The sequence below is a fragment of the Limnobaculum eriocheiris genome, from assembly GCF_021010575.1.
GTDB lineage: Bacteria > Pseudomonadota > Gammaproteobacteria > Enterobacterales > Enterobacteriaceae > Limnobaculum > Limnobaculum eriocheiris.
Genome location: NZ_JAJNAG010000019.1, coordinates 1 through 57,671 on the forward strand (window position 1 = coordinate 1; position 57,671 = coordinate 57,671).

The window sequence follows — 57,671 nt, forward strand, 5'->3', positions numbered from 1 at the left end:
GGAGGTGGAATGACCGTTTCGGATCACATCACTCGTTTCAGAACAGCGGGGACAAACTACATCAATCTTTGCCATCAATCATCCAAAGGGCGAAGAATACCACAACACTAAATATGCGTCACGACCAGGGATGGGGCTTAAAAACACTATCCTTTTACGCCGCCTGCCGTCAGGCCACTAACCAACCAACGCTGGGCCAGCAGGAAGACAAGGGTAATAGGGATAGCGGACAACACGGCGGCGGCGGCAAAATCTCCCCACAGATAGTTTTGCGGATTGAGATACTGCTGCATACCTACTGCCAGCGTATAGCTGTTGACATCGCGGAGTAACAACGACGCTACCGGTACTTCAGTGATGGCAGCAATAAACGATAAGATAAATACCACTGCCAGAATTGGCACCGACAGCGGCAACAGAACCAGACGGAAGGCTTGCCATGGCGTGGCGCCATCTAAGGCTGCTGCTTCTTCCAGACTGCCATCAATAGTTTCGAAATAGCCTTTAATGGTCCAGACGTGCAGGGCGATCCCACCCAGATAGGCAAATATTACGCCTCCATGGGTGTTCAGCCCCAGCACAGGAACATATTGTCCCAGACGGTCAAACAACGCATATAACGCCACTAAAGAGAGCACGGCTGGAAACATTTGAAAGATCAGCATGCTTTTTAACAGGGTGCTCTTACCGCGAAAACGCATACGGGCAAAAGCGTAAGCACAGGTCGTTGATAGCGTCACAATACCAATTGATGTAATCACCGCAATTTTGACGGAGTTCCATAGCCACAGTAAAACCGGGAAGGGCGGCGGTGTCACTTTGCCGTTAGCGTCAGTTACGCTAAATCCCAGTGCCAGTTTCCAGTGTTCCCAGGAGATCTGTTCAGGGATCAAACTACCGGTAGCAAAGTTACCGGAGCGCAGGGAAATGGCGATGACCATCAGTAGCGGAAACATAATCAGCGCAATAAAACACAGCATCAGCAGATGGGTAAGACCGATACGTAGTCGCTGAGATTTAGGTTGAACCATTGCCATATTATTCTCTCTCCTTAATCAAAGTTCATACGTGATGCTTTCAAATTGATAATCGCCAGAGCGCCTACCAGTAAGAAAATCAGGGTGGCGATAGCCGCCGCCAGACCAAAGTTTTGCCCACCGCTACCTTCAAATGCCATACGGTAAGTGAAACTAACCAATAGGTCGGTATAACCCGCTGGCGTAGTGGTACCGATTCGGTCAGGGCCGCCATTGGTGAGTAATTGAATCAGTACAAAGTTATTAAAGTTAAACGCAAAGCTGGCAATCATTAGCGGCGTTAGCGGTTTAATTAATAACGGGAAGGTGATTCGAAAGAAGTTCTGAAACAGGTTTGCACCATCCATCGCTGAGGCTTCATATAAATCGTCAGGAATGGTTTTCAGTAATCCCATACACAGAATCATCATATAGGGATAACCCAGCCAGATATTGACGATCACAATCATACTGCGGGCCATAGTTGGATCGTTAAACCAGGCTGGTTTGATGCCAAACAGTGCCTCCAGCATCATATTGATTTCACCAAAGCTTTGGTTGAACAGTCCTTTAAAAATCAGGATAGAGATAAAAGAAGGAACGGCGTAAGGCAGTATTAATAGCACCCGATAAATGGCCCGACCCTTTAACGATTCCCACTGAACAATACAGGCTAATACCATGCCCACCGCCACGGTAAATATCACTGTGAGCAGCGAGAAGGCGATGGTCCAGATAAAAATAGAGATAAAGGGTTTTTGGATGCCTTCATCAAACATGACCGTCAGGAAGTTTTTCCAGCCAACGGTAACGGTAAAACCGGGGCTCAGCACTTCGCTTTGCCACTGCCCTTGAGCGTTGACCGCCTGATAAAAACCGGTTTCTTTATTAGGCAGATAGCGAACGCCGGTTTGCTGATTTAGCAGGGTCTTTTGGTCTTCTGCCAATACATATAACGGCTGGATTTCGGAAAACTGGCGCAGTGAACTCATGCGCAATACTTTTTCCTCTGGCAGTTGAACTGACAGAGTACCAAGCTGTTTATTATTTTGGATAACAACACGTAAAGGTGCCGCTTCTTCCGTCGGTGCCGCCGTGGTTTTTTCTACTTTCAGGGTCGGAGGAGGGTTGCCAGGATCGAAAGGTTCAGAGAGCAACATCTCATTTTGGGTATCATCCAGAAACAGGCGCCATTTTTGACCTTCAGGGTAAAGCGAGAAGTTATAGGCATGTCCGGAGGTAAACTGATTTTGCAGCAGCACGGACTGGGCACGTTCAAAGGTTAACTGGTTAACGCTGCTGTAGTTAGTAAATGCAATAGCGATAGTACAGGCTAAGGGGAACAACACAAATAGCCCCATCCCCGCCATACCTGGATAGACATAGCGCCAGGCATAAGCGCGTGGGTTAGCAAACACATACAGACCTAAACCCACCAGTATTAGAGTCAGAATGGCAAACAGATATTCACCTTGCGCATACATCAGCACCACCAGATAGCAGGCAAACAACGCGAAAAGTGTAATGACCAGCCATTTAAGGCCGTTACCCAGGCTAAACCCTCTGTTTCCTTGTGGTAATTCGGTTTGAATAACAGACATGACGAACTCCTTTAGGTGGCCCGGGATAATGCGAAAATCCGGTGGTTAGCAGCGGCGCAGTCATCTGCGCCGCTGTGTTACTGATTTACTTAGTGATACGCGTTTCAACATCTTTTAATGCGGCAGGAACCGTCTGACGACCATGAATAGCGTTCAGAATGGCGCTGCGCTCGGCATACCAGAATCCGCTCATTTGCGGGATGTTTGGCATGATTTCACCTTTTTGCGCATTGTTCATGGTGGCGGCAATACGCGGATCTTTTTCCAGTTTTTCCTGATAAGATTTCAGCGCCACCGCACCCAGCATCTTATCGTTATTCACCATTGTTAATCCTTCATCCGTCAGCAGGTAGTTTTCCAGGAACTCTTTAGCCAGATCTTTGTTTGGACTGGCGGTGTTAATTCCGGCAGAAAGTACGCCAACAAAGGGTTTAGACGGTTTGCCTTTAAAACTTGGCAGCATAGTGACGCCATAGTTGATTTTAGCTTTATCCAGATTGCCCCATGACCACGGACCGTTAATGGTCATCGCGGTTTCGCCCTTAATAAAGCCCGCTTCAGCGACGGAATAATCGGTATCAGGATTGATGTGTTTGTTTTTGACTAAATCCACCAGGAATTGCAGACCAGCCTGTGCTCCGGCATTATTTACACCAACGTTTTTCACGTTATAGTGGCCGTTTTCAAATTTGAAGGCATAACCGCCATCGGCAGCAATAAGTGGCCAGGTGAAGTAGGGTTCTTGCAGGTTCCACATAATGGCGCTTTTACCTTTGGCACGCAGTTTGGTATCCAGTGCGGTTACTTCTTCCCAGGTTTTTGGCGGCTCTGGTAACAGATCTTTGTTATAAATTAGCGATAAAGATTCTACGGCGATTGGGTAACCAATCAGTTTGCCTTTATAGCGCAGCGCATCCCAGGTGAAAGGGGCAATTTTATCCTGTAGGGCTTTAGATGGCGTCACTTCTGACAGCAGGCCTGATTCAGCATAACCACCAAAACGGTCATGGGCCCAGAAAATAATATCCGGGCCATCGCCTGTTGCCGCAACCTGAGGATATTTCTCTTCCATCTTATCCGGGTGCTCAACGGTCACGCTGATGCCGGTATCCTTTTCAAATTTCTTCCCAACTTCAGCCAGACCGTTGTATCCTTTATCGCCATTGATCCAGATAACCAGCTTGCCTTGCTCAATTTTGGCCATCGCCGAACTGGAGAGGCACACAGCGACCAGGGCAGAAATGGTAGCCACCTTAGAAACCGCCAGTGGACGTTGGGTATGACGACGTGCAGCGTTTAGTATACGGAACATCATAATTATCCTTCTTTCAATTTAGTCAGGTAGTCCGGATGGCAATCGATACTCGGTTGCCAGGGCAAAGACATTTACACAGTGACTATGTTGCCGCCGCAAGTGAATAGAACGCATCCTCCTCTTTTCTATGCCCTCTGATACCTTTGTGTGATGTGCGTTGCAATTACAACGCATTTTGTGCGCGATATCACATAAAGCTTGTGATTAATTTGTGAGTAAATTCACAATCTTTCGTTCAGCGGAGGGGGATTCATCTCCCCCCGGTTTATCTCATCCTCCCACCTCCTCCCCCCATAAAAAACCTTTCGGTGGATGATTTGTGCTTGCGATTTTTTATGCAATATCACAGCCATACAAATTTATCGGTTGATTGGGTATGACCACCGCAGCCGACAAACACAGAGAGGAGTTAATTATGGCCAATGTCACACTAAGCAATGTAAGTAAGGCGTTTGGTGATGTTGTCATTTCCAGGGACATTAATCTTGAAATCGATGATGGTGAGTTCGTCGTATTCGTAGGCCCATCGGGCTGCGGCAAATCTACACTGCTACGTATGATTGCCGGTCTGGAAGATATTACCTCCGGCGAACTGACCATCAACGGTAAAAGAATGAATGAAGTACCACCGGCACAGCGTGGAATAGGGATGGTTTTTCAGTCCTATGCGCTTTATCCCCATCTGTCTGTGGCAGACAACATGTCATTTGGCCTGAAGCTGGCTAAAGCCCCGAAAAGTGAAATTAAACACCGTGTTGCTCAGGTCGCAGAGATGCTGCAACTGGGCCATATGCTGGATCGCCGACCAAAAGAGCTCTCAGGCGGACAGCGTCAGCGTGTGGCTATTGGCCGTACTCTGGTGGCTGAGCCAGAAGTTTTTCTGCTGGATGAACCGCTTTCTAATCTGGATGCCGCACTGCGGGTTCAGATGCGTATCGAAATTTCCCGTCTGCATAATCGCCTGAAGCGCACCATGATTTACGTTACTCACGATCAGGTAGAGGCCATGACGCTGGCGGACAAAATCGTGGTACTGGATGCCGGTCGTATTGCTCAGGTGGGTAAACCGCTGGAGCTGTATCACTATCCGGCAAATCGCTTCGTGGCTGGTTTTATTGGTTCGCCAAAAATGAATTTCTTACCGGTGAAAGTGACCGCCACCGCCATTGAGCAAGTACAAATCGCATTACCAAACGGGCAGCTGGTTTGGCTGCCGGTAGACAGTCATGGAGTTCAGGTGGGGACCAATATGTCTCTGGGGATCCGGCCTGAGCATTTAACAACCAGTGAGATGGCAGATGTCACGCTGGAGGGAGAAGTACAGGTAGTAGAGCAGTTAGGCAATGAAACACAGATCCATATTCAGATTCCGTCGATCGGACAAAACCTGATTTACCGTCAGAACGACGTTGTTCTGGTAAAAGAAGGCTCCACTTTTGCCATTGGTTTACCGCCACAACGCTGTCATCTGTTTCACAGCGATGGTCGGGCCTGTCAACGGTTACACAGAGAGCCTGGCGTTTAAATTAACATATCGCCACATGGTGGCATCATAGGAGAACTACGATGGTTGTGTCCCGCAAGTTACAACTTTCTTTAGCCGTTGCAGCAGGTGTTTTTGCAACTCAGGCACTGGCTGTTGATTTTCATGGTTATGCGCGTTCCGGTATTGGTTGGTCAGGGGATGGTGGCGATCAACAATGCTTCCAGGCAACGGGTGCTCAGAGTAAGTACCGTTTAGGTAACGAATGTGAAACCTATGCAGAATTAAAGTTAGGGCAACAATTATGGCAAGAAGGCGATAAGAAGTTTTATCTGGACACCAACGTTGCCTATTCAATCGATCAGGCCAACGACTGGGAAGCAACTGACCCGGCCTTCCGTGAAATTAACGTAAAAGGTGAAAACCTGATCGATTGGCTGCCAGGTGCAACCATGTGGGCCGGTAAGCGTTTCTATCAGCGTCACGATGTCCACATGATTGACTTTTACTACTGGGATATTTCAGGTCCGGGAGCAGGGCTTGAAAATATCGATCTGGGCTTTGGTAAGCTGTCAATGGCGGTTACCCGTGATACCGAAGCGGGTGGTTCTCATGGCTGGATTGATGGTCAGGCAGATGAAATTCCAACCTCTAACGACGTATTTGATATTCGTTTAGCTAACCTGAATACTAACCCGGACGGCGTACTTGAGCTGGGTGTGGACTATGGACGTGCTAACGCACGTGATGGTTACTCTTTAGCTGATGATGCCTCAAAAGATGGAGCGATGTATACCGCAGAGCATACTCAGAGCATGTTAAGTGGTTTTAACAAGTTTGTGGTTCAATATGCAACCGATTCAATGACTTCCTGGAACACCGGCCACTCACAGGGTGCCAGTGTGAATAACAATGGTAGTATGGTCCGCGTATTGGATCACGGTGCTATTTCTCTGGCACAGGATTGGGATCTGATGTATGTCGCTATGTATCAGGATACCGATCTTGATAACAACAATGGCTCAACCTGGTACACCGTTGGTGTGCGTCCAATGTACAAATGGACACCAATCATGAGTACATTGCTGGAAGCTGGTTATGATAATGTGAAGTCTCAGAATACTGGCGATCGCAACAGTCAGTATAAAATTACCCTGGCACAACAATGGCAAGCAGGTAACAGCATTTGGTCTCGTCCTGCCATTCGTGTATTTGGTACCTATGCAAACTGGGATGAGAAGTGGGGATATAACAACGGTGTTGCAACCAGTGATACCTCGACTAAAACCTATAGCCGCGGAAATAATGATGAATTCTCCTTTGGCGTTCAATTCGAAGCCTGGTGGTAATAACATCTGATGTTCCAATGACAGGCGTGGATGATTGACTGTTCAACGCCTGTCATTTTTCTGCTGTATGAGTATTTTGCTACTTTCAGAGGGAAAAAATAATGAATAACAAATATCTGGCCTTATGTTTAGCGCTGACACTTGGCGGCGGTATGGTCAGTCAGGCTCAGGCGGTATCGCTGTTCAGTGATAACGTTCAGGCCCCGGAGAGCGTGACAACCGCTCCTGTACTTTCTGGCAGTAAGCTACAGCAGTTGCCCTGGCAGCCGCTGGTTCCACCTACCACTCAAACCATCAAACTGGATGCGGCATCACCTCAACTGTCTCAGGGTGATATTCGCAGTGCGGTTGCCACTATTGCACTGCCGGCTAACCGCGGTACGTTAGAAATAACCTTATCCAGCCTGGTGGACAATAAAAGTGTTTATGCACCTAACGTCTTAGTGTTGGATGAGCAAATGCGTCCGGCTGCGTATTATCCCAGCGAACGATTTGCTTACGCGGGTCCTGAAGTCATGGATAGCGACCGCCTGCAAGGCACCCTACGTCTGACTCCGGCCTTAGGCCAACAGCAGATCTATATGCTGGTGTACACCACTAATAAAGATCTGCAACAGACTACCAAATTAACTGCCCCAGCCAAAGCCTATGCCAAGGGCGTGGGGAACGCAGTACCGGATATTCCGGACCCAATTGCTCAACACAGTGAACAGGGTACGCTGAAAGTTGTTGTGAAATCTGACCAGCAGAACGGTAACGTAATGATTGGCCAGTTGATGCCAGCTTCTTCATCTGATGTTGCAGCAACGGCAGTTATTCCTGCGCCAGCGCCAGCAGCACCGGTAGCGAAAGCGCATGCTGCACCGGAAAAAGTGCTGACGGATACTGAAGATTACTTTAATCAAAGCATTCGCGCTGCGGTGAAGCAGGGGGATATTGATAAAGCGCTGAAGCTGCTGGATGAAGCGGAAAGATTAGGTTCAACAACGGCGAGAGAGACCTTTGTTGGGAGTGTTAAGGGTAAGAAGTAATTTGAATTAGATTCATAGAAGGTTTCACTCGTAAATAATGTGTCGCTTGCTCGGCTACCATCTAGTAGTCGGGCATGATTAAACGTTGAGTCAGTTTCGCCCGCAAATAGAACGGTGTTTTACCAGACTACTGCACCTCCACGACTTAGCACACAAATCCAGGTGGGCCTGACATAGGTTTCGCCGCCTTTAGTTCCGTGTTTATCTTGCCAGCGGTGTTTGCGTCGAGCAAAGGGGCGTTGGGGCGAACGCCCCTCTGCACTCCCCGCGCCTGCGCAGCCGACTGTTGACCGCCGCGTTGCGGCGGCAACCTCAGCCAATAAAAAAGCCGACGCACCGGCGCAGAGCCGGAGTACTCGCCTCATCCATGAGGCTCGGCCCTTTGGGCCAGCGCTTTGTGCTGTTCAAAATTGCTCCTGCAATTTTGTCCGACGTCGCTGCGCCTCGACCAACATTCATGTTGGTCGTGCTACTTTTTTATTGGCTGAGGCAACATTCGGATGCTTTAACCTGAAGGGCAAAATATAAAAAATAAAGTACTGATGGTCTTCCGGCCGAGCGTAAAGGTGATATACGCAACATCGCTTTTATGGCCGGAACATTCCCAAAAGCAAATTAAACATAAGGGGCCATCAAATGATGGCCCCTTATGTTTACGACTAACCTAACCGCTATTTCCGTTTCGGCTTACGGCTAGCCGCCAAGAGCCTCTTGCTATTCAAATCACTCAACAAACGGCGTATCGATGAATCAGCAAACATATTTTCTAATGAGTCGGTTAACTTACGACGCCAGTTTGGATATTCCTTATAAGTACCCGGTATGTTCACCGGTTCTGACATATCCAGCAAATCTTCCAACTGAATACCCACCAGCGCGCTTTCCGTCAGTGCCAAATAGCGTAACAGGCCACGATTAAGCGCCGGTGACATTGGCATATCTTTCACCGTTTTACGCAGACTTTTAGGCACGCAGTTATATCGATGCAAACTATTCAGAATACCCTGTTTGGTGAGCTCGCGTTCCTGATAGATTTGTGCCAAAGCCAGCGGGTTAGGGTAGAGACCTAACTGCTTGCCTAACACTAAATCACCGCACTGCCAGTAACCTTTAAGCGTTGGCATATCATGGGTGGTGGCCGTAGCCATTGCCTGTGGCAGATAGTTCTCCGGAGGCGTTAGCTGATTTTTATCATCTTGCTCAAAAAACAGAATTTTATAAGAGTAAACGCCGCTGGTGCTCAATTTACTGACGATATCCTTAGGTACAATACCCAAATCTTCACCGATGACCATACAGTGATGGCGTTGACTTTCCAGCGCCAGAATCGCCAATAAATCATCCACCGGATAATGTACATAAGCGCCGTTTTTAGCGCTTTCTCCCTGAGGGATCCACCACAGTCGCAGTAATGACATGACATGATCGATACGTAATGCTCCGCACTGAGTCATATTGCCGCGCAATAGATCAATAAACGGCTGATAGGCGCGTTCCACCATTACATGGGGACTCATCGGTGGCAGCGCCCAGTTTTGCCCCAGTGGACCAAGAATATCCGGCGGAGCGCCGACAGAAGCATTAAAGCAATACAGAGAACGGTCTTTCCAGGCATCGGCGCTCTCCTGAGCAACGCCGACTGCCAGATCGCGATATAAACCAATCGACATCTTCAGCTTACGCGACAGGCGATAGCATGCACTTAACTGATGGTGAGCCAGCCATTGCAGCCACAGATAAAATTCAACTTCAAAGGCATGCTTTTGTGCAAACTGGCTAACCTCCGGGTTCTGGCTATCCTGATAAGCAACCGGCCACTGATACCATTGCCAGGAGTGACCGGACTGTACCAGATGAACCGACAGCGCATCAAAAATGGCATGATAGCGTAGATCATCGCCTCCATGAGCCACAAACTCGCTGAATTCACGCTGCGACTTATCTCTTTCCGGACGGGTGATAAACTGCTGATAAGCGAGTTTTAGCGCCGCCAGTTTTAATGACATCACGCCGGTATAATCAACCCATTCGACCTTACGCAACTCGGCCAGTTTTTTCTGAGTGGCGGCTTTCTGCCACCATTTCTGCGCCTCAGCGCTGTGCTGAAAATCATCTACCTGATTAATATCAATATAGATAATATTCAACCAACGGCGAGAGGAGGGACTGTAAGGGCTGCAAAACTCAGGATTAGCCGGATAGAGCGCATGAATAGGGTTGAGCCCAACAAAAGTACCGCCTCGTTTAGCGATACTTTTTAACAGCTGTTGAACATCGCCAAAATCACCAATCCCCCAGTTACGATCGGAACGCAGGGTATACATCTGAACGCAGGTTCCCCACAACTTTTGGTGATGATGAAGCGGGGCTGGTTCATAACAACGTTCTGGCGTCACAATAATCCGACAGCTCCACTGCTGTGAGCCTTGCGTCAGGGTTAACTGATGATATCCACAGGGAAGGTCTGTCGGTAACTTTAACGGCTTACCTTTAGCGACTTTCCCCTGCTGTAATTCTCCCTGCTCCAGAGTGAGCTGCCACTGCGCTTCAGAAGTCAGTGGCAAAGAGAAGGCACTATTTTGTGCCAGCACAATAACTGGGGGAAGCGGTCCCCCCTCCTTATTATCTGGCAGGGTGAACTGCATTGCCGATAGCAATTGCTGTTTCACCTCATCGCTGATGATTTCAGGCTGACCATAGGCATTCAGATAACTGGCTGAGATGCCTGCGGCCGCTGCCGTTTGCTCTAAGAGTGACGCTTTTTTCTTCATACCCACCTGCTTATGCTTTGCGCTGCCAGATACGCTGCTGATAATCACGGATTGAACGGTCAGAACTGAACATACCAACGCGGGCGGTATTCAGAATGGTGGTTCTTGTCCAGAGATCGCGATCGACAAAGTGTTCACCCATACGTTTTTGCGCTTCACAATAATCTGCAAAGTCAGCCAGTACCAGATACGGATCGCCACCGCTACCCAGGCTGTTTAACATCAGATCGAAGGCATGTTTATTACCCTGAGTGAAAACACCGCTGGAAAGTTCTTTCAAAATGGTATCCAGATGCTTATCTTTTTTACGCCATTTCAACGGATCGTAACCGGAGGCTTTTAAGGCATTAACCTGCTCAACGGTATGACCGAAAATAAAGATATTTTCATTCCCCACCTCCTGAGCAATTTCGACGTTAGCGCCATCCAGTGTACCAATGGTCAGAGCACCGTTCAGCGCCAGCTTCATATTACCGGTACCTGATGCTTCTTTACCCGCAGTAGAGATTTGTTCAGATACATCAGCGGCAGGAATAATTAACTCAGCCACCGAGACTTTATAGTCAGGAATAAATACCACTTGTAGCTTTTGGTTAACTAACGGATCGTTATTGATTTTCTCTGCCACACAATTAATGGCATAAATAATATTTTTTGCCAGGTAATAACCCGGAGCCGCCTTGGCGGCAAACAAAAATACCCGTGGTGGAATATCCAGTGAAGGGTTATCACGTAACTGACGATAAAGCGAAAGAATATGCAACAGGTTAAGATGCTGGCGTTTATATTCATGCAGCCGCTTTATCTGTACGTCAAATATAGCTTCAGGATTAATTACCAGACCGGTAACCTGTTTTACATAGCGAGCTAAATGCAGCTTGTTATCATCCTTTATTTGCTGATAGCGCTGACGGAAAGCGGCATCACCGATAAAAGGTTCCAGCTTTTTCAACTGATCCAAATCTGTTACCCAACCGGTACCAATGGAATCATCGATCAGTGATGCCAGCGCCGGGTTACACTGCTTTAACCAGCGGCGCGGAGTAATACCGTTGGTGACGTTATGGAATTTGTTTGGCCATAGTTGGTTATATTCCGGGAACAGATCTTTTACTACCAAATCTGAGTGCAGGGCAGCGACGCCATTTACAGCAAACCCACTGATAACACACATGTTGCCCATCCGCACCTGACGGTTATGAATGATGCAGAGTTTTTCCCAAACCGCTTTATCTTTGGGCCAGTTTTTTTCTACCAGCGGCTTAAAGTGAGCATCAATTTGCTTAATGATGGCAAAGTGGCGCGGCAGAAGGCTCTGCATCAGTGAAGCGCTCCAGCACTCAAGGGCTTCTGGCATCAGGGTATGGTTGGTATAAGCAAAGGTTTTATTAACGATAGCCCAGGCTTTATCCCAGCTCATCTGATGTTCGTCCAGCAGAATACGCATCAGTTCAGGAATGGCAATAGTTGGGTGAGTATCATTTAACTGGATAACCTGATAGTCCGCCAACTGCTCAATTTTATGACCAGCCAGATAGTGGCGACGCAGAATATCTGCCACAGAACAGGCGCACTGGAAATATTGCTGCATCAGACGCAGACGTTTACCTGCAGTATGGTTATCATTTGGATAGAGAACTTTAGTCAGCTTCGCCGCTTCAATACCAGGACGCTCGGACTGAAGGAATTTACCATCATTAAACAGCGTCAGATCAAAGGGTTCACTGTGGGTGGATTGCCATAATCTCAGGGTTTGAACCACACCATTTTGATAGCCAACTACCGGCAGATCCCAGGCTTCACCAACCAGAGTTAAAGCGGGTTCCCAGCGCTCAACGCCTTTTGCATTTTTAACCAGTTTGCCGCCAAAGTTAACATGTACGTTCAGCGTTTCATTGCGGCTAAACCATGGGTAGTGTTCGCGCAACCAGTTATCCGGGGACTCATGCTGATGTCCTTGTTTGAATGACTGACGGAACAGACCATATTGATAGTTCAAGCCATAGCTAATAGCCGATTGACCAATGGTTGCCATTGAGTCGAGAAAACAGGCCGCCAGACGGCCCAGCCCACCGTTACCCAGCGCCGGATCCACTTCCTGCTCTAACAGATCGGTGAGGTCAACTTCATAGTCCGCCAGTGCGGTTTTTACCTGCTGATACAGTCCGAGGTTGAGCAGGTTATTACCCGTCAGACGACCGATCAAAAATTCCATCGAGATATAGTTAACTTGCCGTTGCTGCGTATTGGGAGCGGTAGCCTGCAACGGTAGTAATTCGTTTAATGTACGGCTGAGCGCTTGCCACCATTGGTGTTGAGTCATCTGTTGCGCGGATTGCAGACCAAAGCTTCGCCACTGACGGGCCAGACTGTCATGAAACTGCGCGGTATTAAATGTTTGCATAGTAGGTAGGGCCTCTGATTTTGTTAATTATATAGTAGTGCTCATGCTGTCATTGATGCAGGTGGAGAACATCATCCCGTGGGGGATTAGTTAGGGAGGAGGAGCGGGGCGTAGTCGGACCCTATTCATAAGATGATTTTTATTCTCCGGAGGTCAAAATTATCTATTTGGGGGCGGATAAAAACAGAGTATGCGACTAATATCAGACAAGCATCAAAACAGAATGTTGCAAATTGTGACGCAGGGCCTTTTCAGCTAACCATGGGTTAGGGTTATATTGTGGTACTGTTTGATTTATCGGACCGGGCGTGCAAAGTCGATTGTTTGTGCTATAACTAATTGTATTTACATATCTTAATTAAGATTCGAGTCTGATTATATGCTAATTCCATCAAAGCTCAGTCGTCCGGTTAGACAATCCCATGTGGTGGTACGAGATCGTTTACTTAATAAATTGTCCAATGCATTTGACTATCGTTTAATACTGGTAACGAGTCCGGCTGGTTATGGAAAAACCACCATGGTAACCCAATGGGCTACCGAGATACCTCATTTAGGATGGTACTCGTTGGATGAAAGCGATAATCAACCTCAACGCTTTGCCAGCTATTTAGTTTCCGCGGTACAACAGGCAACTAATGGGCTTTGCGAAAAAAGTGAAACCTTAACGCAAAAGCATCAGTACACCAGTATTACGGCACTATTTTCCCAGCTATTTGTTGAGTTGTCTGAGTGGCAGCAACCGCTTTATCTGGTGATTGATGACTATCATCTGATTACTAATGATGTCATTCATGAAGGTATGCGTTTCTTTTTACAGCATCAGCCAGAAAATCTCACGCTGGTGATTTTGTCGCGCAATCTTCCTTCACTGGGAGTCGCCAGATTACGGGTGCATGGTCAACTGCTGGAGATCGATAGCCAGCATCTGGCATTTACCCATGATGAAGCGAAAGATTTCTTCGATCGTCGCCTTGAGGCACCGGTATCGGCGGAAGAGTCCCATCGGCTGTGTGATGAAGTGGCGGGCTGGGCGACGGCGTTGCAGCTGGTGGCGCTCTCAACCCATCAGTCTGGAAATACGGTTAAGCAGTCAGCACAGCGCCTTTCAGGGCTTAATATTCGCTACCTGTATGATTATTTAGTTGATGAGGTTCTTGACCTTACCGATGCGGTAACGCGTTCATTTTTGTTGCGCTGCTCGGTACTGCGTTCGATGAATGCGGAGCTGATTACCTGCATCACCGGTGAAGACCGGAGCCAGGCTCGGCTGGAGGAGACCGAACGTCAGGGGCTGTTTATTCAACGTATGGACGATCGGGGAGAGTGGTTCAGCTTTCACCCTCTGTTCGCCAGTTTTTTACGTCAGCGCAGCCAGAATGAATTAGCGCAGGAACTTCCGGAAATCCATAAAGCGGCAGCGCAAGGATGGCTGAATATGGGGTATTCCGGTGAAGCCATTTATCACGCATTGAGCGCCAATAATCTTGAGCTGCTGCGGGATATTTTGTTACAGCATGCCTGGTCGTTATTTAATCATGGTGAGCTGGAGTTACTGGAAGAGTGTATTAATGCGCTGCCTTACGATTATCTGATTCAGAAACCTAAACTGATTTTGTTACAGGCCTGGTTAGCTCAGAGTCAGCACCGTCATGCAGAAGTAAACCTGTTACTGACCAAAGCAGAAAAAGAGATAGCGGCAAAACAGATTGAAATAGAGCCCTGGCTGTATGCCGAGTTTGACGTTTTGCGTGCACAAATCGCCATTAACTCTGAAGCGCCGGATGAGGCGGAAATGCTGGCGATGACGGCGATTGAAAACCTGGCGCCGGACAGTTACTACGGAAGAATTGTTGCCACTTCCGTGATTGGTGAAGTGATGCACTGTAAGGGAAATCTGACCGAAGCCCTCAGTATGATGCAGCAAACCGAACAGATGGCCCGTCACTTTGAAATATACCACTACGCTTTATGGGCGCTGTTACAGCAAAGCGAAATTTTGCTGGCTCAGGGTTTTGTGCAGGCGGCTTATGAAGTACAGGATAAAGCCTTTGTGCTGGTGGAAGAGTTCAATTTGCAACAGTTACCAATGCATGAGTTTCTGTTGCGCTTACGTGCTCAACTGCTATGGCAGTGGTCTCGTCTTGATGAGGCTGAACTGGCTACCCGTAAAGGTATGGAAATTTTAGGCAATGGGCAGCAACAGTTACAGTGTCTGGCGCTGTTGGCAAAATGCTTTTTGGCCCGTGGCAACCTGGATAATGCCCGCCATTATCTCTACCGTTGCGAAAACCTGTTAAGTAATGCTCAATATCACAGTGACTGGAAAACTAACGCCGATAAACCGCGAGTGATTTACTGGCAAATGACCGACGATCGGGGGGCCGCGGCCAACTGGTTGCATCGCACCCAGAGACCAACCGGTGCCTACAATCATTTTCAACATGGGCAGTGGCGCAATATCATACGGGTCCAGCTTCTGCTAGGTTTTTATGATGAAGCTGAAGTTATCCTGCTGGATATTATTAAAAGTGCTCGTCAACTACAGCTGGTCAGTGAACTGGGCCGTAATCTGATACTTTGCAATATGCTTTACTGGCATAAAGGACAGAAGAGTGAGGCACAGCAGATGTTGATTGAGGCTCTGACGCTGGCCTATCGTACAGGCATTATCAGTAACTTTGTTATTGAAGGCGAAGTGATGGCGCAGCAATTGCGCCAGCTGTTGCAGCTGAATACGTTGTCTGAACATAACCAGCATCATGCGCAACGTATTCTGCGCGAGCTTAACCAGCACTATCGGCATAAGTTTGCCCATTTTGATGAGAACTTTGTTCATCAACTGTTGAATAATGCACAAACCCCAGAACTGATCCGTACCAGTCAGTTAACCCATCGCGAGTGGCAGGTTTTGGGGCTAATCTATTCTGGTTATAGCAACGATCAAATAGCCGGTGAGTTGGGTGTGGCCTCAACGACGATCAAAACCCATATTCGTAATTTATATCAAAAAATTGGTGTTACCCATCGTCAGGAAGCGATACAGCAGGCTCAACAGCTGTTGGAAATGATGGGTTATAATACATAACTAAACAGATATTTTAGTCAAAAGGCCGATCAATGATGAGTTGAGCGGCCTTATTTTTTTATATGTGTTTGATGGTTTTTTTATTTTTTGTTGATTAAAAATATTATTTATAATACCAGTCAAAAGTGTTATTGAAATTTTTATTTAATTGGTTATTTTTGATGTTGTTGTTTTAATTGGCTAATTTATTTTGTTTTAATATTTATTTCACTATTTTATTTAATGAATACTTGTTTTTTATGTGATTTTATTGTTTTTTTATGTGAGCCTTTTCCTTTTAATGCTTTGAGTAAATTATATTTTTTGTTTTCTGATTTATTAAGTCTATATTTATCAACATGAAATGATTTTTAACCTTTTGTTGCTAAATAAAAAAACTTAATTTTGTGTGTGGATATTTAATTTTTCAAGAACTGAACAATACTTATGAATATAAAATAGTTCAGTGGAATAATATGGTATGGCACCGTTATTTATAAATAAAAAGAGTGGGCATCCTGAATATAAACTTTCTCCGTTAGTTGTTAGTTTATACAGAGCTTTTCCATTATTAGTTATGGGGCTGATTTCAAACGGAGCTAATGCTTCCTGCGGTGCCACGGGTGGCTCAGTGACTACGCCAGAAACGGGCAACTGTACGATCAGTACTGACGGAAGCACCTTAACCCTGGACAGCAGTTTTACAGGCTTACTGACCTATACCGGAAATAACACTGCATTAGTGATTAACTCTGGCGGCAGTTTTGTCTATTCCGGTGCAACCTTCACCGGTATTCAGGCCACCGCGCCCAGCAATACCAGTTGGTCATTAACCAATGCGGGAAATGCTTCCGTTCCTGCGGGAGTAGGCTCTGTAGACTTAATTGGGTTGAGAACCAGTGGAAACTATTTAATTACTAATAATGGTGTACTGGTCAATAATTCAACCAATGGTTCAGCCAATACCATAGAAAGCAGTGTTAATAACACGAACTTAATACTGAATAATGCAGGCACCATTAGTTCAATCAATAGTGAAACGCTAAATTTAACCGAAACAAGTACTTATATTATTAATAATAGTGTCGGTGCTACCATTTCTTCAACCAGTGGTATTCCGTTAAACATTTCCGGAAACAACACCACTATCGATAACTACGGCACAATATCCACCGGTAATAATTACGCTATCTGGAACAACGCTGGCACCATTAATATTACTAACGAAGTGGGCGGTACCATCAGTTCTACTTCGCGCACCATGCAGCTGTATGGCACAGCCAATATTATTAACCGGGGATTGATTTCCACAGCAGCAAGTGGTTCTGACTGGGCAATCAACTCTAATGCGGCAATTACCGTGCGTAATGCCGGTACTATTCAAAATACCTCCGGTTTGGGGGCGATGTTCTGGTCGAATACGGCCGATACGCTGATTTTAGAGCCAGGCTCAGTGATTACCGGATTTGTTGATGCAGGTGGTGGAAACGATCTGCTGGCATTAGGAGGAGACACCGGCTCCGACAGTTTTAATCTCTCTCTGATTGGTAACTCAACGCAATATCGTCACTTTGTGCTGTTTGATAAACAGGAAAACAGCAGTTGGACGCTGACCAATACCGGTACACAAAACTGGACGCTAAGTGGTGGTCTGCTGGCCATTGGCAGCGGCGCGCAGCTTAACGGTAATATCAAAAACACCACCAATAATAATGTCTCTCTGCAACTTACCGGAACGCTGAATGCCAGTGGTAATGGCACTACCGCTATTCAGTTTGATGGAACGGGGCAGAACTCGTTGATTGTAGACTCTGGCTCAGTACTTGCTGGCACCAATACCAGCCTGGTGAAGAATAATGGCGGTACATTAACGGTTACCGGGCAGGGGAGCTATACCGGTCTGGTCAACGTATCAAACAGCAGCGGCATACTTCAGATTGGGGACAACGGTAGCGGCACCGGAGGAAACATCGGCAGTAACATCACGAATAGCGGCACCGTGGTGTTTAATCGCAGCGATAATAGTGCCTATACCGGTGTTGTCAGTGGTACCGGAGCATTAGCACAGTCAGGTTCAGGAACCACGACCCTGACAAAAGCACAGACCGTTACCGGCGGTACTACTATCAATAGCGGCACATTGCAGGCCGGTATTATCAATATGATTGCCAGCAGCAGCGGCTTGCAGGTTAATGGTGGTTTTTTTGATCTGAATGGCTTAAACCAGACGCTGAAAAATCTTAACGGTAACGCAGCGGGTGCGATAACCATGGGTGCTAATAACAGCACCACGTTAACGGTAAACAATACGGCTAACGGCGTTTACTCAGGCACCATTACCGGCACAGGCTCTCTGCTGAAGCAAAATAGCGGAACCTTAACCCTGGCGGGTAATGTCAATCTTACCGGAGATGTCAGCTCAAATATTCAGGTCACCGGTGGTTCACTATTGATTAATGGTGGCAATACCGTCGAAAGTTCCAGCGCGCAAATCAGTAATGGCAGCGCGTTAACGGTGAGCGGTTCTGGCTCAACGTTAAAATCTCGTGTGGCAACCAGTGTGGGAACAGCAGGAACCGGGATACTGAATGTTAGCAGTTCCGGTACGCTGTTAACCAATACACTTTCGGGTACCGGTTCAGGTCAGGTCAATTTCGATGGTGGAATACTAAAAGCAACCGCCAGTAATAATGCGTTTATCAGCGGCTTTGGTGCAACAGGATTAGCCTTGTTGAGCGGCGGCGGAACCGTTGATTCTAATGGTTTTGATATTGCTACCGACAATGCGTTTAGCGGCATTGGTTTACTGACTAAAACAGGGGCCGGTACTTTTACCCTAACGGGGACAAGTACGCATACCGGTGGTACCAAAGTTTCCACGGGGGTATTGCGTTTAACTAATGCCGGTTCAATTGGCAGCTCTGCCGTTGCTAGTTAGCGGCATCAACGCCAGCGCCCCAGGCAGTGCCAGCGCACTGTCGGATACGGAGTTTACCATTATCCACACGGCTAACGGTATTACCGGCGACTTTTCCTCTGTTGATTTGAACGGTGCGACCAGCAATGTGGATTACCTGACGCTGGCAGGCCGGGTGGTTAATGGCGTGGATTATAATGTTGCTCTCCAGTTGGCCTGGTTGGCCGGTGGCGCGCTGGGTAATGGTACCTTTACGCTGACCGATGCCAGCGATCTGTTTAATGTGGATGTGGTACTGGCCGATCAAACCGGGCCATTCACCAGCGGCTGGGATGGTAACTCCCTGACTAAAGAGGGGTTGGGAACCCTACAACTCTCCTCTGCGAATACCTATACCGGCAGCACCCTGATTAATGGGGGCACTTTGCAGACAGGCATTGCTAATGCTTTTGCCACCAGTAGTAATGTGAATATCGCCGGTAATGCCACGCTGGATCTGAATGGCCTTGCCCAGCAGGCGAATAATCTGGCCGGTAGTGGTCACATTACTCTGGGGTCTGGTGCATTAACGGTAAACAGCAGTGTAGATACGGTTTTTAGCGGTGATATCAACGGTAGCGGAAGCCTGATTAAATCAGGCGCCAATCAACTAACATTAAGTGGGTTAAGCCAGTATAGCGGCGGTACTACCATCAGTAGTGGTACTTTGAAAAACACTCAGGGCGGAGCGTTGGGTACAGGCAGTATCGCCAATAGTGGTACTCTGGAGTTAAACTTTACCGCTGATAACGCCTTGTCTAATATTCTTAGCGGCAGCGGTAGTTTAGTTAAAACCGGCACCGGTAATGCCACTTTGACCGGCGTAGGTTCTTCTCAGGGCGCGGTAAGCGTTAATGAAGGGAGTTTAACGCTGGCGCAAAATGGGGCGTTTACCGCCACCAGTTTGACAACGGATACCGATGCAACTACTGAACTGGGGCTGAATTCCTCTCTTAATCTTTCCGGAGCACTGACTCAAAATAGCGATGCAACGCTGAATGTCACATTAGGTACCGTCAACCCGCTCATTACCGCAGATAGCGCAGCATTAGATGGTGCATTAAATGTTGCGGGATTAGACACTGTTGATGTTCCGGCTCAGGCCAGTGAACTGGAAACGGTGAAATGGAATGTTATTCATACCACCAATGGTATTACCGGTGATTTCAGCACGGTGAGTTTGGGCGGTGCCAGCAGTTCAGTGGACTACCTCACTCTGGCCGGGCATATTGTCAATGGAGTGGATTATAGTGTGGGCTTTGGTCTGACCTGGCTGGAGGGAACTTCACTGGGTAATGGTGTCTTTACGCTGGCGGAAAGCGACGACAATTTCAATGTTGATGTGATTCTTGCCGATCAAACCGGGCCATTTACCAGCGGTTGGGATGGTAAAACCCTGACCAAAGAGGGGCTGGGAACTCTGCAACTCTCTTCAGTGAATACCTACACCGGCAGCACATTAATTAATCAAGGCATCTTATTGGCCGGTGTGGTAAATGCCTTTGCTGACAGTAGTGATATCAATGTTGCTAATGGCGCAACATTGAACCTCAACAACTTTGCACAACAGGCAAATAACTTAAGCGGAACCGGTCATATTATTTTGGGTACCGCCGCATTAACTGCAAATAACAGTGCAGATACTACCTTTGGTGGCAATATCGATGGCAGCGGCAGCCTGATTAAATCAGGAATCGGTACCTTTACTCTAAGTGGCACAAATAGTTACAGCAATGGTACTACCATCAGCGCCGGGCGGTTAAAAGCCACCCAGGGTGACGCGCTGGGCAGCAGTGGTATCACCAATAATGCGACTCTTGAACTGAATTTTGCCAGCGACAGTGTGGTATCTAATATTCTGAGCGGTACCGGTAATCTGGTGAAATCTGGCAGCGGTAAAGCGACGCTGACGGGGGCGGGCTCCTCACAAAATGAGGTTGATGTTAACGAAGGAACGTTAACGCTGGCACTGGGCGATGTGTTCTCTGCCGGTGATTTGAGTACGGCTGATGGTGCAGTAATCGATGTCGCTGAAGGGACAACGGTAGAACTGAGTGGTGCTTTAACTCAAAACAGCGGTGCGTCGTTAAATGTGGCACTGGGCGATAGCACCGATCCAATTATTAGCGCCGATAGTGCGGCGCTGGACGGAACACTGAACATCACCGGCTTTACCACCGGCACGCTCACCAGCGCCAGTGAACTGGCCGGTACTCAGTTTACGATTATTCATACTACCGGCGGTATCAGCGGTGACTTTAGCGGCCTTAATCTGGGCGGCGCGACCAGTAACGTGGATTATCTGACACTGGCGGCAAAAGTAGTGAATGGCCTTGATTATAACGTTGGCTTTGGCCTGACCTGGGAAGCCGGTGATGCTTCAGGCAATGGCATTTTTACCCTGACTAATGCTTCAGACAATTTCAATGTGGATGTGGTGCTGGCAGATCAAACCGGCACCTTCAGTAGCGGTTGGGATGGTAAGAGCCTGACGAAAGAAGGGCTAGGAACTTTACTGCTCTCTTCTGCAAATACCTATACCGGCAGCACGCAGATTAATGCAGGCACCTTGCAAACCGGTATCGCCAATGCTTTTGCCACCAGCAGCGATGTGACGGTCGCCGGTGGCGCAACGCTGGATCTGAACGACTTTGCTCAACAGGCCAATAACTTGTCCGGCGGGGGAAGCATTCTGCTGGGCAGTGCAGCCCTTACCGCCAGTAACAGCGCCAATACCATCTTTAGTGGGGTGATTGATGGTACCGGTAGCCTGATGAAAACCGGTACTGGTACGCTGACCTTAAACGGTGCCAATACCTATCAGGGCGGCAGTACCATCAGCAGCGGTACGCTGGTGGCCACACAGGGCAATGCACTGGGAACCGGTACCGTTGATAATAGTGCAGCGCTGGAACTGAACTTTGCCACCAATAGCACCTTAAGCAATGTATTAAGCGGTAGCGGCAGCCTGACCAAAACCGGTACCGGGGTTGCGACGCTGACCGGCACGGGTTCAACGCAGGGGGCAATTAACGTTAATCAGGGCACGCTGAACTTTGTCCAGAACGGGGTGTTTAACGGCAGCAACCTGATTACTGCCAACAATGCCATCACCTCCATTGCTGCCGATGCTTCACTGAATCTGAGCGGGGCGTTAACCCAAAATGCCACCGCCACCTTGAATGTGGCGGTGGGCAGCGTTCAGCCGGTGATCGCTGCGGATACGGCAGCCTTAGACGGAGCCCTGAATATCACCGGCTTTACCACCACGGCACCAACCAGTGCCAGCGCGTTAACCAATACTGAATTTACCGTTATCCATACCACCGGAACGGGCGGCATCACCGGCGACTTTAGCTCCGTGAGTCTGGGCGGCGCCACCAGCAGCGTAGACTATCTGACGTTAGCCGGTAGGGTGGTGAATAACGCCGACTATAATGTGGGCTTTGGCCTGACCTGGCTGGCGGGCAGCGCTCTGGGTAACGGTACCTTTACCCTGACCAATGCCGGTGACCTGTTTAATGTGGATGTGGTGCTGGCGGATCAAACCGGGCCATTTACCAGCAACTGGGACGGCAAGAGCCTGACCAAAGCCGGACTAGGCACGTTACAACTCTCCTCGGTGAACACCTACACCGGCAGTACGTTGATTAATGGCGGCACCTTACAGGCGGGTATCGCCAATGCCTTTGCCACCAGCAGCGATGTGACGGTCGCCGGTGGCGCAACGCTGGATCTGAACGACTTTGCTCAACAGGCCAATAACTTGTCCGGCGGGGGCAGTATTCTGCTGGGCAGCGCAGCCCTTACCGCCAGTAACAGTGCCAATACCATCTTTAGTGGGGTGATTGATGGTACCGGTAGCCTGACTAAATCCGGTACTGGTACGCTGACCTTAAGCGGTGCTAATACCTATCAGGGCGGCAGTACCATCAGCAGCGGTACGCTGGTGGCCACACAGGGCAATGCACTGGGAAGCGGTACCGTTGATAATAGTGCAGCGCTGGAACTGAACTTTGCCACCAATAGCACCTTAAGCAATGTATTAAGCGGCAGCGGCAGCCTGACCAAAACTGGCGCCGGGGTTGCGACGCTGACCGGAACAGGGTCAACGCAGGGGGCAATTAACGTTAATCAGGGCACGCTGAACTTTGCCCAGAACGGGGTGTTTAACGGCAGCAATCTGATTACTGCCAATAATGCCATCACCTCCGTGGCCGCCGATGCTTCACTGAATCTGAGCGGGGCGTTAACCCAAAATGCCAATGCCACGCTGAATGTGGCGGTGGGCAGCGTTCAGCCGGTGATCGTTGCGGATACGGCAGCCTTAGACGGAGCCCTGAATATCACCGGCTTTACCACCACGGTACCAACCAGTGCCAGCGCCTTAACCAATACGGAATTTACCGTTATCCATACCACCGGAACGGGCGGCATCACCGGCGACTTTAGCTCCGTGAGTCTGGGCGGCGCCGCCAGCAGTGTGGACTACCTGACTCTGGCCGGTCGGGTGGTGAATAACGCCGACTATAATGTGGGCTTTGGCCTGACCTGGCTGGCGGGTACTGCACTGGGTAACGGTACCTTTACCCTGACCAATGCCGGTGACCTGTTTAATGTGGATGTGGTGCTGGCGGATCAAACCGGGCCATTTACCAGCAACTGGGACGGCAAGAGCCTGACCAAAGCCGGACTGGGCACGTTACAACTCTCCTCGGTGAACACCTACACCGGCAGTACGTTGATTAATGGCGGCACCTTACAGGCGGGTATTGCCAATGCCTTTGCCACCAGCAGCGATGTGACGGTCGCCGGTGGCGCAACGCTGGATCTGAACGACTTTGCTCAACAGGCCAATAACTTGTCCGGCGGGGGCAGTATTCTGCTGGGCAGCGCAGCCCTTACCGCCAGTAACAGTGCCAATACCATCTTTAGTGGGGTGATTGATGGTACCGGTAGCCTGACTAAATCCGGAAGCGGTACCCTGATCTTAAGCGGTGCCAATACCTATCTGGGGGGAACCACCATCAGTAGCGGTACGCTGGTGGCCACACAGGGCAACGCACTGGGAACCGGTACCGTTGATAATGGGGCTACGCTGGAACTGAACTTAGTCACCAATAGCACCTTAAGCAATGTGTTAAGCGGCAGCGGCAGCCTGACCAAAACTGGCGCCGGGGTTGCGACGCTGACCGGAACAGGGTCAACGCAGGGAGCGGTTAACGTTAATCAGGGCACGCTGAACTTTGCCCAAAGCGGAGTGTTTAACGGCAGTAGTTTAACTACCGCGGATGCTGCAATTACTTCCGTGGCCGCCGATTCCTCGCTAAACCTGAGCGGCGCACTAACTCAGAATGCCAATGCCACGCTGAATGTGGCGGTGGGCAGCGTTCAGCCGGTGATCGTTGCCGATACGGCAACCTTAGACGGAGCCCTGAATATCACCGGCTTTACCACCACGGCACCAACCAGTGCCAGCGCCTTAGCCAATACGGAATTTACCGTTATCCATACCACCGGAACGGGCGGCATCACCGGCGACTTCAGCTCCGTGAGTCTGGGCGGCGCCGCCAGCAGTGTGGACTATCTGACTCTGGCAGGTCGGGTGGTGAATAACGCCGACTATAATGTGGGCTTTGGCCTGACCTGGCTGGCGGGTACTGCGCTGGGTAACGGTACCTTTACCTTAGCCAGTGCCGGTGACCTGTTTAATGTGGATGTGGTGCTGGCGGATCAAACCGGGCCATTTACCAGCAACTGGGACGGCAAGAGCCTGACCAAAGCCGGGCTGGGCACATTACAACTCTCCTCGGTGAACACCTACACCGGCAGTACGTTGATTAATGGCGGCACCTTACAGGCAGGGATCGCCAATGCTTTTGCCACCAGCAGCGATGTGACGGTCGCCGGTGGCGCCACGCTGGATCTGAATAACTTTGCTCAACAGGCCAATAACCTGAGCGGAACCGGCCATATTAAGTTAGGTAGTGCAGCCCTCACCGCCAGTAACAGCACCAATACCACTTTTAGCGGAGATATTGGTGGTACCGGAAGTTTAATTAAAACCGGGATAGGGATATTAACTCTGGATGGACTGAGTAGTTATAGCGGCGGCAGTACTGTCAGCGCAGGCACATTGAAAGCCATGTCAGGGGGTGTGTTAGGTAGTGGTACCGTTACGAATAACAGCATACTTCTACTCGATTTTCTGGCGAATAGTACACTGGCTAACAGTCTGGCAGGCAGTGGTAATCTGGTAAAAGTGGGTAGCGGTAATGCAACGCTGAGTGGTGCAGGCTCTTCTCAGGGCTCCGTTAATGTGGATGGCGGAACCTTAACCCTGGCACAAGGCGATACTTTTGCTGCCGGTAGCCTGAATACGGCAACCGGAGCAACCACAGCAATAACGAATAACACTCGGATTAATATCAGCGGGGCCTTAACTCAAAATAGTGGTGCAACCCTTGATGTAGCTCTGGGAATCACACCACCGACGATTACAGCCAATACCGCGCTATTGGATGGTACGCTGAATATTAGTGGCTTTACCACCAGTGCGCCAACTAATGCCAGCGAGCTGGTCAATACGCAGTTTACGATTATCCATACTACTGGCGGTATCACCGGTGATTTCAGTCATGTGAGCCTGGGTGGTGCGACCAATAGCGCAGATTATTTACAACTGGCAAGCCAAGTCGTTAACGGTCTTGATTACAACGTAGGTTTTAGCCTGACCTGGGAGGCTGGTGATAGCTTAGGTAACGGTACCTTCACACTGACCAATGATTCAGACCGCTTTAATGTGGATGTAGTACTGGCAGACCAGAGCGGTATTTTTAGCAGCGGATGGGATGGTCACAGCCTGACTAAAGAAGGGCTGGGTACGTTACAACTCTCTTCACTCAACACTTATACCGGTAGTACCCTGATTAATAATGGTACCTTACAGACCGGTATTGCTGATGCATTTGCGACCAGTAGCAATGTGAATATCGCCAGTAACGGCACACTGGCATTGAATGGTTTTGCTCAACAGGCGAATAATCTGAGTGGAACCGGTCATATCAATTTGGGCAGTGCAGCCCTGACGGCCAATAACAGTAGCAATACTTTGTTTAGCGGCGATATCAATGGCGCGGGTAGTTTGATTAAAACCGGTACCGGCGAGCTGACCCTGAGTGGACAGAGTGGCTATAGCGGTGGAAGTACTATTACTGCGGGTACCCTGAAAGTCACTCAGGGTGGCGCGTTAGGTACGGGTACCCTGACCAACAATAGCATATTACAGCTGGATTTTGCCGGTGACAGTACGCTGGCAAATGTACTCAGCGGTGGCGGCAATCTGGTGAAATCCGGGGCAGGAAATGCCACTTTAAACGCGCTGGGCTCTTCTCAGGGATCGGTAAATATTAATGCCGGTACCTTAACTCTGGGGCAAAGTGATGTCTTTAATGCTGGCAGTCTGATCACGACCAGCGGTAGCGCTCTGGAATTGGCGACGAATGCTTCACTGAATCTGAGCGGTGCATTAACACAACAGAGTAATGCTACTCTGGGCGTCAGATTAGGTTCTGTCGAACCGTTGATTACCGCATCAACGGCGGCACTAAGCGGAACTTTGAAAGTGGTGGGGATTGATACCAGCGGCATTCCTGATAAAGCCTCAGAAATACCCAACGGCCTGTTTACCATTATTCATACTACCGGTGGTATTACCGGCGATTTTGACAGTATCGATCTGAATGGTGCGAGCAGCTCTGCGGATTATCTAATCGTTAATGCAGCGAAGAGTCTGAATAACAATGATTATAATGTTGGTTTTGGCTTAACCTGGTTAGCCGGTGCCGATTTGGGGAATGGTACCTTTACGCTGGTTAATCAGAATGACACGTTCAATATTGATATTGGATTAGCCAATAGCGTTGCATCCGCAACAGGCTGGGATGGTAAAAGCCTGACCAAAGAGGGGGTAGGTACCCTGATTCTCTCTGCGGCAAACTTCTATACCGGTAGTACAGTGATTAACAATGGTCAGTTACGTACCGATGCAGCCAATGCCTTTGCTAATAGCAGCAATGTGGTTATCGGTAATAACGGCACGCTTAACCTGAATAGTTTTGATCAACAGACTAATAACCTGTCGGGTACCGGTAATATCGTATTGGGGAATGCTGACCTGACGGCTAACAGTAACGCCTCCAGCATCTTTGGCGGTTCAATAAATGGCTATGGTAGTTTAATTAAAACCGGTAGTGAATCCCTGATCCTGAGTGGAATGAATTTCTATTCGGGGGGAACTACCATTACACAGGGACGGCTGATTGGTACTCAGGGCAATGCACTGGGGGTGAATGCAATAACGAACAATGCTGAACTGGAACTGGCTTTTGCCCAAACCAGCATACTGAATAATCAACTCACCGGAAGCGGTAGCCTGATTAAAAGCGGTAGCGGTATTGCCGTGTTAACTCACAATGACTCCAGTCAGGGAAATGTGTCTGTGAATCAGGGGGTATTACACCTGACTCAGGAAGGCGCATTTAACGCGGTTAATTACGATTCGGCAGCAGGGGCGACCACTTCACTGGCCACCAATGCCACCCTGAATGTCAGCAACCAGTTTAATATTGATGGCGTACTGGATGTGGTTGCCAGAGGTAATCCTCCGCTAATTACTGCCGGTACGGCCAATATTGGCAGTGCTGCGGTGATAAATGTGGCGGGTTACAGCGCACCGGAAACTACCACCGCCAGCCAGTTAGCCAATAGTCTGTTTACCATTATTCAGACATCGGCACCGGGAAATTTAACCGGGCGCTTTGCCAGCGGAACCGCGGGCGGTGCAACAAGCCCGGTTGATTACCTGTCTATTACATCGATTAATGATGGTTATCATTTTGATATTGGTCTGGCATTAAGCTGGTATGCGGCACATACCGGATTACCGGCCAAAGCAATAGGAAACTTTACGCTTACCGGTCAGAATGAGTACTTTGATTTAGATGCCTTACTCATGGATGAAGTGGCTAATGCGGCTACCGGATGGGATGGTAAATCTCTGACGAAGGCGGGAGCAGGAACCCTGGAACTGTCTAAATCCAACCTCTATACCGGTGCGACCCTGATTAATGGCGGAACACTGTTGGCGGGACATACTGACATTATTGCTCAAAGTTCACAGCTAAATGTCGGTGAAGGGGCCACCTTCGATCTGAACAGTTTTGACCAGCATGTGAATAACCTGACCGGTTCAGGTCATGTGGCGCTGGGCAATGCTCAACTTATTGCTAATAACAGTATGGATAGCACATTCAGCGGTGCTATTGATGGTTTTGGTAGCCTGAGTAAAACCGGCAGCGGTACGTTGGTACTTACCGGTGATAATGCGTTTACCGGCAGTACGACTATCAGTGAAGGCACCTTACAGCTTGGCAATGGTGGTACCACCGGTCGGGTGGCGGGAACCATTATTGATAATGCTCAACTGACATTTAACCATAGTGATGATTACAGCTACGCTGGCGTTATTAGCGGTAGCGGAATAGTGACACAACAAGGCCCGGGGCAACTGATCTTTAACCAAAATCAGACCTATAGTGGTGTAACTAATGTTAATGCCGGTAGTCTGGTACTGATGAACAATGCCTCACTGGCGAATACGCCATCCGTTTCTGTTGCCGAAGGAGCCATATTGGGTGGCTACGGCAGCGTTGCCGGAGATGTGGTGAACCACGGTCTGTTGGCAATTGCGGATGCATTACCCGGTATGAGTAATAGCCCGGCGGGTGTGTTTACCGTTGGCGGCCAGTTGGTTAACAGCGGTGAGTTACGTATGGCCAGCCCATTACCTGCCAGTCAGTTGCTGGTGAAAGGTAACTATGTGGGGAATAACGGTCTGTTAACTTTGAGCACCGTATTGGGTGATGATAATTCAGCAACCGATAAGCTGGTGGTGCAGGGAGACACATCCGGTTCTACCCGAGTTGTGGTGAATAACTCGGGTGGAAACGGCGCTGCTACGGTTAACGGTATTGAAATTATTCGCGTTGGCGGACAGTCAAATGGACAGTTTACCCTGGCCAATCGGGTTGTTGCCGGTGCTTATGAATATAGCCTGAATCAGGGGTTACCAACTCAGGCGGATGGTAACTGGTATCTGCGCTCTATAAGTGATGAAGGGAACGATACACCACAGTGGCGACCGGAGAGTGGCGCCTATTTAGGCAACCAGTCAATGGCATCACTGATGCAGATTCATACGCTGTTTGACCGTCAGGGGGCGCAATATACCCAAAATGATGGTAGCTCATGGGGGCGTATTATCGGCGGTCATACCCAAAGTAAAGCGGCTGACGGCCATGTGGATATGAGCGGCGACTACAGTCTGGTGCAGTTTGGTACAGATATAGCCGCTTACCAGCAAGAGAATCAACGTCTGCAAATTGGGCTAATGGGCAGTTGGGGGAATGCAGATACTGACTCTACCGGGAATAGTGATTTGAATGGCGTTCATCATTCCGCCAGCGGCTCGGTTAATGGCTTTAACCTGGGGGCCTATGCCACCTGGTTTGCCGATGCGCAACGTAAGAGTGGACTCTATGTTGATAGCTGGACGCAGTACGGTTGGTACGATAATGAGGTGAAGGGTGAAGGCCAGCGCTCTGATAGCTATGACTCTAATCTGTGGAGTTCATCGCTGGAGGTAGGTTATAGCCTGATGCTGAGTCCACAAAATGAGAAACATTTATTGGGTCTGACGCCACAGGCTCAGGTTATCTATAGCCGTTATACTGCCGATACGTTCACTGATTCCAGTAATACCCGGGTAAGCGGTCAGAATAATGGGGCTTACAGTACCCGTTTAGGTGTTCGTCTGTCCGATGATATTCTGGATGATGCTTATGGGGTACAACCCTATGCAGAACTTAACTGGTGGCACCATAACCAGAGCTCGACGGTAACGCTTGATAGTATGCATATTGAAGAAAACGTACCAAAAGATCGCGGTGAGCTGAAATTGGGTCTTCAGGGTAACTTTAATCAACGCTGGCAGGGTTGGGTAAATGTTAGCGGAACCGACGATTTTGACCACTATCAGAAGCTGGAAGGTGCGATTGGCGTGCGTTATGTCTGGTAAATATTGATAGTTTTATGGTGCTACTAAAGAGGTCATTTTGCGGAAGAGCAGAATGGCCTTTTTATCGTCTGTTATTGATAAAACGATAAAAGATTGTGATAAAAATAATTGCGTTAATATATTGAATATATAAAAGAAAATCCCCTCCTCTCAGCTTTTTGCTACTTTAACTAATTCGAATCGATATAGAAAACTGGTAACTCTGACAGGCAGTGGAAAAGCCTTGCCGGATGGACAAATTCAGGCTCATGGCACAAATGTTAGTGCCAGTTCAGACGCTATTTCTTTTTCAGGTGCAGGTTTAGTTGTTCCTGCCAGACCGTTAAATCAGACTATGGACTCTGTTTGTAGCCGGTTGGCATACTGAATGATTTCCTGCTGGAGTAGCTGTGGAAACAGATGGGTTTCCATCAGGCGCGACGGTTGCTGATTGCCATACAGTCAGAAGGAACGCTCTCTAAATAATGGCATAGCCTGAGAAAATAAAGAATTGAGTAAAATTTGCAGTAATGATGCTAACTTTATTGTGTTATATCATCTCCCCTTTAGGCTTAACCTCCGTAGTCCCTTTCAGCCGGGGACGATTAGGCTCCATCTGTTCTAAAGGTGTCACTTCGCGCAGTGATAACTGAGAGCGGGAAACAAGGTCCTGATATTCTAACGTATTCAGACGCTTCCAGTAGAGTTCATCATCTGAAACATCACGTACATATTTTGCCGGAATTCCCATTAATAATTGCCTGCGCGTACCAATGAACCCTGCTTTAACAAAGCTCATGGCACCAACAATACTCTCTTCGCCGATGATTGCGCCATCCATAATGACGCTGTTCATCCCTACCAGCGCATCACGACCAATGATACAACCGTGCAATATAGCACCATGTCCAATATGGCCGCATGAATGAACAATGGTATCTCTGTCGCAATAGCCGTGCATAATGCAGCTATCCTGAAGATTAGAACCATCCTCCAGAATCAGTCGACCATAATCTCCCCGCAGGGAGGCATGAGGGCCAATATAGACACCATCACCTACAATGACATCCCCAATAAGAACAGCGCTAGGGTGAACATATGCACCAGGGTGAACAACAGGTATTAATCCTTCAAATGAATAAAAACTCACCGGCGACTCCTGACGAACGTCAATTTCTCTAAGGTTTAGCAACAATAGCGGTACGTTTAATACTATAGAAATAAGTGAGTTATATAAGAAAGACATTCAATATTGGTGAGTCGGGTAGCATTATTCATTTGATGAAAGGATTGATATGAACGGGCATTAGTGGACCACTACAACCACTACAACCACTACAACCACTACAACCACTACAACCACTACATCAGTGCGACCCTCCATTATTATGGCACCAAAGTCAGCGTCTTCAGTAACCCGGAAGCAAGCTCTTGTTACGGGAAATGGATATAGATTAATAAATGATCTCAAAACGTATCTGCCAATCTCCTCGGTTACAGAAGATGGCTATTACAAGCTTGTGAAAAAGAAATTACTGGATCTCAACGTTTCAGATACGGGATTTGATAGTGCAATAGGGTTCCTGAGTCGATTCTTTGATGCTTTGGGAAAAAGGGGATAATTTATGGCGGCCTCATACGCCAAGTATTATTTGTGTCGGGGATATGTATTTTGCGTTTAATCTTGCTGAAATGATGGAATATGTTCCAGCGAAAAAAGTTAAAAATCGCTATGTTCGTGATGAACAGATGGGGCGGTGGATATGAGGGGGAAATAGCGAGCTTTTTCTTTATGTATCGAAACATACTCTGCCTACTGGACGATTTCTGTTGCAGCTTTACTCGCCTTATTCTTCCGCAAAATGGTTACTCCAGTTCCGGCAGACAAAACAGTGTGGATTGATTAGTCAGATCCCTAAGATGATTTCGTCTATGCAGGAGGCTGTTCCGCTAATTTCAAAGCAGTTAGAAGAGGCAAGAATCAAAGCTGAGGAGTGGCGCATCCAACGGGAGCTGGAACACGCTATATATCTGGAAAAGAAGCGAATAGATCGGGAAAAGGAGGCGTGCAGTGCCAGCCGTACCGAGCTGAAATCTATTATGGCTCAGTGGACGGAAGATAAACGACTGGAACAGTTTTTTCACCAAGCAGAGTCAGATGCGGTAACGCTTGATGAGCAGCAGAAGGTACAGGTTATGGAATGCCTGCAACTGGTTCGTCAATTCCTGTCGGAGGATACGGCGGTTGAGCGGTTGTTGAAGTGGAAAACGCCGAAAGAGAGATTAGACAACTGGAATAAAAAATAATCTAATGAGGTTAAATAAAGACAATAATTCAATTTAGCAAAATAATTCAGCTTAACATATTGTTTATAAAATAATAATTCTATCCCTGTTATTTCTACCAGCTAGACATCTGTTTCTTATTCTGGTGATATAAGTAAAAATTTTATCTCAATTTTTTTGCCATCATGCTGTCGGAGAGACACAAATTAAGATTGTAATTTTTGTGTTTGTGCTCCTTCATCGCCTCGGTATTATTTTATGTTCTATTTTGCAGCGTTACGCTCGCCGCTTTTGTTGTCCGTGAAACAATGTCGGAGAAGCATTATTATCGATTAAGGGAACGGGAATGGATTTCTGGATATTTATTTTTGCACTGGTTGTTATCTGGTTTTTGTTTTTCAAAAAGAAAAAATCAACTGTTCAGAGAACAAACAGCAAAAACATCACCAAAATGAATAATACGTTCAGACAGAAATCTTCCAATAAGTCAATCAATAGCGTGGCGAGTATGCATTCTCAGACATCTGATGATGATGAACTGGCAACCTTTACTGTCATTAATGGACAGACGGTTGAATACCGAATCAGCCGTGAACAACAGTCACGAGAAATTGCAACCCGGTGCAATACAATGCCAGCGAGATGGGTCAAACCGGGAGAGATTATCACAATTCAAGATACCGTCATTAGCCATGGTAATTTTTATTTCGGCGGACAGTTAAAAATATATTCATCAGGAGAATATGGCCATCATTATAACGATGGTACTGATGCCTCTTTGGTTAACGATGCTTTACCTATCCAGCATATTTCAAAACACTATCAGGATGAGTCGTTGGGATACTGGCCCAGCTTTTCAACACTTTCTCCTCGCTGTCGGGGTGCATATCTGGACTGGCTGGCAAGCGATCGCAGCGATTCAAGCTGTCCTGTTGGTTATGTTTTTATCTATTTTTATGGTCTCGAACGCCGCATATTAGTGGATGGTACGCAGGAAACAATTTCTGATGATGAATTCAAATCATTATTTGAAGAAGTTTTGCGCTTGAGAGCGGTATTCCTGGCAAACAACTCTTTTCGTCATTATTCGACTCAATTAATAGAGGTCATGTTGCTTCTCCGACCTGGCGTTATTCAATTCGAGAATGAAAAAGAATGCTTTGTTTCGGGAAGTTCGTTGCTATTTCAATTTCGTCTGGCTACTACGGTTGCACAGGGAAAACCACTTTCGGCAGATCTGGCTCTGGCATGGGTAAAATATTATCCTGAATATACCCTACGGACTCCGGCGAGACGTTGTGCAGACGAGTTTGCTGCTTTGTTTAAACTACGTTATGTTAATAAATTCAGTGGTGGCCTTGTAGTTAAACCAAACAAGACCAGCTTGAAACTAACTTATTTACCGGCAAGCAGTACGCTTCGAGGAATTGGTATTGAACATCCTGATCTTCCTGATCCCAGCGTATTAAGAGCACCTGTACAAAAACTGATACAAATTGCGGAATCCTGTACCGGCGCCCTGGATGCCTATAGCCGTTACCTCGGTAAAAAAGAAGCAGAAAGAAGTGATATCGCTGCCATTATGCTTCTTCCTAATGAAATCCTGAGCGAAGAGGCAGAGCATATGTTCGCAGGATTTAAAAACTGGGCAGATGAAAGGATTCGTGAGAATTCAGGGTTGGTAACGGTTACTGATTTCTGGGCCAGACTGGATATGTCTGTCCCTGCTAAGATGAATAAGAAAGAAGCCGAATTGATGCAAAATTTTGTCCAACGTGTAGGTTACGGTATTGCACCGGATACCCGTTATCACCACGCCAAACCAGAATCAGACGGTAACATTGTTTTATTTTCGGAAGGACACGGTGAATTTTTTACGCCTTCGTCAGAATTCCAGTCAATGTCTGTGGCTATTCGTTTAGGAGCAATGGTTGCACAGATAGATAAGGTCATTGATATTTCTGAGCAGGCTGCACTAGAAAAGGTGATTGACCATAATGATAGATTATCACCAACGGAAAAACGATCGTTATACGCTTACCTGATCTGGAGACTAAATACACCTGCCAGTATGGCTGGTTTAAAGGCCAGAATTGGGCTACTTCAGGATAAAGAAAAATCGGTTATTAGCAATGTTATTATCAGCGTTGCTTGTGCAGATGGAAGAATAGATTCGGCTGAAATTAAGCAATTAGAAAAAATCTATGCCAGCCTTGGTCTGGACAGTAGCACAGTTACAAGTGATCTCCACCGATTGTCAACAGCAGAAAAAGTAGCACCGGCTACTTTGCCGACCACATCAGAGACGCGCCGCACATTTTCTCTCGATGAACGGATCCTTGCCCGTCATGAATCTGACACAACGGACGTTCGTCAGTTACTGAACACTATCTTTTCTGAAGATGAATCTATCGAAGAACTATCAATAGATACTCCATCGCATCCTGGCACAGGTCTTGATGAAGCTCATTACCAGCTCTATCAATGTTTGCTGGAAAAAGAACGTTGGTCACGAAGCGAAGTTACTGCGCTATGCCAGCAGTTTAATTTGATGGTGAGTGGTGCAATTGAAGCAATTAATGACTGGTCTTTCGAACAGGTTGACGCACCGATTCTTGACGACGACGATGATATTTATGTTGACCTGGAAATAGCACAAGAACTCAAAGGATAATTTATGTCTGGCATTCGCATTCGTCTTAAAGAAAGAGACGCTATTATTCAGTCACTTAAGTCAGGCGTTACGCCTAAAATCGGTATTCAGCATATTCAGGTTGGCCGGGGCAACGAGATAAAAGCACTGTATAAGGATATTGAACGTATCGCCGATGGTGGATCTGGATTTCGACTAATTATCGGGGAGTATGGTTCAGGTAAGACGTTCTTTTTAAGCGTTGTTCGCTCAATTGCGTTAGAGAAAAAGCTGGTGACAATCAATGCTGATTTATCTCCAGATCGCCGTATTCATGCGACTGGCGGACAAGCGAGAAACCTCTATTCTGAATTGATGAAAAATTTATCTACCCGAAATAAGCCAGATGGAAATGCTTTATTAAGCGTGGTAGAGCGCTTTATCACGGAGGCCAGAAAAGAAGCCGAGAGTACAAACACGCTAGTTCCGGCTGTTATTCAACAAAAGCTTGCTGCTTTGTCTGACATGGTTGGTGGCTATGATTTCGCTAAAGTTATTGAATGTTACTGGCAGGGGCATGAGCAGGATAACGAGACATTAAAATGGAATGCTATCCGTTGGTTGAGAGGTGAATATACAACGAAAACTGATGCTCGTAACGATCTGGGCGTGCGTACCATTATCTCTGATGCTTCTTTCTACGATTCGTTAAAGCTGATGAGTTTGTTTGTTCGTCAGGCAGGTTATGCCGGTCTGTTGGTGAATCTTGACGAAATGGTCAATTTATACAAGCTGAGCAATACGCAAGCTCGGATTGCCAATTATGAACAGATATTACGTATTCTGAATGACTGCCTGCAAGGAACAGCTGAACATATTGGCTTTTTGCTCGGTGGAACGCCGGAGTTCTTGTTTGATCCGCGTAAGGGGTTGTATAGCTATGAAGCGCTTCAATCAAGGCTGGCAGAAAACAGCTTTGCTCAGCGAGCCGGTGTGATTGATTATTCATCTCCTTCCCTGCATTTAGCCAGCCTAACACCGGAAGAGCTCTATATCCTGTTGAAAAATCTTCGTCACGTTTATTCCAGCGGTGATGTGGATAGCTACTTGGTTCCTGATGATGCGTTAACGGCATTTTTAAGCCATTGCAGCAATACCATCGGCGACGCCTATTTTCGTACGCCGAGAAATACGATTAAGGCCTTTCTGGATATGCTTGCTGTGTTGGAACAAAATCCGTCTATTCAGTGGTCGCAGTTGATTGCCAGTGTTGCTATTGCAGAAGAAAGGCCCAGCGATATGGATGATATTATTTCGACAGAAGATATCTCTGGGGATGAGCTAGCTGACTTTAGATTATGATGAATGAATACCAGCGACTGGATTCCCGCATACAAAAGTGGATATACCAGCAAGGATGGACAGATCTTAGGGAACTGCAAAAAAAAGCCATTCCATCAATATTAGCGGGCGATCGGGATGTACTGATTAGTGCCGCAACAGCTGCTGGTAAAACAGAAGCTTTTTTCCTGCCCGCTTGCTCTGCTATCGCAGATGTTCAGGAAGGTTTTGGTATTTTATACATTAGCCCACTTAAGGCTCTGATTAACGACCAATATCGACGGTTGGAAAGCCTGGGTGATGTACTGGATATGATGGTCACACCTTGGCACGGGGATATTGCGCAGAGTAAAAAACTAAAAGCGAAGAAAAACCCTTCTGGTATTTTGCTTATTACCCCTGAGTCGCTGGAAGCGATGCTGATCCGTAAGGCTGGTTGGCTAAAGCAGGCTTTTGTGCCACTGGCTTATATTGTTATTGATGAATTCCATGCCTTTATTGGTTCTGAGCGAGGTATGCAACTCCTTTCTCTGCTAAACCGGGTCGATCACCTTCTGGGAAGAGTTAGCAACCCAGTACCTAGGGTTGCACTAAGCGCAACGCTGGGAGAGTTGGAAGAGGTGCCGTTATCCTTGCGACCAAATCAACGTCTGTCCTGTGACATTATTACCGACAGTCAGATTCACACCACCCTAAAAGTACAGGTAAAAGGTTATCTGGAACCACAAGTCATCTCTGGACAAGAGCCGCCACCTTCAGCTGAGACGCAAATCTGCCACGATATCTTTCGCTTTTGTCGTGGTGACTCCAATTTGGTGTTTGCTAATAGCCGCAAACGGACTGAAAGTATTGCTGCTACGCTTAGCGATCTTAGTGAAATGAACATCGTTCCCAACGAATTCTTTCCCCACCATGGATCTCTATCCAGAGAGCTGCGTGAAACGCTTGAACAAAGACTGCAAAAAGGCAACCTACCAACTACTGCGATCTGTACAATGACGCTGGAACTAGGTATCGATATAGGCAAAGTTAGTTCCGTCGTGCAAGTTACCGCACCTCATTCAGTAGCCAGCCTACGTCAACGTATGGGGCGTTCCGGCAGACGTGACTCTCCTGCCGTACTGAGAATGCTAATTGATGAACGTGAACTGACACCAACATCAGGTATTATCGATCAGCTCAGGTTACAGCTTGTACAATCATTAGCAATGATACGCTTACTTATCAGCAGCAAATGGTTTGAGCCAGCTGATACTCGGCAGATGCACTATTCCACCCTTTTTCATCAGATCCTGGCGATTGTTGCACAATGGGGAGGCGTGCGTGCAGATCAAATCTGGTCGCAGCTATGTCAACAAGGACCATTTCAGAAAGTTAAAATTGATGACTTCAAAGCGTTGTTGAAACATATGGGAGAGCATCAATTTCTTACTCAACTATCAAGCGGTGAACTGACACTAGGTGTGGAGGGTGAGAGACAGGTAAATCAATATACCTTCTATGCCGTATTCAGTACTCCGGAAGAGTTTCGTATTGTTACGGGGAACAATACGTTGGGTTCTATCCCTGTTGATTCTCCACTGATGCCTGACCAACATATTATTTTCGGCGGACGACGCTGGAAAGTGACTGATATTGATAGTGATAAAAGAGTTATCTATGTCGAGGCGACAAAGGGCGGGCAGCCACCTATATTTGGCGGACAAGGAATGTCCATTCATGATGTTGTCCGCCAGGAAATGTTTACTATTTATCGGGAAAGCGACTATCGCATCACTGTTGGTGATCATAAGGCTAATTTTGCCGACAGGGCTGCCAGAAACCTGTTTGATGAAGGGGTGTACTGTTTTCGCAATAATAATTTGGCTTCTGAACATTTTATTCAACAGGGACAGCATGTTTATATCCTCCCTTGGTTGGGCGATCAAACTGTAAATACTCTATCAGCATTACTTATCCAGTACGGCTTTAAAGCGGGTTCATTTGCCGGTGTTATTGAAGTTGAAAAAACCACGGTGATGGAAGTTAAGCAATCTTTAGTTAACATACTTCAGGAAGGTTTACCTTCGGAATCAGAGCTGGCTACAAGCATCGTAGAGAAATGCCTTGAGAAGTATGATGAATATTTACCTGAAACTCTCTTGGCACAAGAATATGGTTTGCGGGCTTTCAATATGGAGCGAGTAAAGTGGTGGTTACAGAAACATTTGTAATTATGTGTATTAGTCTCGATCTAATCTGACACAGTACCTTGAAATAGTAAGAGTTACCGGTTTTGATATGGGTGTCGAATCCTTATTCAAAACACATCAAGGTAATTCTCATGTTGCATACTAACAATCTCATCATTAAACACAAAGCCGGTTTATTAAATTTGGCTGAAGAATTTAAGAATGTTTCCAGAGCCTGTAAAATCATGGGCGTTTCACGAGATGCGTTTTATCGGTATCAAGAACTCGTTGAAGATGGTGGTATTGATTAGCTCATCAATCAAAGTAAACGTGTTCCCAATCTAAAAAATAGAACTGACGAAGCTACAGAACTTGTTGTTACTGAGTATGCCATAGTGCTTTCCGCTCATGGTCAGCACAGAACCAGTAATGAGCTTCGTAAAAAAGCATCTTTATTTCCGGTAGTGGGGGGCGTTCTGTTTGGCTCAGACATAACCTGGAGAACTTCAGTAAGCGTTTAAAATCGCTTGAAGAGCGGGTCGCCAGAGATGGGATTATTCTCAATATTTAGGTAACCAGAAAGGCGTTGGGCGAATTTACCAACAAACGTTTATTGTTACCTACTCCAAAGTCGCTCGTTGTAAGCTGTATATCAGTAAAACGCCGATCATTGCAGCAGGCATCCTCAAAAGATCATTGTAACCAATAGATTTTGGTTGCCAATGATTGACTATTGATTCAATGCAAGCCGCATTTTAAAAGGGTTTATTGAGGTGAGGTGATGTAGGTTGACATCAAAATGGCATCCCCGACAGGAATCGAACCTGTAACTAGCCCTTAGGAGGGGCTCGTTATATCCATTTAACTACGGGGACTTGCGTAAGAGCAGCAGTATACCTATTTTTATTCAGAGATTCAGCACTGTTAAGTGCGTTTGGTCAATTAGTGACAGGTTAAGCGTATTTTCGTTTCGGTCAGGCTGAAATTGCTTTTTAGTATTTTATTCTCCGATTTCTGTGATTGGTAGTTTTTAGAGATAGTTCACATTCTTCCGAGTTTCCCAGTCAGTGTTTGATCTGAGGCCGCATTTTACCCATAATTAGGTACATAACCGCTCGGTGCGAAGCTACGAGCCACTAAAAGGCTGTGATATGATAAAGCCAACTTTTACCAATTGAGAGTTATATGTAATACGATGCTGGAAGCGCAAGGACTGAATTGTATTCGTGATGAAAGAGCTCTGTTTACCGGGCTGAGTTTTGCTATTCATCCCGGAGAGCTGGTCCAGATTGAAGGGCCTAACGGTGCAGGAAAAACCAGCCTGTTACGCATTCTTGCAGGGTTAGCCAGCAGTGATGGTGGTGATATTCTCTGGCAGGGTGAATCAACACGCCGCAACCGCGATCGTTATAACCACTCGCTTCTCTATATTGGTCATTATGCCGGTGTTAAAGCCGTATTGACTCCGTTTGAAAACCTTTCCTTTTTCCAAAAATCCTCCGGCAAAAAAGATCCTGATACTATCTGGAGCGCATTGTCACAAGTTGGTCTGGTGGGGTATGAAGATGTGCCGGTAGCACAGCTTTCTGCTGGTCAGCATCGTCGGGTTGCGCTGGCACGCCTGTGGTTGAGCGAGGCGCCATTGTGGATTCTGGATGAACCATTAACCGCCATTGATAAACAGGGCGTTGAGCATCTGACTCGCCTGTTTGAACAGCATACAGAGAAGGGCGGTATTGTGATACTGACTACCCATCAGGATATGATGAGTACCCGTGGCCCCATTCGTAAAATTAAGCTGGATGGTGGGGTGTGGCGCTGATGTTTATCTCTATTTTACAGCGTGAGTTGAAAATTGCCTTTCGCAGGGGCTCTGAAATTATTAATCCACTGTGGTTCTTTTTGATTGTGGTGACGCTATTTCCATTAAGTATTGGGCCGGAGCCGCAGCTATTATCCCGTATTGCTCCGGGAGTAGTCTGGGTGGCGGCGTTATTAGCTTCGTTACTGTCGCTGGAAAGATTACTGAGGGATGATTTTCTGGATGGTTCGCTGGAACAACTGATGTTGCTCCCGGTGCCTCTGCCGCTGACTATTCTGGCAAAAGTATGCGCTCACTGGTTGCTAACCGGTTTACCATTATTGATTTTATCGCCACTAATGGCGCTGTTACTGTCATTTGATTATGTGACCTGGAAGGCAGTGGTACTGACCCTATTGTTAGGAACACCGACCTTAAGCTTTATTGGTGCAATTGGTGTATCGTTAACTGTTGGCCTGCGCAAGGGCGGGGTTTTACTGAGTTTACTCATATTACCGTTATATATTCCGGTATTGATTTTTGCGACTTCGGCGATTGATGCGGCATCGATGTCGCTGCCAATTAATGGCTATCTGGCTATTTTAGGCGCTATTTTAGCAGGAACCGCGACGTTAGCGCCTTTTGCCGCTTCAGCTGCTTTACGGGTAAGTGTGCAATAACAAACATAATAGTTATTAACTGATTATTTTAATTACAACCAAGTGTGAGCATAAACGACTATGTGGAAGTGGCTACATTCCCTCGCGAAACCAGAGACGCTATATCGTCTCTGCGGTAAGTTTATTCCCTGGCTGGCAATCGCCGGTATTATCAGTTTATCTGCCGGTTGGATATGGGGATTTGGGTTTGCTCCGTCCGACTACCAGCAGGGCGACAGCTTCCGGATTATCTATATTCATGTACCGGCCGCTATCTGGTCGATGGGGATATACGGTTCTATGGCTATCGCCGCTTTTATTGGTCTGATATGGCAAATGAAGTCGGCAGATATGGTGGCTTCCGCCATGGCGCCGGTGGGGGCCGTGTTTACCTTTATCGCATTAGCTACCGGCTCGGCTTGGGGAAAACCCATGTGGGGCACATGGTGGGTATGGGATGCTCGCCTGACCTCAGAACTGGTGCTACTGTTCCTGTATCTGGGGGCTATCGCTCTGTATAACGCCTTTGACGATCGACGTCTGGCCGGAAGGGCCGCAGGCATTCTGGTACTGGTTGGTGTAGTCAATTTGCCTATTATTCATTTCTCGGTGGAGTGGTGGAATACGCTGCATCAGGGGTCAACGAATATGCAGCAAACTGTTGATCCGAGCATGAGAACACCACTGAGACTCTCTATTTTTGGTTATCTCTTCTTCTTTATTACCTTAACCCTGATGCGGTTACGTAATTTGATTCTTATTCATGACCGCCAGAAACCCTGGGTCGAGTCACTGGTTAGCAAGGGGACAGGCAAATGACACCGGCATTTTCTTCATGGCAGGAATTCTTTGCAATGGGCGGCTATGGCTTTTTTGTCTGGCTGGCCGTAGCGGCAACGCTGATCCCGTTACTGGCTCTGGTTTGTCACACCCGATGGCAACGGAAACGATTATTAACCGAAATTCAGCGCCGTAAATCTCGCGAAGCCCGAATCGAAAATGCAAAGAATAAGCAGGAGGCAAGCTTATGAATCCACGCCGTAAGAACCGAATGTATCTGGCGCTTGCCGTATTAGTCGGGATGGCAGTGACTATTTCGCTGGTGTTATACGCTCTGCGTTCTAATATCGACCTGTTTTACACTCCGGGTGAAATCGTCTACGGTAAAGGTGAAGATAAAATTAAACCTGAACCGGGGCAGCGGTTACGTATTGGTGGCATGGTGATGACAGGATCGGTAAAACGCGATCCCGAATCTCTGAAAGTCAGCTTTAAAGTTTATGATGTCCGTGCTGCAATCGATGTTCACTATGAAGGCATTCTGCCAGACCTGTTCCGTGAAGAACAAAGCGTGGTTGCTCAGGGCGTATTTGAAGAGAACAATGTGATTAATGCTAAAGAAGTATTAGCCAAGCATGACGAAAACTATATGCCGCCAGAAGTAGAAGAGGCGATGAAAGAGAATCATCAACGCCCTGAGGCCGACTATAAAGATAAACCAGCGGCTCAGGGGAATGCTCAATGATACCTGAGATTGGAAATTTTGCGCTGGCGCTGGCAACCGCACTGGCGTTGCTGTTAAGTATTTATCCGCTGTTGGGTGCTTATAAGCAGGATGCCCGAATGATGACCGTTTCCCGGCCATTAACTTATGGGTTACTGGCTACGACCATGCTGGCTTTTGGCTGTCTGGTGTATGCCTTTATTATTAATGATTTCAGCGTTATCTATGTCGCGACTAACTCTAACAGCCAGCTTCCGGTTTATTTCCGTATGGCGGCCGTTTGGGGTGCCCATGAGGGTTCGCTGCTGTTATGGATCGTTCTGCTTTCATTGTGGACCAGTGCCGTTGCGCTCTTCAGCAGCAAAATGCCGCTGGATGCCGTAGCCAGAGTGCTGTCAGTGCTGGGTATGATTAACGTTGGTTTCCTGCTGTTTGTTATTCTGACTTCTAACCCCTTTACCCGTACTTTACCGATGTTCCCGATTGACGGACGCGACCTGAATCCACTGTTGCAGGACGTAGGCCTGATTTTCCATCCGCCATTGTTATATATGGGGTATGTTGGTTTCTCTGTCGCCTTTGCGTTTGCTATCTCTTCTTTGATGGTTGGGCGTTTGGATACCGCCTGGGCCCGCTGGTCTCGCCCGTGGACCACTGCCGCATGGATTTTTCTGACGCTGGGTATTGCATTGGGCTCTTACTGGGCTTATTACGAGCTGGGCTGGGGCGGCTGGTGGTTCTGGGATCCGGTAGAGAATGCATCATTAATGCCATGGATTACCGGTACAGCTTTAATACACTCTCTGGCCGTAACGGAAAAACGAGGAACTTTCAAAGCCTGGACCGTATTGCTGGCGATTGTTTCGTTCTCCCTGTGTTTGTTAGGCACTTTCCTGGTGCGTTCAGGCATTCTGGTTTCCGTTCACTCTTTCGCCTCGGACCCGGCGCGCGGTATGTTTATTCTGGCGTTTTTGGTGGTGGTGATTGGTGGATCGCTACTGCTGTATGCAGTAAACGGAGCGCGAGTCAGTAAGACCAAGGCTCGTCATGAGTTCTTCTCCCGGGAATCTTTCCTGTTGGGTAACAATATTCTACTGATGGCAGCAATGCTGGTGGTTCTTCTCGGCACGCTGTTACCGTTGGTGCATAAGCAGTTGGGGTTAGGTTCAATTTCTGTTGGCGCACCCTTCTTTGACTCTATGTTTATCTGGCTGATGGTGCCATTCTCCCTGTTATTAGGTGTTGCACCATTGGTTCGCTGGCGTCGTGATGAGCCCTCAAAGCTGTTAAAACGGCTGATTGTTGCTCTGGTTGTGACGCTGGCAGCTTCATTTGCTTTACCCTGGTTGTTGCAGGATAAGATCATTGCCATGACAGTATTGGGCCTGATGATGTCTATTTGGGTCGTGGTACTGACACTGATGGAACTGCATGAACGTGCGACACACCGTCATGGTTTCTTTAAAGGATTAACCCAGCTTTCCCGTAGTCATTGGGGAATGGTGCTTGCCCATCTGGGCATGGCCGTTACGGTATTTGGTATTGCTTTTAGCCAGAACTATAGCGTAGAGCGTGATGTCCGCATGAAGGATGGCGATAGCATCATGATTTATGAGTATAAGTTCACTTTCCGTGATGTTCGCGAAATATCCGGGCCAAACTATACCGGTGGTGCCGGTGAGCTGGAAATTACTCGCAAAGGCAAGCCTGAAGTAACGCTACACGCCGAAAAACGTTACTACAAAGCTGCCGGCAGTATGATGACCGAAGCCGCCATTGATGGTGGCATTACGCGCGATCTGTATGCCGCATTAGGCGAGCAGTTGAATGACGGAGCCTGGGCCGTGCGCATCTATTATAAGCCGTTTATTCGCTGGATTTGGTTCGGTGGTCTATTTATGGCGTTTGGTGGTCTGTTGTGTATTCTGGACCCGCGCTATCGGATTAAAAAATCATTAGTCCGTGAGGAGACAGTATGAATAAGAAGCTACTGTTCATTCCATTAATTGTTTTTCTGGGGCTGGTGATCGCGTTTATGGTTCAGCTACAGCGTAATGCTCAGGGTGACGATCCAACTTCACTGGAATCGGCACTGATTGGTAAACCTGTACCAAAATTTAAGCTGGAGTCGCTGGATATCCCGGGAAAAGTTTACGATCAGGCAGTATTGCATGATGGTAAACCAATGCTGTTAAACGTATGGGCAACATGGTGTCCAACCTGTTATGCGGAACATCAGTTCTTAAATAAACTGTCAGCACAGGGGATCCGCGTCGTTGGCCTGAATTATAAAGATGAGCGAAATAAAGCCATCAAATGGCTGAACGATTTGGGCAATCCTTATGCGTTAAGTTTATATGATAACAACGGCATGTTGGGGCTGGATCTTGGCGTTTACGGCGCTCCGGAGACATTCCTGATCGATGGTGATGGCATCGTGCGTTATCGCCATGCGGGCGACCTTAACGATCGCATCTGGGAAGAAGAAATTAAACCCCTTTGGATTAAATATCAGGGGAGCGGCTCATAATGCTTAAGCGTATTTCATTTATTTTGTTCGGCCTGATGATGACTTTCGTTGCTCATGCCGCTATTGATACTTATAACTTTAAGTCAGTAGAAGAGGAACAGCAGTTTCGTGAGTTGACGGGGCAGTTGCGTTGCCCTAAGTGCCAGAATAACAGTATTGCTGATTCAAATGCTCCTATAGCAACAGACATGCGAGAAAAAGTGTATGAACTGATGGAACAGGGGCAGTCACGGCAGGATATCATTAACTATATGGTTGATCGTTATGGCAACTTTGTTACTTATGAGCCACCGATGACACCAGCCACTATTTTCTTATGGCTGATTCCTGCACTTTGTGTAGTGATTGGTGCTGCCGCCACTGTGATGCTTTCGCGTCGTCGTAAAGTCAGTGCTTCAGGAGTAGAGTCAGAGACTTTGTCCGAGCAAGAAAAAGCACGATTACAGCAACTTCTCAGCGATAAAACGGGCGCTAAAGGCAGGAAGAAATCATGATCGCATTTTGGCTGACAATTATTGTATTACTGGTTATTGCTGCGGCATTGCTGATTATACCAACTCTGGGTAGACCCGATCCGAATGCAGACACCGATCGCGATGCAATTAACAAAGCATATTATCAGCAGCGCCTGACCGAGCTGAGCGCGGATGAAGAGCAGGGTGTTATTGGTGAACGTGACACTATGATCGCCGAACTGCAACATAATCTGCTGGAAGATATTCCGGAAAGTGAGCGGGCGGCAAAACAGGCTCCGCTTGGCAAAACGGCGCTAATACCGGGCGTATTACTGCTGGTGGTGGTATCGCTGGGGCTCTATTTTCATACTGGCGGTTTGACGCAGGTGATGCAGTGGCAGCAGATTGTGAAGATGTTGCCAGAGCTGCGTCAGAAAGCGGATAGCGGCCAGTTGGTGACGACGGAAGATATTGCCCGTTTTGGACTGGGTTTGCGCACTGAGTTGCTTTCCGATCCCGGTAATGTGCGTGACTGGACGATGCTGGGATTAGCGGGGCTAAAACTTGGTGATGGCGAAATGGCATTACAGGCTTATGAAAAAGCTTACCAGTTGTCGCCAAAAGATAGCTATATTCAAATTATCTACGCTAAATTGCTGACGCGTTCTAATAACCCGAACGATATCCAGCAAGCCAGTGATATTCTGAAGAATATTCTAAAAACGGAGCCTGACAATACTGACGCTTTATCGGCATTAGCGATGAATGCTTTTGGTCAGGGTAATTTTAATGAAGCAATTATGGCCTGGGAGAAGGTTTTAACTCTGTTGCCTGCTGATGCTAAAGGCCTTGATGTTATCAGAAGTAGCCTCGCCTATGCGAAAGCTCAGGTGACCTCTAACGGCTATCGGTTAGCGGTTAAACTGGCGCTATCGCCGGAGATGGCATCACATTTGCCCGCGCAGGGAAAAGTGATGATAGCCGTGTTGGATGGTGAATCACCCATACCGGTAGCCGTTAAACAATTACCGTTAGATAAATTTCCGTTAGAATTGATATTAGATGACAGTGATTCGATGATGCCAGCACGTTTACTTTCCAGCCTTAAGCAGGTGAAAGTGAAGGCTACCATTACCAGCGACGGTCGGGCAGATACTCAACATCTGGTTGGTGAAAGTGATATTCACCCATTTAGCGGTAAAGAAACGGTTGATGTGACAATTAAGCAGATTAAACAGTAAGTGCTGTATGCCTGCATATTAGGGAGAAAAAATGAAGCGCCGTCTTATCAGTATGGCACTGGCCGGGATGATGTTAACCGGATGTGCCAACAGCGGGAGCATGAACGAAGATGGAACTCGTCAGGATCCGCTGGAAGGGTTTAACCGTTCCATGTTTAACTTTAACTATAAGTACATGGATCCCTATGTTGTTCGTCCTATTGCGGTGGTGTGGCGTGATTACATGCCTCAGCCTGCGCGTAATGGCTTAAGCAATTTCACCAGCAACCTGGGTGAGCCGGCCAGCATGGTGAACTACTTCCTGCAGGGGAACCTGTATGATGGCTTCCGCCATTTTAACCGCTTTTTCGTGAATACCCTGTTGGGGATGGGCGGCTTTATTGATGTTGCCGGTATGTCCAATGACAAGCTGAAAAAGGGCTATAACAAAGAGTTTGGTCAGGTATTAGGCCATTATGATGTTCCTTATGGCCCATATGCCGTATTGCCTGGCTATGGTTCTGCAACCCTGCGTGATGAGGGGGGAAGGTATGTTGATTACGTATATCCGGTACTGAGCTGGATAACCTTCTGGGGTTCCGCGGGCAAATGGGCTATTGAGGGTATTGAGAGTCGTGCCCAATTCCTCGATCAGGATCAGATGCTGACTAACTCACCCGATCCATATATCTTTGTTCGTGAAGCTTACTTCCAGCATCATGACTTCCTGGCAAACGATGGTAAGGTTGATGCTGAAAAGAATCCAAATGCAGACGCATTGAAAGGTCAACTGAATGATATCGATTAATCATTAACGCCATTGATTAAAAATCTGAAGCCTCCGACTGACAGCGCCTGTTATCGGAGGTTTTTTATATACAAAAACGCCACTCATTGCAGAGTGGCGTCAGATATCAAACAACAGACCTGAATCAGAAGGTGTAGTTCAGGTTGATACCGTATAACCATGCCTTTCCTTCTGAATGGAAAGTATAGGTTGGGCTATTGGCTGCGTTGTTCAGTTTTTCTTCAATCTTCACTTTCTGTCCGTGCATATAAGACACGCCAAGGTCAACTGAAGCATCTTTAGTGAAGTTGTAGGTTGAGCCCAGACTTAACCATAAACGGTCTTGATCGGGAATCGAGATAGAACGCGTACTTGCAGGAACCGCGCTGTCGTCAAATGCAATACCTGCGCGCCATGTCCAGCTTTCGTCATGATAGTAAGTAGTACCTAACGCAAGGCGATAAGCATCACGGAAGTTTTCTTTCTTATAAAATAGTGTCTGTCCATCGGAACCGGTCGCATTTAGCTCTTTAAACTCGCTCCAACTGGTGTAGCTTAAACCGTAATGCATAGCCCATTTTGGTGCAACTTTATGGTATCCGGACAGCTCCCATATTTCTGGTAAAGACAGGGTCAGATCGCCATTCATGGTTTGACCATTGGTTCCCCATGACATTCCGGTAGCAGCCTGCATGGCGTTATATTTCGATGGCAGTTCACTGCTGTAGTCGCCGCTAAAATCAATATCTACCTGTGAACGATAGCTCAGACCGATGCGGTTCTCTTTATCGATTTCATACAGCAGACCAGCGTTCCAGCCGTAGCCCCACTCATCGCCTTTCATATGAACCACTTCGGTATCTTTTGGCATACCGTTTCTATTTTCACCCGCATAGCGGTTGATTTCTGCTTTAGCGTAAATGGCGTTAAAACCGGCACCAAAGCTGAAATATTCATTGATGCGGTAAGCGGCACTAAAATTAAGGTTACCGGTTTTTAATGATGTTTTACCTGCTAAAGGACCCGCCGCATAATCATCGGAGAATTCAGTAGAAAGGCCATAGTTGCTGGTTACTGAACCACCAACAGCCCAACTATCATTAATCGGGTAAATGAAGTGAAGGTTAGGAACCCACTCGTTTGGCGTGATGTCACTCGCAGACATATCGGTACCAGCCGGTGAAGTGCCGCTAATTTTTACCGTAGGCTGGACGTAAATGGCACCACCAGAAAAAGTAGGGCGGTCAAACATCGTCATTGATGCAGGATTACGGCTACCTGATGCTGCATTATCAGCAATAGCGCCTTCACCGGAAAATGCACGGCCTAACCCTGCTGCCGATGATTCCTGAAGCTGGAAGCCTGACGCATAAAGATTAGAAGATACCGCTGCGATAACCATTGCCAATGCTGACTTTCTTAAAATATTTTTGTGGTGCATACCAAAATCTCAAAAGTGATAAAAATTATTACGGATTGTAATAATTGAGGCGGCATTGTAGGGAGTAAGATGTTAGCTACAGATTAGACCAGTTGAGCGCAATAACTGGGGTTGAGCGGGATTAAGGCTTAATATTTTGTTTAAAAGTAAACAGTTTTTACATACAGGATTGGTTACATTTGATGTGTATTCAATTACAAAATTATAAAGGCAATAATAATCAGATTGTTATAAGCGGTTTTTAGGTGGGGTGATTAATTGTTGTGCAGGTGATTAGCCTGAAATTAACAAAATTCATGCGTAAATGGGGCAGGAAGAGTAGTATAGGAAAGATTATTGAATTTTGAGCTAGATCTCATTCAGGTTTTAAATAAAACGACCATTCACCGTTTTATTCACAGGAGAAGAGTACGATGTCTGATTCATTAAAATGTAATGCACAAGAAACCGCTGCTTGTTGTTGCGTTGATGTTGGTACCGTGATGGACAACACGGATTGTACTGCGTCCTATCAAAATGTGTTTGCTAATCGTGGTGAAGCGGAGCAAATGTTGAAGATGTTAACGGAAAAAGCGCGGGCTACAGAGTCCGAGCCTTGCCTGATTGAAAGCCGTTTAACCGACGTGGCGGGTGGTGTTGAACTGAACGTTGATTTCACATTCTCGTGCCAGGCCGAAACCATGATTTTCCAACTGGGCCTGCGCTAATCGCCGCCAGTTTTTTATAGTTTAGAATAATGCTAACGCCGGAATACCGGCGTTAGCCATAAATGGACGGAGCAAAACATGCAGGTGCTAATTATGCGGCATGGCGAGGCCAGTTATCATGCTGACAGCGATCCGGCCCGCAACTTAACAGAGCGCGGGCGTAAGGAAACGGCTCAAATGACGCTCTGGCTACGGCAAAAAATCGCTGAGATTGACTGGGTATTGGTCAGCCCTTACGTTCGGGCGCAGCAAACGCTGGATGTAGTCAAAAACGAATTTCCTCTGTTATCTTCCTCTACTATCGAAACTTTCTCAGCCCTGACGCCGGGTGGCGATGCGATGCTGTCTGCCGATTATTTGATGACTCTGGCGCAGGATGGTGTGAGTTCTGTATTGGTAGTCTCTCATTTACCGCTGGTGGGTTATCTGGTCTCTGAACTTTGCGGTGGTATATATCCACCTATGTTTAGCACTTCAGCCGTAGCGGCAATTACGCTGGATGCTGAAACCGGGCGAGGTAATCTTGACTGGCAGCAAACACCGGGTTCATTGCGTTAACGGTTAACGCTTTTTCCGATTCGCTTGCGTGAATATTTGTATCTTAAACAGTGTGATGGTTAATGGCTTACGGGCATTGCGACTGGTTCCGGCAGATTTAACCGAAAAGTCAGGATGGCGACGCCATACCTGCTCTGCGGTAGGGCTCATCAGATTCCCCGACAGCTTAACTGACCTATGTGAAAATGGCGTGAAGTCAAAATGGGGAGGGGTCTTCAGTGATTTCCTGTGCAATTAGCACCAGTATTGACGCATCGCCACCAAACTCTTTTGGTGCCTGATGAAAGGCCATAACATCCGGATGCTGGGCCAGCCATAGCGGTGTCTGCTGTTTCAATACATATGTACCGTAGCCATGCATAATACAGGCGCAGTGAATATGTTCCCGGCGGCAGGCGGCAATTAACGCACCCAGCTCTTGTTTCGCCTCCGCTTGTGTTAACCCGTGCAGGTCAAGAAATAGCTCGGGTGAATAATCGCCACGCCGGAGTTTTTTTACTTCATAGCTATTCGCGCCGGGACGCACATAACGAATGGGGCTATCTTCACTCAGCAGTGGTTGAAACTCATCAGAAAAATAGAAGCTGGCATCTATTTGCTCCTGAAGCAGACGCTCTACCGGACGCTTTTTAATTTTAGGTTTTATGCGATGCAGCGCCTTATCCTGAGGCAGAGGCTTTACTCCACGCACGGACTCCCGAAACAGTGCATGCTCTTCATCTGATAGGGTAAATTTATTTTTCTTCAAGAGTTCAAAATTGACTAAATATGATAAAAGATAACGCTTAGTGTAACCCTATCGAGCGTTCTGTCTACGTCAGATCTAAAATGAGTGGCAAATTGGTGTTAAACGAATAGCAGAATTACGCTTGATTGCAGCTGATTTGTTACCGGCTTCGTGGCAAACTAGGGGGTTATTTGCGAATTCTATTTCTTGCCGGAGGGCTCATTGGACAAAATCTTTGTAGATGAAGTGGTTAACGACATGCATACCATTCAGGATATGCTGCGTTGGTCCGTCAGTCGTTTTAATGCGGCAAGTATTTATTATGGTCATGGAACGGATAATCCATGGGATGAGGCGGTTCAACTGGTGCTGCCAACCCTGTTCCTGCCGCTGGATATTCCTCCGGAAATGTATTTCTCTCGTCTGACGCTCAGTGAGCGCCAGCGTATTGTTGAGCGAGTTATTCGCCGGGTAAACGAACGTTTGCCAGTGGCCTATTTAACGAATAAAGCCTGGTTTGCCGGTCATGAGTTCTTTGTTGATGAGCGGGTATTAGTTCCTCGCTCTCCCATTGGCGAACTGATTAACAATCGTTTTGAATCACTGATGACTCAGGAACCTCAGGTAATTCTGGATATGTGTACCGGCAGCGGTTGTATTGCCATTGCCTGTGCCTATGCCTTCCCGGAAGCTGAAGTTGATGCGGTTGATATTTCCGTTGATGCGCTGGCGGTAACTGAACAAAATATTGAAGCTCATCGTATGGAGCACCGGGTTACGCCAATTCGTTCCGATCTGTTCCGCGATATGCCGCCGGTAAAATACGATCTGATCGTAACCAATCCGCCTTATGTGGATGCGGAAGATATGTCCGATCTGCCAAAAGAGTTCCGCTATGAACCGGAGCTGGGGCTGGCGGCAGGTAGCGATGGTCTGAAATTAGTGCGCCGTATTTTGGCCTGTGCGCCGGATTATCTGAATGAAGATGGCGTACTGATTTGTGAAGTGGGTAACAGCATGGTGCATCTGATGGATGAATATCCGGATATTCCATTTACCTGGCTGGAGTTTGAGTTTGGCGGCGATGGCGTGTTTATGCTAACGCGGGACCAACTGCTGGCATGCAGCGAACATTTTCGTATTTATCGCGACTAACCTGTTGCGACAATCACTTTTACCGGGCTATTGAACGCTCTGATGATAAATAACAGCTAAGGAGCTGTGATGGCAGGGAACAGTATTGGAGAATTATTCCGTGTGACGACCTTTGGTGAGTCCCATGGTGTGGCGTTGGGATGTATTGTTGATGGTGTACCACCCGGAATTCCATTAACTGAAGCTGATTTGCAGCACGATCTGGATCGTCGCCGTCCGGGTACTTCCCGCTATACCACCCAACGTCGTGAACCTGACAGCGTGCGTATCTTATCCGGCGTGTTTGAAGGGGTAACTACCGGTACTTCTATTGGTTTGCTGATAGAGAATACGGATCAGCGCTCACAAGACTATGGCGAAATTAAAGATCTGTTTCGTCCGGGTCATGCTGATTACACCTATCAGCAAAAATATGGCCTGCGCGACTATCGGGGCGGCGGTCGTTCTTCTGCCCGTGAAACGGCGATGCGCGTAGCGGCCGGTGCCATTGCTAAAAAGTATCTGCAACAGCAGTTTGGCATTCAGGTTCGCGGTTATCTGTCACAAATGGGTGATATTAGCTGCGAATTAAAAGATTGGGATCAGGTGGAACAGAATCCATTTTTCTGTCCGGATGTTGAACGTCTGGAAGCGCTGGATGAACTGATGCGTGAATTAAGAAAAGCGGGTGATTCTATTGGAGCCAAAGTGACGGTGGTAGTGGATGCCGTACCCGTTGGATTAGGCGAACCGGTTTTTGACCGTTTAGATGCCGATCTGGCCCATGCTTTGATGAGCATTAATGCTGTCAAAGGGGTTGAGATTGGCGATGGTTTTGCCGTGGTGAATAAACGCGGTAGCGAGAATCGTGACGAGATTACACCAGAAGGGTTCCTGAGCAACCACGCTGGCGGTATTCTCGGTGGTATTAGCAGCGGGCAGCAAATTGTTGCCAATATTGCGCTGAAACCAACGTCCAGCATTACTATTCCTGGGCGAACGATCAATAAGCAGGGCGAAGCAGTAGAGATGATTACCCGGGGGCGTCATGACCCTTGTGTCGGTATTCGTGCGGTGCCGATCGCGGAAGCGATGATGGCAATTGTTTTAATGGATCACTTGATGCGCAACCGTGCACAGTGCAATGACGTGAAATCAGACGTTCCACGTTGGTAAGGAAATTGGTAATGAAAAAATGGTATTTAGTTGCGGCGGCGTTAGCCTTTAGCGCATCCGTAACGGCAGCAACCCCATGGCAGAAAGTGAAGGAACCTGTGCCGGGGGCTCCTCAATCTATTGGCGGTTTCTCTAATGGCTGTATTATTGGCGCTCAACCTCTGGAACTACAAGGGGAAGGGTATCAGGTGATGCGTAGCCAACAGTTACGCTATTTTGGTCACCCGGACCTGCTGTCGTTTATTGACCGTTTAACCACTGAAACTCAGGCTAATGGTTTAGGTAATGTGCTGGTGGGGGATATGGGAATGCCTGCCGGTGGCCGTTTTGCTACCGGACATGCCAGCCATCAGAGCGGCTTAGATGTAGATATTTGGTTACAGTTACCCAATTCTCGTTGGAGCGACACTCAGTTAAAAAATCCGAAAGCAATTGATTTAGTTTCCGATGATGGTAAGCGAGTGGTTGAGAGCCTGTGGCAGCCACAAGTTGGCGAGCTGATTAAACTGGCCGCCAGCGATCGTGATGTAACGCGTATCTTTGTTAATCCTGCCATCAAACAGAAGCTGTGCCAAACCGCCGGAACTGACCGTACCTGGTTGCGTAAAGTTCGCCCATGGTTTGGTCATCGCGCTCATATGCATGTACGTTTACGCTGTCCGGCGGATAGTCGGGAGTGTGAAGAGCAGGCGGCTATTCCTGTGGGCGATGGCTGTGGTGCAGAACTGACCAGTTGGCTGGAAGCGCCAGCTAAATTACCAAATGCTAAACCAAAAGATCCGGTTATTCCGGAACCACCGGCGGCATGTAAAGCATTAATAGTGAATAATTTTAAGGCAGAATAATAAATGGAGTGGCTTCCGCTCGGCGTTGAGATTTATCTGATTCTATTTTTTGTTGCAATGCTGGCCGGATTTATTGACTCCATTGCGGGTGGCGGTGGGCTGATAAGCCTGCCGGCACTCATGTCAGTCGGTATACCACCTGCTCAGGCGCTTGCCACCAATAAGTTACAGTCCATTGGCGGATCGTTTTCTGCCAGCCTCTATTTTATCCGCCAGAAAGCGGTGGATTTAAAAGACCAGCGATGGACTATTTTGCTGACATTTATTGGCGCTATGTTTGGCGCCATTCTTATTCAGCATATTGAGGCAGATATTTTACGTTCTATTCTGCCGCTGTTAATTATTGCCATCGGTCTCTATTTTGTTTTCAGCCCCAAAGTAGGGGAAGCGGATCGCCAGAAACGTTTAACCACCTGGCCTTTTGCTTTCGTTGCCGGGTTTTGCGTGGGTTTTTATGATGGATTTTTTGGGCCCGGCGCCGGTTCTTTCTTTGCCTTAGCCTATGTTACACTGCGTGGCTTCAATCTGACTAAATCCACGGCGCATGCCAAAGTGTTGAATTTCACTTCGAACCTGGCTTCCCTGCTGTTTTTTATTCTGGGGGGAAAGGTGGTATGGAGTGTTGGTTTAGTGATGTTGTGCGGTCAGGTTATTGGGGCCCGTACCGGTGCGCGTATGGTGCTGACCAAAGGGCAAAAATTGATACGTCCAATGCTGATTACGGTATCGTTCGTGATGAGCTGTAAGCTAATTTATGATAACCATAGCGCTGAGATTCATCAGTGGATTGCAGGTTTTTTCTAATAACACAGTAGGGATACACCCTCTTAAAACAGAGTGACGTTAATTGACCAGACAACATAATCCTCAGGATCTTATCGATCTGTTTGAGCAAACTTTTGGCGTGGACTATCAGACTAAATTGATTCAGGGCGATGATGAACCTATCTATCTGCCTGCGGACGATAAAACGCCTTATCATCAGGTCGTTTTTGCACATGGATTTTACGCCAGCGCGTTTCATGAAATTTCTCACTGGTGCATTGCCGGAGAGCAACGCCGCCAGCAGGTTGACTACGGTTACTGGTATTGCCCGGATGGCCGCAGTGCCGATAAGCAGTCTGAGTTTGAAGTGGTGGAGATAAAACCGCAGGCTTTTGATTGGTTATTTTGTGTGGCATCAGGTTATCCGTTTAATGTTAGCTGTGACAATCTGGAAGGGGATTTTCAGCCGGACCGTATCGCATTTCAGCGTAAGGTTCATTCTCAGGTCATGGACTATCTGCAAAATGGTATACCAGAGCGACCAGCACGCTTTATTCAGGCGCTGCAAAAATTTTACCAGACCAGTCCATTAACGGCGGATGATTTCCCCTATCCGGAATATCCTACGGGCTGGTGTCATTAATTTATTCTGGTCTTAAATTTGAAGAGGCTTCGCAGCCTGATGAACGATTAACCAAATAGAGAAACCGCATGATTGCAGAATTAGAGAACCGCATACTGGCTTTGATTGATAGTAACGTTGAACACGCCAGTGATGATGAACTGTTTGCCGGCGGTTATTTGCGTGGTCATATCACGCTGGCTGCGGCTCTGGCTGAAGAACAGGGCCTTAGCAGCCTGAATGATTATTCACAACTGATTGAACAGAGTCTGGATAAAGCCATTAAAGCCGGTGAGCTTTCACCACCGGACCAGGTATTGGTTTTTAATTTATGGAAGAGTCTACAGCAGAAAGTACAATAATCCGTTTCACTTTTTTCGGGTTCGGACAGCGGAAATTATGTATCCAAACCCGAAGTGATTTACAGCGGCGTTCCTTTCAGTAGTTTTCTTACCCAAAGGCGATTCGGATTTAGCGCGGCCAAAATATCCGCAGGCAGCGGTAACGGCTCATTAAAGATTTGCCCCGCCAGCGTCTCTGCCAGCAGAGGCGCTGAACAAAGACCGCGGGATCCTAATCCACTCAGCATATACAGCCCCGGCCATACCGGTGCCAGCTCCACCTTCTCGCGACGTTTTAGTTTGCGATCAAGATGCCGATAAGATTCTCGTAGTTGTGGGTAATTAGCGACGGCTCCCATCATGGGTAAATGGTCACGAATGACACTACGAACGCTACATCTCGCTAATCCATCGCTAATATCAATATGCCGTGGCCAGTCGATATCTGGTAAACAGTCCAGCAGGCGCTGGCGGTTTTCTTGCTGTTCCGCCTGACGATAGTCCGTTTGGCTATCTCCCCGACCATAGCTGGCACCAATACAGTGGTATTGATGGTTGGTATCTACCGGTGTCATATACCCATCGTAGCAGAGTACCTGCTTTAGCTGGCTCAGTTCTGAACTGGTTGGAACCTGTGATACCTGTCCGCGTACCGGTGTTAGAGACAGTTGATGAGTTTGTTCAAACTCGGTTATCTGATGGCCGTTGGCTAAAATAACGGTAGCGTGTTGGGTGCTTTTTCCATGGCTGAAGGTTAATTCCCACCCTTGCTGTGCCGCTTTTAGCTCAATAAGGGAGTGCTGGTAACAGGTTTTCATCCCCTGGGTTTGAGCATGGTTTAAGGCATTGGCGGTTAACTGGCGGGGGGAGAGCCAACCGCCTGAAGGGTAGTGAATACCGCCACAGCCGGTAGCTAACCCACACAGACTTTCAGTCTGTTGCTGTGACAAAGGGTGGACAATCTCTGGTAAAGGATTCGATGCCAGAATAACGTCATTTTTCTTACGGCTCTTATCGTTATAGCCCAGTTGAATGACACCACACCATTGATGATCGAAGGTGATACCTTCTCTTAACAGGCTATCATAACGCTGGCGGGCAAAAGTAAAGGCATGACTGAAGAAGCGAGTCATGGCATTTTCACGGCCTGACAGTGGATAGAGCGCGCCCTGATAGTTTCCTGATGCACCCTGTGCTGGTAACTCATCAGCACAATAGAGAGTGACAGTCGCCCCGCGACGCAGCAAAGCCAGTGCCGTCATCGCGCTGGCGATACCGCCACCAATAATCGCCACATCCATGGGTTGTCGGGTACATGGGCTGGTATACCAGGGCACATTTGACGGTGATGGAGGAGGCAGTCCGGGCTGGCGAACGCCCACCAACATCTCTCGTTTTTGACCAAACCCCTTAATGCGTGAAACCTCAAAGCCTGCCTCCTGTAAGCCCCGACGAACAAAACCGGCGGCTGTGAAGGTGGCAAAAGTGCCGTTTTCGGTTGCAAGTCTGACCATTTGTTGAAACAGCAGAGGTGTCCACATTTCCGGGTTCTTTGAGGGAGCAAAACCGTCAAGAAACCAGGCATCTACCTTGCCATTCACACTGTCGTCAAGCTGAGGTAGCAGCGTATTCACGTCACCAAACCACAGGTCCAGCGTTACCCGTCCATTGTCCAGCAGTAGCCGATGACAGCCGGGTAGGGCAGGAGGCCATTGCTGTTGTAGTTGTTCACACAATGATGAAAATTGTGGCCATCCCTGATGAACCTGTTGTAAGTCTTCACGTCGCAAAGGAAATTTTTCAAAACTGATAAAGTGCAGATGTTTTAGTTGAGTTTCCGGAGAGTTGGCACTGAACTGG

Annotated in this window: 37 protein-coding genes, 1 tRNA gene and 3 pseudogenes (1 of these 41 running past the window's edge); 29 read left to right on the forward strand and 12 right to left on the reverse strand. The window is 47.5% G+C overall.

Features of this window, described 5'->3' with window-relative positions; translation table 11 throughout:
• The 4 genes from LPW36_RS09740 to malE form a co-directional block, all read right to left on the reverse strand.
• A partial coding sequence (locus LPW36_RS09740) for an IS1 family transposase (RefSeq protein WP_338085967.1) occupies positions 1-75 on the reverse strand: 75 nt, incomplete at its 3' end.
• A gap of 71 nt (positions 76-146) precedes the next feature.
• On the reverse strand, positions 147-1,037 hold the full coding sequence (gene malG / locus LPW36_RS09745; protein ID WP_230609483.1) for a maltose ABC transporter permease MalG: 891 nt from the start codon (positions 1,035-1,037) through the stop codon (positions 147-149).
• Positions 1,038-1,051: 14 nt separating this feature from the next.
• The gene (gene malF / locus LPW36_RS09750) at positions 1,052-2,617 is read right to left on the reverse strand and encodes a maltose ABC transporter permease MalF (RefSeq protein ID WP_230609484.1); all 1,566 of its coding nucleotides are present in this window, start codon (positions 2,615-2,617) and stop codon (positions 1,052-1,054) included.
• Between the two features lie 85 nt (positions 2,618-2,702).
• Positions 2,703-3,932 carry a maltose/maltodextrin ABC transporter substrate-binding protein MalE gene (malE, locus tag LPW36_RS09755; protein WP_230609485.1) on the reverse strand — a complete coding sequence of 410 codons (1,230 nt, stop codon included), beginning with the start codon at positions 3,930-3,932 and terminating at the stop codon, positions 2,703-2,705.
• A 415-nt stretch (positions 3,933-4,347) separates the two neighbouring features.
• Between malE and malK the strand changes: the two genes are divergently transcribed.
• The 3 genes from malK to malM all read left to right on the forward strand — a co-directional run bounded on the left by malK (position 4,348) and on the right by malM (position 7,795).
• Positions 4,348-5,457, forward strand: coding sequence for a maltose/maltodextrin ABC transporter ATP-binding protein MalK (malK, locus tag LPW36_RS09760; RefSeq protein WP_230609486.1), 1,110 nt, complete (start codon positions 4,348-4,350; stop codon positions 5,455-5,457).
• 41 nt (positions 5,458-5,498) lie between these two features.
• On the forward strand, positions 5,499-6,764 hold the full coding sequence (locus tag LPW36_RS09765) for a maltoporin (RefSeq protein WP_230609487.1): 1,266 nt from the start codon (positions 5,499-5,501) through the stop codon (positions 6,762-6,764).
• Positions 6,765-6,865: 101 nt separating this feature from the next.
• Complete coding sequence (gene malM, locus LPW36_RS09770; protein WP_268991623.1) at positions 6,866-7,795, forward strand: maltose operon protein MalM; 930 nt, start codon at positions 6,866-6,868, stop codon at positions 7,793-7,795.
• 671 nt (positions 7,796-8,466) lie between these two features.
• Here malM and malQ read toward each other — a convergent pair.
• Together malQ and malP are read right to left on the reverse strand one after the other, a co-directional pair.
• Positions 8,467-10,566 (reverse strand): 4-alpha-glucanotransferase, encoded by a 2,100-nt coding sequence (gene malQ, locus LPW36_RS09775; protein ID WP_230609488.1) that lies wholly within the window; start codon positions 10,564-10,566, stop codon positions 8,467-8,469.
• 10 nt (positions 10,567-10,576) lie between these two features.
• Positions 10,577-12,970, reverse strand: coding sequence for a maltodextrin phosphorylase (malP, locus tag LPW36_RS09780; RefSeq protein ID WP_230609489.1), 2,394 nt, complete (start codon positions 12,968-12,970; stop codon positions 10,577-10,579).
• 379 nt (positions 12,971-13,349) lie between these two features.
• Between malP and malT the strand changes: the two genes are divergently transcribed.
• The 3 genes from malT (at position 13,350) to LPW36_RS09795 (ending at position 30,130) form a co-directional block, all read left to right on the forward strand.
• Positions 13,350-16,058 carry an HTH-type transcriptional regulator MalT gene (gene malT / locus LPW36_RS09785; RefSeq protein ID WP_230609490.1) on the forward strand — a complete coding sequence of 903 codons (2,709 nt, stop codon included), beginning with the start codon at positions 13,350-13,352 and terminating at the stop codon, positions 16,056-16,058.
• Positions 16,059-16,518: 460 nt separating this feature from the next.
• Entirely contained in the window at positions 16,519-18,975 is a 2,457-nt protein-coding gene (locus LPW36_RS09790; RefSeq protein WP_230609491.1) for a beta strand repeat-containing protein, read from the forward strand.
• On the forward strand, positions 18,938-30,130 hold the full coding sequence (locus tag LPW36_RS09795) for an autotransporter-associated beta strand repeat-containing protein (protein WP_230609492.1): 11,193 nt from the start codon (positions 18,938-18,940) through the stop codon (positions 30,128-30,130). The genes LPW36_RS09790 and LPW36_RS09795 overlap by 38 nt, the downstream gene beginning before the upstream one ends.
• Positions 30,131-30,659: 529 nt before the next feature.
• Here the strand turns inward: LPW36_RS09795 and caiE are convergent.
• Entirely contained in the window at positions 30,660-31,259 is a 600-nt protein-coding gene (gene caiE, locus LPW36_RS09800) for a carnitine operon protein CaiE (protein WP_230609493.1), read from the reverse strand.
• Between the two features lie 238 nt (positions 31,260-31,497).
• Here caiE and LPW36_RS09805 point away from each other — a divergent pair.
• The 5 genes and pseudogenes from LPW36_RS09805 to LPW36_RS09825 form a co-directional block, all read left to right on the forward strand.
• Positions 31,498-32,416, forward strand: a pseudogene (locus LPW36_RS09805) (ATP synthase subunit B family protein); the annotation flags it as partial.
• A gap of 325 nt (positions 32,417-32,741) precedes the next feature.
• Positions 32,742-35,069: a tellurite resistance TerB family protein gene (locus LPW36_RS09810; RefSeq protein WP_230609494.1), complete on the forward strand. Its 2,328-nt coding sequence runs from the start codon at positions 32,742-32,744 to the stop codon at positions 35,067-35,069.
• A gap of 3 nt (positions 35,070-35,072) precedes the next feature.
• The gene (locus tag LPW36_RS09815; protein WP_230609495.1) at positions 35,073-36,389 is read left to right on the forward strand and encodes an ATP-binding protein; all 1,317 of its coding nucleotides are present in this window, start codon (positions 35,073-35,075) and stop codon (positions 36,387-36,389) included.
• On the forward strand, positions 36,386-38,581 hold the full coding sequence (locus LPW36_RS09820) for a DEAD/DEAH box helicase (RefSeq protein WP_230609496.1): 2,196 nt from the start codon (positions 36,386-36,388) through the stop codon (positions 38,579-38,581). The genes LPW36_RS09815 and LPW36_RS09820 overlap by 4 nt, the downstream gene beginning before the upstream one ends.
• A gap of 110 nt (positions 38,582-38,691) precedes the next feature.
• Positions 38,692-39,226, forward strand: a pseudogene (locus LPW36_RS09825) (helix-turn-helix domain-containing protein); the annotation flags it as partial.
• 113 nt (positions 39,227-39,339) lie between these two features.
• Here LPW36_RS09825 and LPW36_RS09830 read toward each other — a convergent pair.
• A tRNA-Arg gene (locus LPW36_RS09830) sits at positions 39,340-39,414 on the reverse strand.
• 320 nt (positions 39,415-39,734) lie between these two features.
• Here LPW36_RS09830 and ccmA point away from each other — a divergent pair.
• Genes ccmA through mlaA form a run of 10 tightly spaced genes read left to right on the forward strand, consistent with a single transcriptional unit; the run spans position 39,735 to position 47,516 of the window.
• A complete protein-coding gene (ccmA, locus tag LPW36_RS09835; RefSeq protein WP_230609497.1) occupies positions 39,735-40,361 on the forward strand; it encodes a cytochrome c biogenesis heme-transporting ATPase CcmA in 627 nt (208 codons plus the stop codon).
• Positions 40,361-41,020 (forward strand): heme exporter protein CcmB, encoded by a 660-nt coding sequence (gene ccmB / locus LPW36_RS09840; protein WP_230609498.1) that lies wholly within the window; start codon positions 40,361-40,363, stop codon positions 41,018-41,020. Before ccmA ends, ccmB begins: the two co-directional genes overlap by 1 nt.
• A gap of 60 nt (positions 41,021-41,080) precedes the next feature.
• The gene (locus tag LPW36_RS09845; RefSeq protein ID WP_230609499.1) at positions 41,081-41,818 is read left to right on the forward strand and encodes a heme ABC transporter permease; all 738 of its coding nucleotides are present in this window, start codon (positions 41,081-41,083) and stop codon (positions 41,816-41,818) included.
• Positions 41,815-42,030 carry a heme exporter protein CcmD gene (ccmD, locus tag LPW36_RS09850; protein WP_230609500.1) on the forward strand — a complete coding sequence of 72 codons (216 nt, stop codon included), beginning with the start codon at positions 41,815-41,817 and terminating at the stop codon, positions 42,028-42,030. Before LPW36_RS09845 ends, ccmD begins: the two co-directional genes overlap by 4 nt.
• On the forward strand, positions 42,027-42,524 hold the full coding sequence (gene ccmE / locus LPW36_RS09855; RefSeq protein WP_230609501.1) for a cytochrome c maturation protein CcmE: 498 nt from the start codon (positions 42,027-42,029) through the stop codon (positions 42,522-42,524). The genes ccmD and ccmE overlap by 4 nt, the downstream gene beginning before the upstream one ends.
• Positions 42,521-44,482 carry a heme lyase CcmF/NrfE family subunit gene (locus tag LPW36_RS09860; protein ID WP_230609502.1) on the forward strand — a complete coding sequence of 654 codons (1,962 nt, stop codon included), beginning with the start codon at positions 42,521-42,523 and terminating at the stop codon, positions 44,480-44,482. Before ccmE ends, LPW36_RS09860 begins: the two co-directional genes overlap by 4 nt.
• On the forward strand, positions 44,479-45,033 hold the full coding sequence (locus LPW36_RS09865; RefSeq protein WP_230609503.1) for a DsbE family thiol:disulfide interchange protein: 555 nt from the start codon (positions 44,479-44,481) through the stop codon (positions 45,031-45,033). The genes LPW36_RS09860 and LPW36_RS09865 overlap by 4 nt, the downstream gene beginning before the upstream one ends.
• Positions 45,033-45,527, forward strand: a complete 495-nt coding sequence (locus tag LPW36_RS09870) for a cytochrome c-type biogenesis protein (protein ID WP_230609504.1) — start codon at positions 45,033-45,035, stop codon at positions 45,525-45,527. Before LPW36_RS09865 ends, LPW36_RS09870 begins: the two co-directional genes overlap by 1 nt.
• Positions 45,524-46,729 carry a c-type cytochrome biogenesis protein CcmI gene (gene ccmI, locus LPW36_RS09875; RefSeq protein WP_230609505.1) on the forward strand — a complete coding sequence of 402 codons (1,206 nt, stop codon included), beginning with the start codon at positions 45,524-45,526 and terminating at the stop codon, positions 46,727-46,729. Before LPW36_RS09870 ends, ccmI begins: the two co-directional genes overlap by 4 nt.
• A 31-nt stretch (positions 46,730-46,760) precedes the next feature.
• Complete coding sequence (gene mlaA, locus LPW36_RS09880) at positions 46,761-47,516, forward strand: phospholipid-binding lipoprotein MlaA (RefSeq protein WP_230609506.1); 756 nt, start codon at positions 46,761-46,763, stop codon at positions 47,514-47,516.
• 124 nt (positions 47,517-47,640) lie between these two features.
• Here mlaA and fadL read toward each other — a convergent pair whose 3' ends face one another.
• The gene (fadL, locus tag LPW36_RS09885; protein ID WP_230609507.1) at positions 47,641-48,936 is read right to left on the reverse strand and encodes a long-chain fatty acid transporter FadL; all 1,296 of its coding nucleotides are present in this window, start codon (positions 48,934-48,936) and stop codon (positions 47,641-47,643) included.
• A gap of 413 nt (positions 48,937-49,349) precedes the next feature.
• Between fadL and LPW36_RS09890 the strand changes: the two genes are divergently transcribed.
• Both LPW36_RS09890 and sixA read left to right on the forward strand, forming a co-directional pair.
• A complete protein-coding gene (locus tag LPW36_RS09890; RefSeq protein WP_230609508.1) occupies positions 49,350-49,643 on the forward strand; it encodes a YfcZ/YiiS family protein in 294 nt (97 codons plus the stop codon).
• 78 nt (positions 49,644-49,721) lie between these two features.
• A complete protein-coding gene (gene sixA, locus LPW36_RS09895; protein WP_230609509.1) occupies positions 49,722-50,201 on the forward strand; it encodes a phosphohistidine phosphatase SixA in 480 nt (159 codons plus the stop codon).
• Positions 50,202-50,243: 42 nt separating this feature from the next.
• Here the strand turns inward: sixA and LPW36_RS17860 are convergent.
• Positions 50,244-50,351: pseudogene (locus LPW36_RS17860) on the reverse strand (phosphotyrosine protein phosphatase); the annotation flags it as partial.
• A gap of 46 nt (positions 50,352-50,397) precedes the next feature.
• Positions 50,398-50,949 carry an endonuclease SmrB gene (gene smrB / locus LPW36_RS09905; protein WP_230609511.1) on the reverse strand — a complete coding sequence of 184 codons (552 nt, stop codon included), beginning with the start codon at positions 50,947-50,949 and terminating at the stop codon, positions 50,398-50,400.
• A 201-nt stretch (positions 50,950-51,150) separates the two neighbouring features.
• Here smrB and prmB point away from each other — a divergent pair, with 201 nt between their 5' ends.
• From prmB to LPW36_RS09935, 6 genes are all read left to right on the forward strand, one after another.
• The gene (prmB, locus tag LPW36_RS09910) at positions 51,151-52,083 is read left to right on the forward strand and encodes a 50S ribosomal protein L3 N(5)-glutamine methyltransferase (RefSeq protein ID WP_230609512.1); all 933 of its coding nucleotides are present in this window, start codon (positions 51,151-51,153) and stop codon (positions 52,081-52,083) included.
• Between the two features lie 69 nt (positions 52,084-52,152).
• Positions 52,153-53,238 carry a chorismate synthase gene (aroC, locus tag LPW36_RS09915; protein WP_230609513.1) on the forward strand — a complete coding sequence of 362 codons (1,086 nt, stop codon included), beginning with the start codon at positions 52,153-52,155 and terminating at the stop codon, positions 53,236-53,238.
• Positions 53,239-53,249: 11 nt separating this feature from the next.
• Complete coding sequence (mepA, locus tag LPW36_RS09920; RefSeq protein WP_230609514.1) at positions 53,250-54,083, forward strand: penicillin-insensitive murein endopeptidase; 834 nt, start codon at positions 53,250-53,252, stop codon at positions 54,081-54,083.
• Between the two features lie 3 nt (positions 54,084-54,086).
• A complete protein-coding gene (locus LPW36_RS09925; RefSeq protein WP_230609515.1) occupies positions 54,087-54,887 on the forward strand; it encodes a sulfite exporter TauE/SafE family protein in 801 nt (266 codons plus the stop codon).
• Positions 54,888-54,930: 43 nt separating this feature from the next.
• Positions 54,931-55,491: an elongation factor P hydroxylase gene (locus tag LPW36_RS09930; RefSeq protein ID WP_230609516.1), complete on the forward strand. Its 561-nt coding sequence runs from the start codon at positions 54,931-54,933 to the stop codon at positions 55,489-55,491.
• A 68-nt stretch (positions 55,492-55,559) separates the two neighbouring features.
• Complete coding sequence (locus LPW36_RS09935; RefSeq protein WP_230609517.1) at positions 55,560-55,832, forward strand: YfcL family protein; 273 nt, start codon at positions 55,560-55,562, stop codon at positions 55,830-55,832.
• A 59-nt stretch (positions 55,833-55,891) separates the two neighbouring features.
• Here LPW36_RS09935 and mnmC read toward each other — a convergent pair whose 3' ends face one another.
• Positions 55,892-57,671, reverse strand: partial view of a bifunctional tRNA (5-methylaminomethyl-2-thiouridine)(34)-methyltransferase MnmC2/FAD-dependent 5-carboxymethylaminomethyl-2-thiouridine(34) oxidoreductase MnmC1 gene (mnmC, locus tag LPW36_RS09940; RefSeq protein ID WP_230609518.1) — the 3' portion only. Its footprint extends 242 nt past the window's final position; only the last 1,780 of its 2,022 coding nucleotides appear in the window; its start codon lies off the right edge, out of view; the stop codon is at positions 55,892-55,894.

Coding starts and splice junctions, on each gene's coding strand:
- LPW36_RS09870 (WP_230609504.1), top strand. CDS start 45,033: ATGCTTAAGCGTATTTCATTTATTTTGTTCGGCCTGATGATGACTTTC.
- mepA (WP_230609514.1), top strand. CDS start 53,250: ATGAAAAAATGGTATTTAGTTGCGGCGGCGTTAGCCTTTAGCGCATCC.
- LPW36_RS09815 (WP_230609495.1), top strand. CDS start 35,073: ATGTCTGGCATTCGCATTCGTCTTAAAGAAAGAGACGCTATTATTCAG.
- LPW36_RS09790 (WP_230609491.1), top strand. CDS start 16,519: ATGGCACCGTTATTTATAAATAAAAAGAGTGGGCATCCTGAATATAAA.
- malG (WP_230609483.1), bottom strand. CDS start 1,037: ATGGCAATGGTTCAACCTAAATCTCAGCGACTACGTATCGGTCTTACC.
- malE (WP_230609485.1), bottom strand. CDS start 3,932: ATGATGTTCCGTATACTAAACGCTGCACGTCGTCATACCCAACGTCCA.
- ccmA (WP_230609497.1), top strand. CDS start 39,735: ATGCTGGAAGCGCAAGGACTGAATTGTATTCGTGATGAAAGAGCTCTG.
- malK (WP_230609486.1), top strand. CDS start 4,348: ATGGCCAATGTCACACTAAGCAATGTAAGTAAGGCGTTTGGTGATGTT.
- LPW36_RS09845 (WP_230609499.1), top strand. CDS start 41,081: ATGTGGAAGTGGCTACATTCCCTCGCGAAACCAGAGACGCTATATCGT.
- malQ (WP_230609488.1), bottom strand. CDS start 10,566: ATGAAGAAAAAAGCGTCACTCTTAGAGCAAACGGCAGCGGCCGCAGGC.
- fadL (WP_230609507.1), bottom strand. CDS start 48,936: ATGCACCACAAAAATATTTTAAGAAAGTCAGCATTGGCAATGGTTATC.
- ccmI (WP_230609505.1), top strand. CDS start 45,524: ATGATCGCATTTTGGCTGACAATTATTGTATTACTGGTTATTGCTGCG.
- LPW36_RS09820 (WP_230609496.1), top strand. CDS start 36,386: ATGATGAATGAATACCAGCGACTGGATTCCCGCATACAAAAGTGGATA.
- malM (WP_268991623.1), top strand. CDS start 6,866: ATGAATAACAAATATCTGGCCTTATGTTTAGCGCTGACACTTGGCGGC.
- malT (WP_230609490.1), top strand. CDS start 13,350: ATGCTAATTCCATCAAAGCTCAGTCGTCCGGTTAGACAATCCCATGTG.
- malP (WP_230609489.1), bottom strand. CDS start 12,970: ATGCAAACATTTAATACCGCGCAGTTTCATGACAGTCTGGCCCGTCAG.
- ccmD (WP_230609500.1), top strand. CDS start 41,815: ATGACACCGGCATTTTCTTCATGGCAGGAATTCTTTGCAATGGGCGGC.
- LPW36_RS09810 (WP_230609494.1), top strand. CDS start 32,742: ATGGATTTCTGGATATTTATTTTTGCACTGGTTGTTATCTGGTTTTTG.
- LPW36_RS09925 (WP_230609515.1), top strand. CDS start 54,087: ATGGAGTGGCTTCCGCTCGGCGTTGAGATTTATCTGATTCTATTTTTT.
- LPW36_RS09935 (WP_230609517.1), top strand. CDS start 55,560: ATGATTGCAGAATTAGAGAACCGCATACTGGCTTTGATTGATAGTAAC.
- sixA (WP_230609509.1), top strand. CDS start 49,722: ATGCAGGTGCTAATTATGCGGCATGGCGAGGCCAGTTATCATGCTGAC.
- LPW36_RS09860 (WP_230609502.1), top strand. CDS start 42,521: ATGATACCTGAGATTGGAAATTTTGCGCTGGCGCTGGCAACCGCACTG.
- LPW36_RS09795 (WP_230609492.1), top strand. CDS start 18,938: ATGCCGGTTCAATTGGCAGCTCTGCCGTTGCTAGTTAGCGGCATCAAC.
- malF (WP_230609484.1), bottom strand. CDS start 2,617: ATGTCTGTTATTCAAACCGAATTACCACAAGGAAACAGAGGGTTTAGC.
- ccmE (WP_230609501.1), top strand. CDS start 42,027: ATGAATCCACGCCGTAAGAACCGAATGTATCTGGCGCTTGCCGTATTA.
- mlaA (WP_230609506.1), top strand. CDS start 46,761: ATGAAGCGCCGTCTTATCAGTATGGCACTGGCCGGGATGATGTTAACC.
- LPW36_RS09890 (WP_230609508.1), top strand. CDS start 49,350: ATGTCTGATTCATTAAAATGTAATGCACAAGAAACCGCTGCTTGTTGT.
- LPW36_RS09765 (WP_230609487.1), top strand. CDS start 5,499: ATGGTTGTGTCCCGCAAGTTACAACTTTCTTTAGCCGTTGCAGCAGGT.
- LPW36_RS09865 (WP_230609503.1), top strand. CDS start 44,479: ATGAATAAGAAGCTACTGTTCATTCCATTAATTGTTTTTCTGGGGCTG.
- ccmB (WP_230609498.1), top strand. CDS start 40,361: ATGTTTATCTCTATTTTACAGCGTGAGTTGAAAATTGCCTTTCGCAGG.
- aroC (WP_230609513.1), top strand. CDS start 52,153: ATGGCAGGGAACAGTATTGGAGAATTATTCCGTGTGACGACCTTTGGT.